Origin of the sequence: Polyangium sp. y55x31, from assembly GCF_029946505.1 — a bacterium.
Lineage (GTDB): Bacteria > Myxococcota_A > Polyangia > Polyangiales > Polyangiaceae > Polyangium.
In genome coordinates, this window is the sequence record NZ_JARZHG010000001.1 from 461180 (window position 1) to 518850 (window position 57671).

The window sequence follows — 57671 nt, forward strand, 5'->3', positions numbered from 1 at the left end:
CGAGCTCCGCCGGAATGGGCCCCGAGGAGAGCTTGATGCCTCCGTCCGGCTTCGATCCGCGATCGTGCTGGTCTCCCCCCATTGCAACCACCCACGCTCGCCGTCAGGGGACCTCGCGGAGGGCCACGGCCTCCACGGTCTCGACGCGCGAGCAAGGCGCACCCACGAGCCCCGCGATGGCGCGGACGAGCTCGGCAGGATCGATGGGTTTGGCGGCGTGGCGCTGGAAGCCCGCCGCGAGCGCGCGAGCCTGATCCTCCGCGCGCGCATGCGCCGTGAGGGCCAGCGCAGGGACCGCGCCTCCACGCTCGGGCGCGCGGCGACGGACGAAATCGATGAAGTCGTAGCCATCCTCGCCCGGCATGGCGATGTCGCTGACGAGCACGTGCGGGCGCGCGGCGTCGAGCTCGGCGATCGCCTCGCGCACCGTGGCCGCGATGCGGACGTCGGCGCGATGCGCGGCGAGGACCTGGCGCAGGATCTCGCGAGTGTCCTGATCATCGTCGACCACGAGGATCCTGAGGCCGCTGAGATCGGGCAGCGGGAGGCGCGATTTGCCGTAGGGCGGAGGCGTCGGGCCGTCGCCCTCGCGCGGCAGAAACGCCGACGGCAGACGCACGGTGAACGTCGAGCCCTGGCGCGGCCCGTCGCTGTGCGCGGAGACCGTTCCCCCGTGCGAGACCACGATGTGCCGCACGACCGCGAGGCCGATGCCGAGGCCGCCGTGCATGCGGCGACTGGAGCTGTCGCCCTGGCGGAATCGATCGAAGACGTAGGGGAGAAAATCCGGGCGGATGCCCTCGCCGTTGTCGGAGACGGCGAGCTCGAGCTCGTCGCCCACGCGGCGCAGGCGCACCTCGATGCGGCCGCCGCGCGGCGTGAACTTGATGGCGTTCGAGAGCAGGTTCGTCGCGACCTGCCGCAGCCGCTCCGGATCCCCCTCGACCGAGTCCTTGCCCGCCGAGGACACCACCACGAGCGTGATGTCCTTGGCCTGCGCGGCGGGGCGAAGCGCGTCGACGGAGGCCTCGACGAGCGGCGCGAGGCGCACCTGCCGCTGCTCCATGCTCATCTTGCCGGTGACGATGCGCGAGACGTCGAGCAGGTCCTCGATGAGCTTGTTCTGCGCGCCGGCGTTGCGATCGATCACCTCGAGCCCACGCGCGAGCTTGGCCGCGTCGGGCTGCGTCTCGCGCAGGATCCGCGTCCAGCCGATGATGGCCGTGAGCGGCGTCCGGAGCTCGTGCGAGAGCGTCGCGAGGAACTCGTCCTTGAGCCGGCTCACCTCGCGCTCCTCGGCGTGGAGGAGGTTCTGCAGCGCGACCGAGGCGAGCTGCGAGGAGAGCAAAAGCAGCGACTCGTCGTCCTCGCTGAACGCATCCGCCTCGCCGTTCGTGACCTCGATCCACCCGACGCACGCGCCGTCCGCGCCGACGAGCGGCACGGCCATGAGCGGGCCGGGCTCATCCGCGTTCGCCGGGTCCCTCTGCGCGCGCTCCGTCGCGGAGAGCGTGACCACGGTCCCCGCGGTGGCGACACGCGTGTAGATCCAGTCGCTCGCGGGATCGGGCGGGACCGTACGCGGCGCGGCGAGCCCGCCCGCCGAGGACGCGGCCGTCCCGTGCTTCGAACCGTTCACGAGCGCGACGAACGACGACCTCGCCCCGAGCGCGGCGCGTGTGCCCGAGGCGATGGCGTCGAGCATCGCCTCGATCGAGCGCGCCGCGTTGATCGAGAGCGACGCGCGCGCCAGCGCCGCGAGCTGACCTGCTTTCTTGGCGATCGCCTGCGCCGCGAGGTTCGCCTCCTCCGTCTTGCGGTAGAGCTCGACGAAGACGGAGACCTTCGCGCGCAGGATGTCGGGATCGACCGGCACGAGCATGTAGTCGACGGCGCCGAGCGCGTAGCCCTGCTCCGCCTGGATCGAGTCGCCGAACGCGGTGAGGAAGATGATCGGCGTCTGCCGCGAGCGCTTGCGCTGTCGGATGAGGCGCGCGGTCTCGAAGCCGTCCATGATCGGCATGTCGACGTCGAGCAGGATGACCGCGAAGTCCTCCTGCAGGAGGAACCGAAGCGCGTCCCGCCCGCTCTGCGCGAGGACGACACGCTCGCCGAGCTCGGAGAGCATGGTCTCGACCGCGAGGAGCCTGTCCCTGCGATCGTCCACGACGAGAATGCCGACCTTGTCGCGAGCGTGCTTCATGCCGCTCTCTCCTCTTGGTGGATGGCCCCCGCTCCCGCTCATCTGTGCAGCCAGAACCGCAGCCGCGCGAAGAGCTGCTCGGGGTCCACGGGCTTCGCGATGTAGTCGGTCGCCCCGGCCTCGAAGCACTTCTCGCGATCACCCTTCATGGCCTTCGCGGTCACGGCGACGATCGGAAGCGCGCGCCACTCCTCGCGTGCCCGTATCGTCCGGATCGTATCGTATCCGTCCATCTCGGGCATCATGATGTCCATCAGGACGACATCGACCTCGGAGCTCTCTTCGAGCACCTTGATCGCGTCCCGCCCCGTCTCCGCCGCCTGCGTGATCATCCCCTGCTCTTCGAGGATGGTGGTCATGGCGAAGATGTTACGGATGTCGTCGTCGACGATGAGCACGCGCTTGCCGGCGAGAACTTGCTGCGAGCTGTGAAGCCGCTCGAGCGCCTGCCGCTGCGCAGGCGTGAGCTTGTCGATGGGCATGTGCAGGAAGAGCGCGACCTCGTCGATGAGGCGCTCCTCCGAGCGGCTGTGCTTGAGCACCCCGACATGCCCGAGCCGCTCGATGCGCTCCTCGTCGGCCGGTGACATGCCGCCCGGCACGTGCACGATGAAGGGCACGTTCGCGAGCGCCGCGATGCTCGAGGCGCGGCGCACGAGATCGAGCCCGTGCCCATCGGGCAGGTCGACGGCCGTGATGACCGCGTCCGGGCGGTCCACGGTCATCGACTCGATGGCCTCGTCGAGTGAGCCCGCCACGCGGATCTCCACGCTGTCGTGCTGGAGCAGGTTGACCTTGGCCGCGCGCTCCGGGCCCTCCGGCTCGACGACGAGGAGCGTACGCCGCGGCGCGTCGAGGAACTCGATGAGCCGCTCGATCGCGTGCGAGAGCGCGTCCCGCGTGCGGACGGGCTTCGGGAGCACGTCCCGCGCGCCCATGCGCAGCGCGCGCTCGCGCTCGTCGACGTCCGTCGTGATCACCTGCACCGGCACGTGCCGCATGCCGAGGTCGTGCTTGAGCCGATCGAGGACCCGCAGGCCGTCGATGTCGGGCAGGTGCAGATCGAGCGAGACTGCCGCGGGCTTGAGCTCGCGCGCCATCGAGAGCGCGTCCGCCCCGCGATGCGCGACCACGGCCTTGAGCCCGCGCTCGCGCGCGACCTCCACGATGAGCCGCGCGAACGCGAGATCGTTCTCCACGACGAGCAGCGATCGTTCGCCCGGCCGGATGACCGTGCGATCGTCCTCGATCGACACGGGCAAAAGCGGCGGGGCGTCGATGATCAAGGGCTCGGGCACCTCGTAGGCCGAGACCGCGCTCGCGGACTCGAGCATCGCGGCCGGTCGCGCGCGGGACACGCGCTGCGGCGCCGCGTACACGTGCGGCACGTAGAGCGTGAAGGTGCTGCCGCGCCCCGGCTGGCTCGACAGACGCAGCTCGCCGCCGAGCAGGTTCGCGATGCCGCGGCTGATGGCGAGGCCGAGCCCCGTGCCGCCGTACTTGCGGCTCGTCGACCCGTCCGCCTGCTGGAAGGCCTCGAAGATGATCTGCTGCTTGTCGGGCGAGATGCCGATGCCGGTGTCGTGCACGCTGAACGCGATCGCCCAGCCCGCGCGGCCGATGTGCTCGTTCTCGGGGCTGTAGCCGTCGGAGACGGTGCGGACCTCGAGGCGCACCTTGCCGCGCTCGGTGAACTTGAAGGCGTTCGAGAGCAGGTTCTTGAGCACCTGCTGCAGGCGCTTGGCGTCGGTGTGGATCGAGCGCGGCAGCATGGGCGCGAAGTCGAGCTCGAACTCGAGCTTCTTCGCGTCCGCGACGTGCCGGAACGTGCGCTCCACGTAATCGCCGAGGTCGCGGAACCAGACCTCCCCGACGTCGACGACGACCGTGCCCGACTCGATCTTCGACAGGTCGAGGATGTCGTTGATGAGGCCGAGCAACTCGTTGCCGGACGAGTGGATCGTCTTGGCGAAATCGACCTGCTTCGGGAAGAGGTTTCCGTCCGTGTTCTTCGAGAGCTGCTCGGAGAGGATCAGGAGGCTGTTCAGCGGCGTCCGGAGCTCGTGCGACATGTTCGCGAGGAACTCGGACTTGTACTTCGAGGTCAGCGCGAGCTGCTTGGCCTTCTCTTCGAGGGCCTGGCGGGCTTGCTCGACCTCGCGGTTCTTGCGCTCGACCTCCACGTTCTGCTGGGCGAGCAGGCGCGCCTTCTCGCCGAGCTCCGCGTTCGTCTGGCGCAGCTCCTCCTGCTGGCTCTGGAGCTCGCGCGCGAGGGACTGCGACTGCTTCAGCAGATCCTCGGTGCGCATGTTCGCCTCGATCGTGTTGAGCACGATGCCGATCGACTCCGTGAGCTGATCGAGGAACGCGAGGTGCGTCGGGCTGTACCGCTCGAACGAGGCGAGCTCCAGGATGGCCTTCACCTGGCCCTCGAAGAGCACGGGCAGGACCACGATGTTCACGGGCGCGGCCTCGCCGAGGCCGCTCGTGATCGTGATGTAGTCGGGCGGCGCGTTGACGAGCAGGATGCGCTCCTTCTCGAGCGCGCACTGACCGACGAGCCCCTCGCCGAGGCGGAACTGGTTGTCCGAGTGCTTCCTCTGCTTGTACGCGTAGCTCGCGAGGAGCTTCAGGATCGGCTCCTCCTTCGAGACGTCCATCGTGTAGAAGACGCCCTGCTGAGCGGAGACGACGGGCGCGAGCTCCGAGAGGATCAGCCGGCCGACGGTGAGCAGATCCTTCTGGCCCTGGAGCATGCGCGAGAACTTGGCGAGGTTCGTCTTCAGCCAGTCCTGCTCGCTGTTCTTCAGCGTGGTGTCGCGCAGGTTGCGGATCATCTCGTTGATCGTGTCCTTCAGGGCGGCGAGCTCGCCCTGGGCCTCGACCTTGATGCTCCGCGTGAGGTCGCCCTTCGTGACGGCCGTCGCGACCTCGGCGATCGCGCGGACCTGCGTCGTCAGGTTCGCGGCGAGCTGGTTGACGTTGACCGTCAGATCACGCCACGTACCCGAGGCGCCCGGGACGCTCGCCTGACCGCCGAGCTTGCCCTCGACGCCGACTTCGCGCGCGACGGTCGTCACCTGATCGGCGAACGTCGCGAGCGTATCGATCATGCCGTTGATGGTGTCGGCGAGCTCCGCGATCTCGCCTTTCGCGTCGACGGAGAGCTTTCGCTTGAGGTCGCCGTTCGCGACCGCGGTCACGACCTTCGCGATGCCGCGGACCTGGTTCGTCAGGTTGCCGGCCATCGAGTTGACGTTGTCGGTGAGGTCCTTCCACGTGCCGGCGACGCCCTTCACCTCGGCCTGCCCGCCGAGCTTGCCTTCCGTGCCGACCTCGCGCGCCACGCGCGTCACTTCGGACGCAAACGAGTTGAGCTGATCGACCATCGTGTTGATGGTGTTCTTCAGCTCCAGGATCTCGCCCTTCACGTCGACGGTGATCTTCTTGGAGAGGTCGCCGTTCGCGACGGCCGTCGTCACGGCCGCGATGTTGCGGACCTGCGCCGTGAGGTTGCCGGCCATCGAATTCACGGAGTCCGTGAGGTCTTTCCACGTCCCCGCGACGCCCTTCACGTCCGCCTGACCGCCGAGCTTGCCTTCCGTGCCGACCTCGCGCGCCACGCGCGTCACTTCGGACGCAAACGATCGGAGCTGATCGACCATCGTGTTGATGGTGTTCTTCAGCTCCAGGATCTCGCCCCGGACGTCGACGGTGATCTTCTTCGAAAGGTCACCGTTCGCGACGGCCGTCGTCACGGCCGCGATGTTGCGAACCTGCGCCGTCAGGTTGCCGGCCATCGAATTCACGGAGTCCGTGAGGTCTTTCCACGTCCCCGCGACGCCCTTCACCTCGGCCTGCCCGCCGAGCTTGCCTTCCGTGCCGACCTCGCGCGCCACGCGCGTCACTTCGGAGGCGAATCCCGAGAGCTGATCGACCATCGTGTTGATGGTGTTCTTCAGCTCCAGGATCTCGCCCTTCACGTCGACGGTGATCTTCTTCGAAAGATCACCATTCGCGACGGCCGTCGTCACGGCCGCGATGTTGCGGACTTGCGCCGTGAGATTCCCGGCCATCGAATTCACGGAATCCGTGAGGTCCTTCCACGTGCCGGCGACGCCCTTCACGTCCGCCTGACCGCCGAGCTTGCCCTCCGTGCCGACTTCGCGCGCCACGCGCGTCACTTCGGACGCAAACGAGTTGAGCTGATCGACCATCGTGTTGATGGTGTTCTTCAGCTCCAAAATCTCGCCCTTCACGTCGACGGTGATCTTCTTGGAGAGGTCACCATTCGCGACGGCCGTCGTCACGGCCGCGATGTTGCGGACCTGCGCCGTCAGGTTGCCGGCCATCGAATTCACGGAATCCGTGAGATCCTTCCACGTGCCGGCGACGCCCTTCACGTCCGCCTGACCGCCGAGCTTGCCTTCCGTGCCGACCTCGCGCGCCACGCGCGTCACTTCGGCCGCGAAGGAGCTCAATTGATCCACCATCGTATTCGTGACGTTCTTGATCTGGAGGATCTCGCCACGCGCATCGACGGTGATCTTCTGCGTCAAATCGCCGTTCGCAATGGCCGTCGCCACCTTCGACACGTCGCGGAGCTGGACCGTGAGATTACCGGCCATCGAGTTGACGGAGTCCGTGAGATCCTTCCACGTCCCCGCGACGCCCTTCACGTCCGCCTGACCGCCGAGCTTGCCTTCCGTGCCGACCTCGCGCGCCACGCGCGTCACTTCGGCCGCGAAGGAGCTCAACTGATCGACCATCGTGTTGATGACGTTCTTGATCTGGAGGATCTCGCCACGCGCATCGACGGTGATCTTCTGCGTCAAATCGCCGTTCGCAATGGCCGTCGCCACCTTCGACACGTCGCGGAGCTGGACCGTGAGGTTACCGGCCATCGAATTGACGTTGTCGGTGAGGTCCTTCCACGTGCCGGCGACGCCCTTCACCTCGGCCTGACCGCCGAGCTTGCCCTCCGTGCCGACCTCGCGCGCCACGCGCGTCACTTCGGACGCAAACGAGTTGAGCTGATCGACCATCGTATTGATGGTGTTCTTCAGCTCCAGGATCTCGCCCTTCACGTCGACGGTGATCTTCTTCGAAAGATCACCATTCGCGACGGCCGTCGTCACGGCCGCGATGTTACGCACCTGGCTCGTCAGATTGCCGGCCATCGAATTGACGGAGTCCGTCAAATCCTTCCACGTGCCGGCGACGCCCTTCACCTCGGCCTGCCCGCCGAGCTTGCCCTCCGTGCCGACCTCGCGCGCCACGCGCGTCACTTCGGACGCAAACGAGTTGAGCTGATCGACCATCGTGTTGATGGTGTTCTTCAGCTCCAGGATCTCGCCGCGCACGTCGACGGTGATCTTCTTCGAAAGGTCACCATTGGCGACGGCCGTCGTCACGGCCGCGATGTTACGCACCTGGCTCGTCAGGTTGCCGGCCATCGAATTGACGGAGTCCGTCAAATCTTTCCACGTGCCGGCGACGCCCTTCACGTCCGCCTGACCGCCGAGCTTGCCTTCCGTACCGACTTCGCGCGCCACGCGCGTCACTTCGGACGCGAACGATCGGAGCTGATCGACCATCGTGTTGATGGTGTTCTTCAGCTCCAGGATCTCGCCGCGCACGTCGACGGTGATCTTCTTCGAAAGGTCGCCGTTGGCGACGGCCGTGGTCACGGCGGCGATATTGCGGACCTGGGCCGTCAGATTGCCGGCCATGAAGTTCACGGAATCGGTCAGGTCTTTCCAGGTACCGGCGACGCCTTGCACCTCCGCCTGGCCGCCGAGCTTGCCTTCGGTGCCGACTTCGCGCGCCACGCGCGTCACTTCGGACGCGAACGAGCCGAGCTGATCGACCATCGTGTTCACCGTCTTCGCGGTGCGGAGGAACTCGCCTTCGAGCGGGCGTCCGTCGACTTCGAGCGCCATGGCCTGCGAGAGATCGCCCTTGGCCACGGCGCCGATGACGCGCGCCATCTCGCTCGTCGGATGCACGAGATCGCTGATCAGCGCGTTGACGCTGCCGACCTTCTGCGCCCATGCGCCGAGCAGCCCCGCGACCGCGGCGCGATCACCGATGCGCCCTTCCTTGCCGACGACGCGGCTCACGCGCTCGAGCTCCGTCGCCACCCGGCTGTTCAGCTCGACGACGTCGTTGAAGGTATCGGCGATTTTCCCGTCGAGGCCCTCCCAATCGATGGGCAGCCGCACCGAAAAATTGCCCTTTTTGAGCGCTGTCAGCGCCTCGAGCATCAAGCGGCGGTCGAGGGAACCACCACGCGGCGACGTCTCACGGGTTTGTCGCTCGGCAACGTTTGCGCCCCGCGTCTTCTTCACATCGGCGGAACCGGCCTTCGACTTGGCCCCGACGGGTTTGGATCCGGCTACCCTTTTTTCACGAGCGCTCGACGCCCGCGCGCCGCGGGTCGCTCCATCCAGTGCACGTTTGGGCATGGTACCCCCTGGGACGACGACGCGCCGCCCGCAACAAAGCGCATCCTACCGAGCGAGAACCTTTGCGAAATCCGGCGCTCACCGGTTCCGGCGTAGGGCACATCCTTATGCCCCTGTGGAATTCGTGCTTGTGGATCGTACGCGCCCCAACGGCCACGGGAAAACCGTTCGAGGACCAATCGTCGGTCCGGACAACCAGGCTGTGATTTGCCGCTAGGACGCGAGTCGGCGAATGTCGTCGAAGGTGCGGACACGCACGCCGGCCGTAGCATCGGATACCAAGCCTGCCACCATTGCCACGCCGACGTCACGCGCCTCAATCGCACGATAGGCTCGCAAAGGGCCGATCATGGCTCCGCTCAGGGCGCGCATGATCGGGGTGGCGAGCGCTTCGCCCGTCCTGTGCTCGGCGCGATCCCCGAGGAGCATACTCGGACGCAGGATATCGACGCATTCGTAACCGAGATCGCTGATATCGCGCTCGGCCTCGCCTTTGACACGAAGATAAAAATTCATCGACGTAGCGTCCGCCCCGATGCTGGATACGAGCGAGATCCTGCGGGCGTCCGCACGTTTCCCGAGCTTCGCGACGGAGACCACATAATCATGATCGACCTTATAAAACGCCGGCCGTGATCCCGCCGTCTTGATGGTCGTGCCGAGGGCGACGAAGACGTCGTCGACGGCGGGCAAGGACGCGAGATCGCCGAGCGCGTCGAAATCGGCGCGGATCTCCTGCAGTTTGTCGTGGTTCATTCCCGTCGGCCTTCGCACGAGCACGACGACCCGCGCGTACTCCGGGTGTTCGAGCAGGCGCGTGAGGCAGCTCCGGCCGACGAGGCCCGTCGCGCCCGCGAGGAGCGCCGTTCGCCCTTCCAAACTCATTGCGGGTTTCCTTTCCCTTTGCGAAGAAAAAACACGCCGTAGCACACGAGGACCACGAGGGCGATCCCGAGGGCCACGCCCTTCGTGCCGAAGCCCGTGCTCGACGCCGGCGGCGGGCTCGTCGCAGCAGCAGGCGCCGAAGGCGGCGCGGAGGCGCGGGCATCGAGGAGGTTCTGCTCGGTCGTGGCCACGCGGCGGGTCTCGCGATCGGGATGCGATTTCGCCACGCGGGCGAGGATCTCCCGCGCGGCCGGCGAGCCGATGCGGCGCAAGCTCCCGAGCGCGGCGAAGCGAAGCTCGTCCGGCTCCCGATCCACAGCGCGCCCGAGCGGCTCGACCGCGGCCTCGTTCCGCTCGACGCCGAGGGCCCTCGCCGCCGCGACGGCCGCGTCGCGCTCGCCCTTCTCGAGGATCGAAACAAGCTCGGCCGTGACGCCAGGGACGAAGGCGCGCGCCCCCGCCGCGCGGATGACCTGCACGCGATCGTTCGCAGGCGCCGAGCGGAGGAGCGGAATCCAGCTCGGCCCGACGGGGACGAGCTTGCGGCGTTCGAGCTCCATGAGCAGGCCGACGCGCAAGGTGGCGGGCCGCGAGGCGTCGTCGAGGAGCGTGGTGAGCGCGGGGGCGTCGGCCTCGCCGATCAAAGGCGCGGCGCCGGCGAGCGTGAGATCCCGCAGCGCGAAGGTCGCGATCCGGGGCTCCTTCGACCCGAGCATCGTGACGGTGACGCGCCCGAGCGCGGCCGGATCGCCGCCGCGCGCGCCCTTGCCGAGCGCAGCATACGCGCGCGTGGCGTCGATCCACCTCGCGCGCGTCGCGGGCACGAGCACGATCCGATCGGCGATCGCCTCGACGGATTCGTATGGCACGGCCGCGGCATCCTTCGCATCGGGGCGCCTTCGTTCGAGGAAGAGAAGGATCTCCTCGCCGGCGACGTAGTTCTCGTCGGCGTGGCGGTGCGGCACGAAGCGAATCGGGCCCACCTTCGCGTCGCCTTCCCGGAAAAGCTCGAGGATCCGGGCCTCGACGGGCGGGAGCGGGCCGGCGCCGTGGGGCTCGGCGAAAACGGCCTCGATCCGCGCGGCCGCGATGACGTCGGCGGCGCTCGCCATCTGGTGCAACGTGAGCCCGCCGGGGATGGTGTGGGCCTCGGCGAGGCTCGGCGCGAGCGCGGTGAGCGCCAATGCCATGGCGGAGACGAAGAGCGACGCGCGGACGCGGTGCACGGCGCGGATGCTACTCGAAATCGGCTCCGTGTGGCGGCGGCGCGCCGTAGCAGGATCGGGGCCTCGGGCAAGCGACGAAGCCTTGCTCGAATCCCGGAAACACGTCAGGATCGGGCCCCAACATCGGGGGCGAATGGCCCGGGGCGGGGAATTCGGGAGAAAAACCATGAAGGATCCGCAGGACCCTCAAGAGATCGTCGATCAGCTCGAGGAGCGGCTCGATCTCCCGGTCCATCCCACCTACCCGCTCAGGGACCGGGAAATCGTGGGCATCTGGCGCAAGCGGAGCGTCGAGGCGCTCCGGGAGCTCGGGAGCCGCGGCTTCTTCGAGCGCAAAGATGCATTCGGAAAGCCGCTGCACGAGAGCCTCTGGGCCGTGGCCGACGCGCCGATGGTGGCCTCGTTCGAGGCGGCGCCGGGACGAACCATCCTGCTCGGCGAGCTCATCCGGAACATCGTTCATCCGGGCCGCATCACGCAGGGCCTCAAGGGCACGTGCGCCGCGACGTGCGTGGAGATCTACGTGGCCGAGCGCGATCCGGCGGAGTACGCGCGGATCGTCGCGGGTCTCGTGAGCCCCGCGGGGCGGGTCGTGCTCCGGAGCGGCGGGGAGCTCGTGCGCGACGAGGACGTGCTCGAGCCGGACGAACACGAGTTCCGCAGGAGCCCGGTGAGCCGGGTCTTCCAGGTCGCGTGCATGGAGTACGCCTACCCCGAGCTCGACTACCACAACGCGGAGGACGGGCAGTTCGAGGGCGTGAAGAACACCGGCACGGGCCTGAGCCTCGGCGCGTTCGATCGGCTGCTCGTGGGGATCACGGGGCACCGCTGGGAGACGCTCTCCGACGGGCACGCGGCCTTCGCCGCGCTCTTCAAGCGGTTCGGCCTGGACACGAGCCGCGTGGCCGACCTGCACCGCGACGCGCTTTCGATCATCGAGCGCGTGACGGCGGCGGGGGAGACGGTCTTCGCGACGCTGGAGCTGCCCAAGGTGCGGAGCCCCGTGCGGCGGGCCGCGGGCGGCGTCGATCACGCGGCGCACAAGATCCGGGTGCTGAAGCTCGATCGTCGGAATGGAACGGTCGTCTATGACGATCCGATGGACCCCCAACAAAGCTGGTTCGAGGGGATCCGGACGAACATCGTCGACCGGTACGGCCGCTGCACGATGCAGATCGCCGATTTCGAGAAGCTGCTCGTGGAGCTGAGTTATCCGCCGGAGCTCTGGCCCGGGCCGGAGCAGGCGCAGGCGCGGCCTGCCCCGACCGAGACGCAGCCGGAATCGCGTTAACGCGGGGGCGGGGGCGCCTCGGCGTTTCGCGCGGCGTCCACGCAAATCTTCGCGACGTGGTGCTCGAAGTGCTGCCTTCGTTGCCCGCTATGACAACGCAGGCTCGCGAAGCCGGCGGCATATCCGCCGATGGTCCCCAGGGTCAAAAGCACGATCGCAAGTCTCCGCTTCATGGTCTCACCTCTCGATTGACGTCGTCCATCTCGACGTCGGGGGCTCCGCGCGGACGAGCCGCGCTCTGCCCCCGACCCCCGCGCCTCAAATCTCCACGCCCCGCCCGCCGAAGCCGCCCCAGAACCCCGGGGCCTGCTCGATGAAATCGGAAAGCCGCGCCCGCTGCCGCTCGTCGAGCACCTCGTGCACCTTCGCCAGCGAGCCCACGAGCGCCTTGCGCATCGCCTCGAGCGCCGCGTCGTGCCGCGCGAAGAGCTCGCCCATCACGGTCTCGTCGAAGCTCGGGCTGCGCATCGCCTTCGCCAGGTCCTCGCGGCTCTTGCGCAGCTCGCCGCGGTGCTTCGCCGCCACGTCGCGCATCTCCTCGAACGCCGCCGCGATGGCCTTCTCCTGGCCCGGCGTCGTGTCGAGCGCCTCGAACAGCCGCCGCAGGACGAAGTGCGGCATGCCGTACCCGCCGCGCCGGAAGCCCGCCCGCCCGTGCGTCCGGAAGGGCCCGCCGTGCTCGCGGTCGTAGCCGCCGCCCTCCCAGCCGCCGTGGCCGTACCCACCCCCGCCGAAGCCGCCTCCGTACCCGCCGCAAGCGCCGCCGTAGCCGAAGCTGCGGTAGCCGTAGCCGCGGTGACAACCGCCGTGGCGCAAAACCTTGATGAGGCCGATGAGGCAAGCCGTGCCGATCAGAAATCCGAGCATGTTCCCTCTCTTCCGCGGCTCGTCGCGCGCCGCGTCGTTCACGCAGAGGAACATCACTCGCTCGTGTGAAGCGCGCGCCCGGCTCGATGTGAAGAAGCGCAAAGACGCGCGCGGCGACGCAAGAGAGTGGCCAGGTCCGACCCGCCGCGGGTATAGTCCTTTTGATGCAGCGGTGGTTCTTCGGGCTCGTTTTCCTGGTCTTCCCCGGCTGCGCGGCCACCGCGCCCGCGGAAGCAGGCCCGAAGACGAGCGCGCGCGCGCCGATCCTGGTGCAGCCGGTGCAAGTCACGGCACGCAAACCCGCGCCGAGCCCCGCGCCCGTCGCGACGAACGAGCCCGCCGCGGACCCCGACGCCGATGACGAGGAGGGGCCCGACGACGACGAGGCCGAGGCCGCGGAGGAAGCCGCCGAGGCCGCCGAAGCCGCGGGAGCGTCCCCGCCGCCGCCCGCGCCGAAGGCCCCCTCGCCGCTCCTGGCCCTCAGCGTGACCCAGCTCGAAGCGCGCTACCGCAGCGATCCGGCCTCCGTGGGGCCGCTCTCGCTCGGCGCGACGAACGCGGGCGCGCTCGTGAACGGCGTGCAGATGCCGAAGAGCGAGAAGTGGATCGTGCAGGATCCTTCGTGCGCCTGGGGCACGCAGGAGACCGTGGACGCCATCGCGCGCAGCATCGAGAAGGTCGCGGCCGAGCACCCGGGCGCCCCGCCCCTCGCCATCGGGCACATCAGCAGCCGGAAAGGCGGCCACCTCTCGCCCCACAGGAGCCACCAGTCGGGCCGCGACGTGGACCTCGGCTACTACCACAACCCGCCGAAGACCACGTTCGTCCGGGCGACCGAGGCAAACCTCGACCTCGAACGCACCTTCGCCCTGGTGAAGACGATCGTGAGCGAGACCGACGTGGAGCTCGTGCTCATCGACACAGCCGTGCAGCGCCTGCTCGTGGCGCACGCGCAGCGGAAGGGCGAGGACGAAGCCTGGCTGGATCAGGTCTTCCAGGTCCGCGGAAAACACCCCCGGCCCGTGGTGCGGCACGCGCGCGGGCACGGCAACCACCTGCACGTGCGCTTCGTGAGCCCGGTCGCGCAGGAGCTCGGGCGCCGCGCCGGCGCGTTCCTCAAGCGGGAGAAGGTCGCGCCGCCGCACGTGGCCGACGCGGTCGTGATGCACAAGGCCCGGAGCGGCGACACGCTGCAGATCCTGGCCCGCCGGTACGGGACGACGGTCGAGGCGATCCAGGGGGCGAACGGGCTCAAGACGATCGACATCAAGATGGGCCGGACGTACCGGATCCCGGTGCCGAAACCGCCGACGGCTGCGAAGGCGCCGGCCGCCCCCAAGCGGCACGCCCCGCCTCCGCGGAACACGGCAGGCGCGACACGGGGACGGTAGGGCCATGGAGTACCGGAACAACCTCGACGCCGCGCGGATGCGCATCGAGACGCTCGAGGCGAAGCTCACCGAGCGCGAGGCCTCGCTCAAGGCGCGAGAGGCGGAGCTCGCCGAGCAAAACGCCGAGATCACGCGGCTGCGACAAACCGGCGGCAAACCCGCGAAATTGAGCGGCGTTTGGATCGTGCTCCTCGTGTTCACCCACTTCGCCGTCGCGGGCATCGGCGGCCTGATCTTCCTCGGCGCCTTCGGACGGTCGTCGCCCTCGTACATCAACTGCCCCACGTGCCCTTCGCCGCTGGCCCTCGTCGACGACCCCGCCGCCCACCCCCCGGCCCCGATCGCCGAGGGCACGGCCACGGACAGCAACGCGGAAGAGAGCGCGGTCACGCAGTCGAACGACCGCATGCGCCCCGAGGTGCGGGCCTGCCAGGTCGAGCAGCTCAAGAAGCACCCCGACGCGCACGGGTTTCTCGCGATCGTCTTCGAGGTCGAGCCCGCGGGCAAGGTCGGCGGCGTCGTCCTCCAGGGCATGTCGTCCAGGGACCGCTGGTGGAGCGCGGACTTCGAGGCCTGCGTGGTCAAGGCGTACCGGGGCCTCGCGTTCCGGCCCTTCAACGGGGCGAAGACCACCGCGAAGCACACGTACTTCCTCTCGACGAACACGAACCTCGGCTTCTGAAACCCGTGCACGCGCGCGCGCGCTGGCAGTATCCTCGCGCCCATCGTGCGTCTCCCCCGCCCCACCTCTCCGGCAAACGCGAGCGCCGCGCTCGTTCTGGCCTCGTGCCTCGCGGCTTGCGCATCCGAGCCGCTGCGCCCCGAAAACCCCTGTCCGCCGCCCGCGAAGAGTGCGGCGCCCGTGGCCACGACGCCGCCGAAGGTCGACAACACACGCACGCTCGAAGTGCGCCTCGCGCCGACGCGCGACGGCGGGAGCGAGGTCGTCGCGATCGACGTGTCGATGCGCTTCTCCGTGCCGCCCGTGGACTTCGGCGAGGCGCGGCCGCTCGTGTTCCGGCTCGACGACGCGCGCGTGGAGGACATCGACGAGCTCACCGCGCGTGACGCGGAAGGGTCGCTCGCGCTCGTGCGGGACGAGGGCGAGGGCAAGGACGCGGCGGGCGCGCCCGTCGCATGGCGCGCCGAGCGTCGCGCGCGAGGGCCCGTGACCGTGAGTTACACGCGCAAGCTCGCGGCCGGCAGCGCGGCGCAGGCGGCGGCGTCGCTCTCGGCGTCGGCGGGGGGTTTCCTCGGGGTCGGGCGCGCGTTCCTGCTCGTGCCGGACACGACCGAGCCACACGAGATGCGCGTGCGCTGGGACCTTTCGGGGATCGGGGAAGGCGCGAGCGGCGCGTCGTCGCTCGGCGCGGGCGACGCGGAGGTCAGCGGCTCGCCGACGACGCTCGCGGCCGCGACGTGGGCCGCGGGGCCCTTGCATCGGGTGACGATCGAGCGGCCGGCGACGCGCGAGGGCGAGGGCGCCTCGTTCGCGGTGACGTCGGTCGGGCGCGGCGTGTTCGACGTGCTCGACGTGGGCGCCTGGGCGAGCCGGGCCTGGGTCTCGGTGCGGCCGCTCGAAGGCGCGCCGGGTGGCCATTTCGATATTTTCCTCCGATCGAGCGGCGCGACCGGCCGCCGCTTCGACGCCGCCGTCACGGGCCGGAGCGCGATCGCGGTCGGAGACGAGGGGCTCACGTTCGGTTGGCCGGAAAAACGGGCGCTCGGGCGGGCGATGGCGCGGGCGAGCCTCGGGTATTCAGTGGCCGCGTGGTTCGACGAGGGGTTCGTCTCGTATTTCGCGGTCGACGCCCTGCGGCGCGCGGAGCTCGTTCCGGCGCGGGACGTGCTCGCCGAGGTCGATGCGCGGGCGACGCGGTATTTTTCGGCGGCCGAGGCGCAAGCCGAGGATCGAGGCATGTTGTTCGCCGCCGAGCTCGACGCGCGCATCCGGGCGAAGAGCGGCGGCAAGCGCTCGCTCGCCGACGTGGCGCGCGAAGTCGCGCCGAAAGCGGGTGAAGGCGAGGCCCCGGCGAGCGGCCCGCGCCGCGTGCCCGAAAGCGCGCTGCGCGACGGCATCGTGAAGGAGCTCGGGGACGAGGGAAATCGAATCTTCGGCGCGATCCTCGGCAAGGGTGGCGCGCCGTCCCCGCCCGACGACGCATTCGGCCCGTGCTTCGTGAAGGTGAAGAAGAAGGTCCCGCGTTACGAGCTCGGCTTCGATCCGGCGTCCGTGAACGAAAAGAAGGTGCGTGGCGTGTCGCCGAAATCGGCGGCGGCGAAGGCGGGGCTCGCGGAGGGGGATCGCATCACGGCGGCGGATCTCGGCGACGGGACGATCGATCGCCCCGTGGAGATCGAGGTCGACCGCGGCGGCAAGCTCACGAAGGTGCGGTGGCTGCCGCGAGGCGAAAACGTGGATGGGTTCTCGTTTGCGTTTGGCCCGAAGGCCCCCGCGAGCTGCGACGCGCCGAAGGGCCGCTGAACCATCGATTCCTGAGTATCCTTCGGGCCCGAGAGGCGCGTCCTGGGCACGTCGCTTGCGATCTCGCGAAGCCGTGCGCAGGACGCGCCAATCATGAAGAAGATTCGACATCGGAAGCCCCCTCTCCCGCCGCACCACAGCGGGAGAGGGGTTTCCCTTGGTCGTGATCAAGCCGGCGGCTTGCAGAACACGCCGACGATCGTCCCGAGGTTGTTCCCGGGTTTGCATTCGGCGTACGCGCCGTCGTCGTTCGGAATGACGGTCACGTCCACTTTTTCGGCTTCAATCGTGGGCGGCATGCCCCAGTTGCAGGAGACGAGCCGGCACTCGCCGGGCGGCAGGACCTCGGTGGTCTTCGCCTCGCAGACCTTCGCCTGCCCGACGTAGAAGCCGACGGAGAGCCCCGCGCCGACGGGATCCGCGCCGCGGTTGCAGATCGGAGCGCCGATCTCCACGCCCTGACCGCTGCACGCGAATTGCGTGCTCGCGCCCGCCGTGGGATCGCCCGTGGCCGCGCCGTTCGCGTTGCCCGGCACGTTCTGGCGGAAGTTGTTGAGCTTGGGGTCGTCCCAGTTGTTCGTCCAGGCGCTCGTCTTGGGAATGGTCCCGTCCTCGTTGACGTGCGTCACGGCATAAGGATGCTGGTTCCAGATCGTCCGCGAGCGGACCCACTTGTCGTTCGCGTCCGAATACACACGAATGCCGGACACGCCGTGCGGGTGGCCGGCGCGGCACGTGTTGCCATTGCCAGGCGTGCCCACGGGCGGCGGCGCGCAGCGGAGCCCCTCCTCGATGCAGGCGGCGTCGTCCTGGGCCGCGCAGCATTGCTTCGTCTCGGAGCAGCGGCAGAACCCGGCATCACAGACCCCGGAGACGCAATCGGCCGCGTTCTGGCAGCGGACGCCCGGGAACTGCGGATCGACGCCGTTCGCGTCGAGGGTCTGGCACGGGATGCCCGTCCCGTCGGGCGAGCAAGCCTTGTTCGACGGCGTGACGAGATCCGCGCGGAAATTGCCGTCGACGTCGGCGATGATGGGGTTTTCGTACCAGGTGCACGACGAGCGATACTGGCTGAAGAGGACGTCGCCCGTGTCGCCGTCGTACACGCGGACGAAACACTCGTCGCCGTAGACGACCTCGCTCGACCCGTCGGCCTCGAAGTCGAAGACGCTGGAGCCCGTGACGTTCGAAGAGAGATCCTGCGTGGAGCGAGACCAGAGGACGAACTGGCCCGCCGGGCACGTGCCGCCCGCGTAATCGCAGGGGCCGAGGTTGCATTGCCCACCCGGCCTGGGGGACGGTCCACAATCGAGGTCGTAGATCGTGTAATACGCCTGCCCGGCGACCGCGACCTCGGGCAAACCATCCCCGTCGAAATCGCTGATCGTGGGCGGACCGCCGCCCCCGTTTCCAGGGACGGCCACGGGAATCTGCACCGGCGTGCCGTCGATCGCGTAGATCATCACCAGGTTGTTGCGCACGACGACGATCTCCGGGTTTTTCGCGGGCACACCCGCGCCCCCGTAGGCGCCGAAATCAGCGATGGCCACGTGCCCCGGCGCCGTGGACGAGACGCCCGGGAAGTAGGGCTCGTTCACCCACGCGCCGCCCGTCCATTCCCAGATGAAATGCCCGTTCGTGAACTCGACGTTCGGATCCTGATCGAGGTTCGCCACCACGGAAAAGAGGCCCGCGGAGTAACTCGAATAGAGCGGCGGAGCGCCCGACGCGAGCGAGCCGTCGGCGCGGAGGACGGCGCCCTCGCGGAGAACCTCGGGCTTGCCGTCGTCGTCGAGGTCGTGAATGGAAGGCCCGGCCCAGCCCACGGGGCAGCGGTGCTGGTTGAAATCGCAGGGGCCGCCCGGGATGCCGGCCTGGTAAGGCGATTTCCAGAGCAATCCCCAGGTGCCGGCCTTTTTCGTGAACGCGAGCGTGGAGCCGTCCGCCCCATACGCGACGATTTCGGCCACGCCGTCGCCGTCGAGATCCCCGGACGCGAGCGTGGACGAGGAGACGATCCAATCGGGCGTGCCGTCGCCGTCGACATCGGTGCCCCCGAGGTTCGCCTCGAGCGAGCAATCCTTGCCGCTGAGGACGCGGATGACGCCCTGATCCTCGGTGTAATTGGCGATGACGGTCGGCGTGAACGCCGCGACGATGCTCGGCGAGCCCGCGGCCGCAGGCTTGTTGAAGTTCGTCACGATCGGCGTGCCCTGCACGTCGACGTGGCCAGGGAACGGATCACCGTCCGGTGCCGCGCTGAACTCGCATTTGACGCGCGGCGAAAACTGGCCGGCGGCAATGACGTTGATGCACGTCGGATCGTTCGGCGGCGACGCGCTCTCCCACGGCACGCATTGCTTGAGCATGGGCTCGCAATACGTGTCGTTCTTGCAGTCCGCGTCGTTCGTGCAGCCCGTCACGGGCACGCAGACGCCGTGCGAGCAGACCTGCGTCGTGGGCTCGCACGTGGGATCACACGTGCCCGGAAAGCCGCCGCCTTGCGCCGCGCCAACGGTGAACGTGCCGCCGTCGCCGCCCTGCCCGCCCGGTCCCGAGCCGCCCCCGCCCGAGCCGCCCGAACCCGTGACCGTGCCGTCGCCGCACCCCTCGGCCAGCGCGGACAGGGCGAGCGCGAAAACGCCCGCCGCAGCGAGCCATCGATTTTGAACCAATCTCCGTCTCATTCTTACCCTCCTCGGGCGATTCGTAGGAGGGAGACATTACCGGAATTGGCTCAGTAATAATACACCTGCACCACGTGCAGCGCGACGAGCACGGGCAGCGGCCAGAACACCACGAGGTGCGCGCGCGACGAGAGGAGCCGCCGATCACGCGCCTTCACCGCGCCCCATCGATTCGAGATCGCCGTCACCACGCCCGCGATCGCGCCGAGCACGCACACCGCGAGGAAATCAATCGACAGCCAGAGATTGAGGTGATGGCCGAGCCGGAGGCCCGTGTGCACCACGAGCGCGAAGAGCGTCGAGGCGCCGATGATGCCGTGAATCGCCCGGAACATGGGCACGTCGAGCCACGTGAATCGCTTCCAGCGCTTGCGCAGCGAGAGCACGAGGCTCACGACGCAGAGGCCGAGCAGCACGTAGCCGGAGATCTGCTTCAGCGTGTCGTCCGTGAAGAGGCGCGCAGGGCCGAGCCGGCCCGCAATCGTCGCCGGCACCGGCATCGGTCGCGACGCGACCGCCACGGCCGACAAGAGGAACGCGCCAATCGACGCCACGAGCAGCGGCCTTATCCCCGACTCGGGCGGCACCGCCTCCTTGCGCGGCGCGACCGACGTGGTCGCCGCGCCCTTCTGCTGCTGGTCGGGCGGCAACATGCCGACGCGCTTGGGCGGCACCCAGCTCCGCCGCGATTGCACGTACCCGTAGTCGTAGACGCCCTCGTCGAGCGCCTTGAACGCGGCCTCCGCCTCCTCGGCGTATTCGTCCTCCGCGTCGTCCTCGACCTCGTCGTTGATCGCGGGATCCTCGAAGAACGACGGCAAAGGCGGCAGCGGCGTGATCTGCAGATCCTCGACCGCGCGCGCCGGCTCTTCGAGCAGCGCAGGCGAACGATCGGATGAGAGGCCGACCTCGGCCTCGTCCTCGGGCAACGCAGGCGGCGCGAGCGCGCGGATCGCCGCTTCGAGGCCCTCGGTGACCGAAGGCGTGGGCGGACGCGAGGACACCCGCGGCTTGAGGCCCGGCGGGCGAGAGGACGGCACGCGCCGGCTGCTCGGCGCGCCGCTGTCGAGGGTCTCGCGCAGCGCGGGCTCGGGCGCGAACGCGGCCGCAGCCTCGGCGCCGAAATCGGCGAGCCCGGGCGGGATCTCCATGAGCGGCAACGTCTTGCGACGCGCGCGTCCGCCCGTCGACGGCGGCCCGTTGCCCGGCATGACGATGTTCATGACGGTCGACGAGCGCGGCATCGCGCCCGGGTACGTCGGCCTGCGCTGCGAGACCGGCGCGGGCGTCATCGTGCGGCGCGACGTCGGCGGCCGATCCTTGCGCAGCGCCGGACGCTCGCCCATGCGCACGGAGGCCGCGGGCACGGCGACGGGGAGCGCGCCGTTCTCGTCCACGCCGAGCAGCTCCGCGATGAGCGGCTTGCACGAGCCGCAGACCGTGCCCGCGCCCGTCTTGCTGCAGAGCGCCTCGACGGTTCCGCAGCCCTCGACGATCGCCAGGCTGAGCGCGCCGCGCGTGACGCGCATGCAGCCGCAGACGACGGCTTCGTCGGCCCACTCGGTGACCTTCTTCGACTCCTCCTTCGCGAAGAGGTTGCCCGTCGAGCGGAAGCGCCGCATGTCGAAGAACGACATCGGCACGGGCGAGGTCAGCGCGTCGCGGATGCGATCGAGGTTCTCCCAGTCGCCCACGGTGACCGCGCCGATGAGCTTTCCCTGGCGCGTGACGAGCTTGCGGTAGACGCCGCCGGTCGTGTAGCGCAGCGCCGACGAGAGCGGCTTCGTGTCGCCGTCGTACTCGCCGAGCGCGGCGACCGTGACGCCGAGGAGCTTCAGCTTCGCGGACTGATCGGCGCCCTTGAACTCCGCGTTCTCGCCGAGCAAGTTCGCCACCAGCACGGTGACCATCTGGTAGCCGGGCGCGACGAGGCCGTACGTGATGCCGTTGTGGGCGGCGCACTCGCCGATCGCGAAGACCTGCTCGTCCGAGGTCTGCAGCCGATCGTCGACGAGGATGCCGCCGTTCGGCGCGCACGTGATGCCCGCGGCCTTCGCGAGCTCGCCACGCGGGCGGATGCCCGTGGACACGATGATCATGTCGACGGCGAGGATCTTCCCGTCGTCGAACACCATCACGAGCCGCTCGGTCTCGTCCTCGAGCGTCTCCTCGGGCTCCTCGTCCTCGACGACCGCTTCTTTCGGCTCCTCGAGCTCCGACGGATCGTCGTCGACGTCGCCGCGCGGCGGGGCGAAGCGGTACGGGCCCGCGGAGCCGGGGGCGAGCTCGCCGGGCGTGAGCGCCATGAGCGACTGCCGCGCCTGCTTCTTCGCCTGCTTCTCCGCCTCCTTCGCGAGCCGCTCGGCCTCCTGCTCGGCCTTCTTCTTCGCGGCGAGGTGCTCCTTCATGGAGAGCACGCTCTTGATCTTCTTGCCGACCTGGACCTTGACGCCGAGCTCCTCGATCTTCTCCTTCAGCACCCCGGCGCCCTGCGCGTCGAGCTGCCGCGGCATGAGGCCCGGCGCGACCTCGATGACCTGGACCTCGATCGGATGCAGCCTCCGGCCAAGGTCGTAGATCGCCTTCGCCGCCTCGAGGCCGAGCAAGCCGCCGCCGATCACGGCGACGCGCAGCGATCCCTCGACGTGCGCCTCGATGTTGTAGACGTCGTCGAAGGTCCGGTAGACGAAGACCCCCCTGCGCAGCCGCGTCGTGCCGTCCTCGTTCTTGACGTGCATGCCCTCGATGGGCGGCACGAACGGCTCGGAGCCCGTGGCGAAGACGAGGCGGTTGTAGGGGACGCGGCGGCCCGAGTAGGACTCGACGAAGCTGTGGTCGCGATCGACGCGGACGATCGGATCGTCGAGGTAGAGATCGATGCCGTGCGACTCGTACCAGTCCTCTTCCGCGAGGATCAGGCTCTCGCCGTCACGACCGCCGAAGATGTCCGTCAGGTGGACGCGGTCGTAGGCGGGGAAGCGCTCCTCGCCGAAGACCACGATGCGGATCGACTGGTTGACGCCGTTCTCGACGAGCTTCTGGCAGAGCCGGTAGCTCACCATCCCGTTGCCGACGATGACCAGCGTTTGCCGATCGTCGTCGACAAGAGGCTCGTCGGCGTCGGGGAACCCCCCTGCCTTGCCGTCGTATGTGCCCCCCAATCCGGACGTCACCGGCCTCGGTTCTACACCAGCAGCGGGGCGGCGGGCACCTTCTCGACGGCTCCGTCGGGACGGGCCGCAAAAATCGAACGGTCTGGGTCACGCACCCCACGTGTCCGACGAACCGTCACCGCCGCTTCGCGCCTCGCCCGCGCGCTCAGGAGCACCAGCGTGTCACGCGCTTGACGAGATCGGGCATCCCGAGCGACTCGCAGAACGCCCGGAGCTCCGGCCTCGCCCCCCGGTACGCGAGGTCCTCGAAGCTCTCGATCAGAGGGACGTCGGTCCGGAGCGTGGCGAGCTGCTTGAAGAGGCGCGCCTCGTCGGTCTGGGCGGCGAGGGTCTGGGCGAGCTTGTCCGCGCCCCGCACCTTGATGCCCCACGCCGAGGCCTCACGCGGGATGCGCTCGATCGTGCCGAACGCGGAGAGCACCGCGGCGGCCGACTTCTCGCCCCAGCCTGGCAATCCGGGATATCCATCCGCCGAATCGCCCACGAGGGCCAAGAAATCCGGGATGGAGGCGGGTTTGACCCCGAATTTCCGGGTGACCCCGTCCTCGTCGAGGACGGCGTTGTCGTTTTTCCGGTCCAGCATCACGACGCGGGTGCCGTCGACGCACTGCGCGAGATCCTTGTCGACCGAGGCAATCAGGACCTGCCCCGCCTCCTCCGAGAAACGGGCCGCGCCTGCGGCGATCGCGTCGTCGGCCTCGAATTCGACCATCGGCCAGACGACGAGCCCGAGCGCGCGCATGGCGTCCTCGGCCAGGAGGAACTGCGAGGTGAGCTCCTCGGCCAGGCCGTCGCCCGTCTTGTATCCGGCGTAAAGGTCGTTGCGGAACGACCGGACGACGTGATCCGTGGCGCAGGCGATATGCGTCGCCTCCCGCGTGAGGACCATGAGCGTCGAGAGCAGGCCGCGGACGGCGCCGACCTCGCGGCCGTCGGGCGCTTTGCGGGACGGCTGCGCGAAGTAGGCGCGGAAGAGCTCGTAGGTCGCGTCCACGAGGTGGAGGCGCGGGCGGGCGGGATCGGCTGTTCGCATGTCGGAAATGGGAATGCGGGGGGTGGAGGACGAACGGCGCGTATCCTACGGCGCCGAACGTGGCCTGGAAAGGTCGCGGCGTTGCGTCCGTCAGGCGCGCCCTGAATCTCGGATACGTGCATTCCGCAGCGCCACTTTGATCCCCCTCGCCTGCGCATCGGCCTTTCCCTGGCCCTCGGGCTCGTGCGTAGATGCTCCGGCGGGGGCGTGGACGAATGGGTTCGATCGAGGCACGGCAGCCGGTCCGGAGCCACGGACGAAGGCTCGCCGGGCTTGGCGTGGGCTTCGTGCTCGTGGCCCTCCTTCTCGTCCTCCGGCTCGGCTTCGAAGAGCACCTCGGAGGCCGCGTGCTGCTCGTCGAGCTCGTCGTGGTCGCCGTGTTCGTCCTGGCGATCCACGAGACGTTCCGGCGCGCCCTCGCCCGCGCGGAAGATCGGAACGCCGAGCTCGAACGCCGCGTCGAGGAGCGGTCGCGCGCGCTCGAGCTGATCGGCGGCGCGCGCACGGCCGAGATCGAGTCGCTCCTCGCCCACGTGCCCTTCGCCTTCGCGTTCTTCGACCGCGCGCACCGTTACCTCCTCGTCAACGCGGCGCTCGCGCGTATGAATGGTTTGTCCACGAACGAACATCACGGCCGCACGATCCACGAGGTCGTCCCGGAGTTCGTCCCGCTGGTGGAGCCTCTCCTCCGCAAGGTCTTCGAGACCGGCGAGGGCCTCGCGGGCTTCGAGGTCACGGCCGCGGGCAAGGATCGCCCCGAGGAGCCGCGCGATTGGCGCCTCCATCTGTTTCCCGTGTTCGGGCCGGACGGCGCCGTCGCCTCGGTCGGCGCCCTGATCGTGGACATCACCGAGCGCAAGCGCGCCGATCGGATGGAGCTCGCGGTCCGCGAGGCCCGCGCGCGCGCCGAACAGAGCCTGTCGAAGCTCGAAGCGATCCTCGGGAGCATGGCCGAGGCGGTCATCGTGAGCGACGCGGAGGGCAACTTCGTCTCCCTGAACCCTTCCGCGCGAAACACCTCCGGCAGCGGGGTCCGTGAGAATGGGGAGCCCCTGTCCACGATCGTCGGCATGCACCTGCGCGACTTCGCCGGCACGCTCGTGCTCTCGACGCTCGACGGGCGCGAGCTGCCCCTCGAAGAGTGGCCCATCTCGAGGGCGATCCGAGGCGAGGTGTTCAACGATCTCGACCTGCGCATGCGCCGCCCGACGGGCGAGGTGCTCGTCGCCCGTTACGCAGGCCGGGCCGTGCGCGACGCGGAAGGAAAGGTGGAGCTCGGCGTCGTGACGATGCGCGACGTGACGCGTGAGCTCTGCGCGATGGAAGAGCGTGAGGCGCTGCTCGCGAGCGAGCGCGCGGCCCGCGAAGAAGCCCAGCGCGCGAGCCGGCTCAAGGACGAGTTCTTGGCGACGGTCTCGCACGAGCTCCGCACGCCGCTCACGGCCATCGCGGGCTGGTCCCACATGCTGCAGAAGCCCGGCCTTGCGCCCGCGACGGTCCCGCGGGGCCTCGAAGTGATCGACCGCAACGCGCGCCTGCTCACGCAGCTCATCTCGGATCTGCTCGACGTGGGCCGCATCGTGAGCGGCAAGCTCAAGCTCGACGTGTCGTCCGTGGACGTCGAGGCCGTGATCGACGCCGCGCTCGAATCGGTGCGCCACGCGGCGGACGCGAAGGGCATCGAGCTGTCGCGTCGCGAAGGCGCGCGCGGAAAGGCGATCCTCGGCGATCCCGCGCGCATCCAGCAGATCGCGTGGAACCTCCTGTCGAACGCGATCAAGTTCACCTCGCGCGGCGGGGTCGTCGAGGTCTCGTGCACGAGCCACGACACACGCGTGGAGATCGCGGTGAAGGACACGGGGCAAGGGATCACCCCGGAGTTTTTGCCGCACGTCTTCGAGCGTTTCCGCCAGGCCGACGCCTCGGCGGCGCGCATGCACGGGGGCCTCGGCCTCGGGCTCGCCATCGTCCGGCACCTCGCGGAGCTACACGGCGGGCGCGTGCGCGCCGAGAGCGAAGGGCCGGGCAAAGGAGCGCGCTTCGTGGTGGAGCTGCCCGTCGCGCCCGTCCCGGACGAGGCTCTCTCGAACACGCCGCACGCGCAGCCCCGAAGCACCGAAGGCGCACGGATCTCCCTCGCGAACGGGCACGATCTCTCGGGCGCGCGTGTGCTCGTGGTCGACGACGAGCCCGACACGCGCGACGTCGTGCAACGCATCCTCGAAGAACACGGCGCCGAGGTCGTCGCGGCGGCGAGCGCGGAAGAAGCGCTCGGGCTCGTCGAGGCGCGATCCATCGACGTGCTCGTGAGCGACCTCGGCATGCCGGGCATGGACGGGTTCGCGTTGATCCGCGAGCTCCGGAGCGCCCGAAGGCTCGATCCTTCGCGCTTGCCCGCCGTCGCGCTCACCGCGTTCGTGCGCACCGAGGACCGACGCCGCGCGCTCGCCTCGGGCTACCAGGCGCACATCGAGAAGCCGATCGAGCCGATGGAGCTCGTCGCCGCCGTCGGCGCCCTCCGCCGCAGAGGCGCCTCCCGCGAAACGAGCGGCGCCTGACGAGGCCTACTTCTGAACGAGGCTCTGGAGCCGCGCGAGCGCCGCGGGCTCGGCGCGGAGCACGAGGTGCGCCCCGGCTTCATCGTACGTCTCGGACAGGACCTTCGCGTGCTCGTAGACCTCGCTCACGAGGGCCTGCTTCGTGTACGGCACGACGAGCTCACCCGGCACCATGAGCGCGTCGAAGAAATCGATGAGGATCTGCCGCAGGCGCGTGATGTCCTCCGGGGCCTTCGCCGACATCAGGATCGCCTCGGGGAACTCGCGCAGGAGGATCGTCCGATCCTCCTCTGCGACTCGATCGACCTTGTTCAGCACGAGCTTGTAGGGCACGCCTTCCGCGCCGATCTCCCCGAGCGTCGAGCGCGTCACCTCGAGCTGGCTGCGGAACGTGGGGTCCGAGGCGTCGGCCACGTAGAGCAGGAGCGAGGCTTCGAGCGCCTCGTCGAGCGTCGATCGGAACGAGGCCACGAGGTCGTGCGGCAGCTTCTTGATGAAGCCGACCGTGTCCGACACGAGGATCCGGGGTTTGACCTCGGGGTGCAGCGCGCGCACCGTCGTGTCGAGCGTCGCGAAGAGCTTGTCCATCACGTACACGTCGCTGCCCGTGAGCGCGCGCATGAGCGACGACTTGCCCGCGTTCGTGTAGCCCACGAGCGCGACGCGGCGGGCGTTCTGGCGCAGCGCGCGGCGCGTGGCCTGCTCGCGCTGGATGCCCTCGATCTCCTTGCGCAGCTCGGCGATGCGATCACGGATCTTGCGCCGATCGAGCTCGAGCTGGCTCTCGCCCGCGCCGCGGCCGCGTTGCCGATCGCCGCCGCCGCTCGACTCGCGCATCCGCGGCGCCACGTAGTTGAGCCGCGCGATCTCCACCTCGAGCCGCGCCTCGCGGCTCCGCGCGTGGCGGTGGAAGATCTCGATGATCACGCCGCTCCGATCGAGCACCTCGGCGCCCGTGCACTTCTCCAGGTTGCGGAGCTGGCTCGGCGTGAGGTCGTGATCGACGACGACGAGCGTCGGCTTCTTCGACGCGGGAGCGACGCCCGCGTCCCCCTCGTCCGCGTCGTCCTCGCCTTCGCCGCTCTCCGGCGCTTCCTCGTACTCGTCTTCCTCGTCGTCGCGCTTTTGCCCGGGCTTCTTGAAGCGCATGCCGGCGGGGCCCGGCCCGCCCGTGATCTCGGCGAGCACGCGGAGCTTCCCTTCCCCGAGCACCGCGCCCTTCGAGACGTTCGAGCGGCGCTGCGACACCGTGGCGACGACGTCGTAGCCGAGCGTGTTCACGAGCCGCCCGAGCTCGGCCATGTCGGCCTCGTGGTCGATGTCGGCGACGGTTGCGAGCTGAACCGCGACGAGGACGGCGGCGGGGCGATCGGTTGCGTTCTTGGACATAGAGGATGCGATTTCGATCGAGGGAGCGAGCTTTTGCGCCCTCCTAGCACGGCGAGGGCAGGCGCGCGTAGCTTTGCTGCAAACGTTTCAACGCAAAGAATGGCCGAGCTCGGCGGGATCTTGCTGGTAGAAGGCGCGCATCTGCTCGTAGAGCGCGGGATGCTTGGCGCGGAGGGCGCGCGGCCGCTCGAAAAAAACCTCCGTCACGACGGCGAAGAACTCGGCCGGGTTCTTCGCTCCGTACGTGTCGATGACCGTGCGGTCCCCCGACGCGACGTCCCGCAAGAGCCCCTCGTACGCCGCGCCGAGCACCCGCGCCCACGGCCCGTACGCCGCGCGCCGCGCGAGCACGGGCGCGCCGTCCGCCGCGCCGTCCTCGGTGTCGAGCTGATGCGCGAACTCGTGCAGCACCACGTTGTGACCGTCGCGGACGTCGGCTGCGCCGCGCAAGACCGCGTCCCATGCCAGCACGACCATACCCCTCCCCCACGACTCGCCGAGCCTCGTCTCTCCGTCCTCGACGACGATCCCGCCTTCGAGCGTGCGCGGACGCTTGTCGACGTACGTGCTCGGGTACACGAGGACGACCTCGAGATCCGGGTACACGTCGTTTTCGCGGTTGAGGAGCAGGGTGCAGGCCTGGGCTGCGATCGTGACGCGGATCTCGTCGTCGACATCGAGCCCGCTGCAGCCTTCGAAGCGCTTCTCGTCGAGGAAGATCTGCACGAGGCCGCGGAGCTCGTCCTGATCTTCGGGTGAGAGCTTGCCGAAGTAAGGCACGTTCTCCGCGAGGATGGCCTCCCACGCGGGCGGAAAGGGGCGGCCCCGGACGGCGCTACGCCTTCGTTCCTTGAAGAAGCCGAGCATCGAAGGCGAGCATGCCATGATTCCCGGATCGGGAAGAACCCGAAATAGAGCATCCGGCGATATCGATGCTATGCTGGAGGATCGAAACGTCCGGCGCTCGCCGGCCAGCGCGGAGAACATCCAATGGCTTATCGCCTCGTGCAGCGTGGAGAGGGAGAGCAGCGTCCGCTCCTCGTTCTTTATCTGGTGGGCGCGCACGTCGACGCCGATCTGCGCGCCGCGCTGGGGCCCGAGCCGAGCATCGCGGCCTACGACGATGCCACGGGCGAGCCATTGCCGCAGACGGTGGCGCGCGTCGCGGCCGCCACGGGCGTTCCCGTCGGGGACGTCATCCTCGCGGGTTTCTCCGCGGGCTGTCAGGCCGTGCGACGCGAGCTCATCGCGGGCCGTGATCCCTCGGGCGTGCTCGCGATCGACGGCACGCACGGGGATTTGCCCCCGGCCGACTGGCAACTCGCGCCCTGGCGCGCGCTCGCCGAGCGGGCGCGGCGCGGCGAGCGTCTCTTCGTGGCGACGTGCACGCAAAACACGTACGTCGAGACAGACCTTCCGAAGCCGAAACGATACAGCGCGACCGTCACCGTGCTGCGGCTCGCGACGAGCTTCGCCCTCGTGCCTTCGGCGGCGCCGGAGGGCGAGCACGACGGCGAGCTTCACGGCTACAGCTACGCGAGCGCGAGCACGGATGCCGAAGCGCACATCCGGCAGCAACGCTTGGTCCTGCCCGACGTCCTACGCCGCCACGTGAAGCCGTGGCTCGCCGCGCGGGCGACGATGCTGCGGCCCGAGGAGCGCGCCATGGCGCAGGCCGCGGTCGCGCTTTCGCTCGACCGCGTGGCGCGGGCCGACCTCTCGAGCCAGCACGAATCCGTTCCCCCGCCGAGCGCCTGAGACCCGAGCCCAGGGCCGATTCTGGTCCGGCATACCCCTCCCCGCGAGGATGGTGTATGCCGGACGTGGAGGTTTCCATGCGTTCGCTTCTTTCCTTCCTCGTTCCCCTCACCCTCGTCGCCTGCAGCGGAAGCGACAGCGGCGGCAGCGGCGGCAGCGGTGGCAGCGACGGCAGCAGCAATCCCCCGAGCACCAAGATCCTCGAAATCGAGCATTACCGGGATACGTGTGTCGGTGAAGGACGATTTCTGTGTTTGCTCACGCGGGAGGAGGGACAGGCCGATTTTCAGTTCCATTACGGCGACATCACGGGATTCGCTCCCGAATGGGGCCACAGGTACACGATCGAGATCGAGGAAAAGACGATTCCGAATCCCCCGGCGGACGGCTCCAGCATCGAGCTCGTGCTCGTCCGTATCGTGTCGGACGAGGTGGTGCCGGCGTCGACGACGTTCGTCGTGCACGTCGACGGGAGCGCCGATGAGCTCGGCTACGGGTCCGATTTGACGTTCGACGCGAGCGGCGGGGGCAAGCTACGGGACCAGGTGCCCTTCACCTGCGGCACCCAGGCCGCGTGCGACGCGGCGGCCCAGGTCGAAATCGACAAGAAGCAGGCCGACGTGACGTTCGGCTATTCCGATCCGGTGGGATTGCCGCTCGTGCTGCTCGAAGTCATGCCGAAATGACGCAGGCGCCCGTCACGGTTTTTTCGGGTCGACCATGATTCGATCCTTCGGATCGAACTTGGGCGAGAACGTGGAAACGACCACGGTCACGCCCGGCCCTTCGTGCACGTAGGAATGCACGGCGCCGCGGGGAATGACCTGCACGTCGCCCGCCTTCACCACACGCGTCTGCCCCTCGACGGTGAACGTCCCCGTGCCCTCCAGGATCACGACGAGCTCGTCGTGATCGGCGTGATAATGCACCGGTACGGTCCCCCGGGTCTGAATCACGTTGATCGTGTGATCGGCGTTCTCGAAGAGCGGAACGAGCTTGGTCTTCTCGTCCGGCCCGATCGGGTTTTTCTCGACGATCTCGCGGGCATTGCCCAGGAAAAACTCCCCTTTGCCCGCGTGCGCGGGCGCGGCGAGAGGCGCGGGCGCGGCGGCGGCCGTTCCCGGCGGCGCAGCGGTGGCCGCGTCCGCGCAGCGCTGCTGCGTGGGAGCGCAGGCGGACAGGACGAACAGGGACGTCGCGGCGAGCAGGGCTCTCGGGGTCGTGGGGGGAAGCGGTGCGCGCATGACGCGCCGAGCGTATCAAAAGGTCGCGGCCCGGGTCGAGCGAGCGGCAGACGTCAGCGCCGCAGCCGTTCGAGCTCCGCGCGCATCCGGGCGAGCTCGAGCTCCAGGTTCCGCCGGGCCACGCGCTCCGCCTCGAGCGTCTCCCGCGCCGCGATCTCCGCCGCACGTGCCTCCTGCGCCTCGTGCTCCGCTTCCTGCGCCTTGCGCGCGGCCCCCTGCGCAACCTCGGCCTCCGTCGGGAACAACACCTCGCCCTCGGCGTCCACGGCCACGCGAAGCCGCATGGCATCACCCCCGCCGACCGCGCGCAGCACGCAGCCGAGGACCTCGCTCCGAACCCGATCCGCGTTCGTCGCCTCGACCATCACGAGCTTGCCGCGCTCGTCGCGCCGGTGGACGCGGAAGCGCGTGCGGCCCGAGCGAACGTCGACGTAGGGGTCGAACACGACGAGCTCCCCGGTGCCGAGCTCGTCGTGCCGCTGCGGGGACTGCGAGACGTCCTTGGACTCGTCTTCCTCGGACATGATCTCGAGCGCGAAGCTCGGCGCGACGCCCGTCTGCCAGACCTTCCAGCACCGAGGGGCCACGTCGGACGGGAGACCCGGCATCACGTACACGTCGGGCGCCACCACGGCCTTCGGGTTGCCCTTGATCCAATAGATGAACTGGTCGGCGCCCACGAAGGCCTGGATGCCTCGTTCGGCGAGGAACCGCGCGAGCAAGGGGCGAAGAAGCTCGGTCATGAGGCGCTGGAGAGCGCTTTCACCCATGTCGTCGAACGCGGGATAAAACGTGGGGTCGTCCGGATCCTCCGCCCCGAGTCGCCAGGCCGCGCTGCCCATGATGAGGAGAGGTTAGCACGGTCGCAGACCCAGGGGAAGGGGCACGACACGCCCCTACCACGTGTGGGCCAATGGACCAAGAAAAACGTTTTTCCGCGGAGGGTTTGTCTTGCCGTCAGGGCAGCTTCGGCGGGGGGATCTTGGTGCCCCGATCCTTCACGTCGACCTCGACCACGGCAAAATGGTCGAGCAACCCGCTGGCGACCGCCTGGTTCGTGACGTAAAGCCCGCCCTTGCCGTCGAATGCGACGTGCGCCGGGCCGTCGAGGGGAATCTCGTCGTTCGTGGCCGCGGAGAATCGGCCGAGCTCGCCGCCCGTGGGCTTCACGACCGCGATCTCGTTCGTGATGGAGAGCGCCACGAAGAGCGCCCCGTCCTCGCCGAGGCCCATGCCCGAGGGCGCCTCGAAATTCGGAAAGACGTGCACGAGCGTGATGTCGTCCTCGGCCGGGACGGGGACCCGCCGGATCTTGTAAATGCGGCCCTCCCACGGCGCGTCGGCGGAGAATGCGACGGTCACGTAGAGGCTCTTGCCGTCGGCGCTGGCGACGATCCCCCGCGCGCCCTGGAGGTCGAAGAAGCCGGCGAGCTTCGCGCTCTGGAGCCAGATCTGGGGCGCGCCGCCGCCCGGCGGGATTCGATAAATCGTGGCCTGGGCAGCGTCGGTCACATAAGCGGAGCCGTCCTTCGAGAGCGCGATATCGCTCGGCATCGGCGGCAATTCGAGGGAGGTGGGGGAGCAAAGAGCCACGGGATTGACCGGATCACAAAGAGGGACGTCGGGGAAGGGCCCGGCATACACCGATTGGTGCCACGTCCCGTGCTTCTTCTCCGAGAACTTGAGGACGCCGAGCTGCGAGCTCACGGCAAAGAGGCGCCCATTACCGTCGACGGTGAGGCCCGTCAGCGCGTGGGGCGCGGCGAGGTCCTCCCCCTGGACGAGGATCGTGTCGAGCTGCGCGCCATTCTTCTCGTGGAACACCGCGATCTCGGAGGGAACACCGCCCGCGTCGACGCCCAGGGCCGGGCCCGCGACGTACACGCGGCTCTTGCGGAGCGCGATGCCATCCGGATGCCCCGGCGTCTCCGCGACGTGCGCGAGGAAATCACAATGCGAGGGCGCGGCCAAAGGCGCCTGCGTCTGGAGGACCAGAGCGACCGCCACGGCCGCGCCAATGGGAGACGCCAAACGATTTCCACCCAGCCGAACCCTGGATCGCGTCATCTGCGCCCTCCTCTGGAAGCTCGATCGGCGCCCCGCGCGCCGTCTTCAGACTCTCGAAATGAGTCCAGCATGGACCACGAATGCTGACGAATTCGGCGGACCGCCGCCATCAGGGAATTCCGGGAATACCCGACGTCGCTACGCCCGATGGTATACCCCCCATCACAGGAATGCATAAGCACGCCCCATACCGACGAACCGGCCCATCCAGGACGGAGCCTCGAAAAAGCCCGGGCAGAATAAGTTTTCCACCGAAGAATGCCGCGACGACGGACGCGCGGAGACGAGCAGTCGTCGAGGGGGTCGCCGCGAAGCCCCCGTACGCACGCGCACGGCAATGACAGGGACGGACCAGCGAGCCGGTGGGTCGACGCCTTGCATTCACCGGTGACCAGGGCGCTGGCCGCGAGACCGTCGTGGACGCTGCAGTCAGGGTTTGGTAGGAAGCACCATTATGGACGGATTGGGGTTCGAGGCGTTCAACACGCCGCTCGGTCGTGTGGTCGCAGCCTGGAGTCCGAGGGGCCTCTTCGCCCTGGCGCTGCCAAGCGAACGAGAAGAGGACACGATCGCATGGCTCACGGCGAGCGCGCCCGACGCCGTGCGCGGCGATCCGCCAGCATGGGTCCAGGACGTGATGCGCCTCGTCGCAGCGCACCTCGGCGGCGCGCCGCAGGATTTTTCGAAGGTGCCGCTCGATCTCGAACGGGTGTCGCCGTTTTACCGGGCCGTCTACGAGGCCGCGCGGGACATTCCGCCCGGCCAAACCGTGACGTACGGCGAGCTCGCGTCGCGCCTCGGCAAGTCACGGGCGGCCGCTCGCGCCGTCGGGCAAGCGCTCGCGAAGAACCCAATCCCGATCGTCGTGCCCTGCCACCGGATCCTGGGCGCAGCCGGGGCCGCCGTAGGTTTTTCCGCGCCAGGCGGCGTGCAGACGAAAGCGCGGCTCCTCGCGCTCGAAGGAGCACGCATCCCGCGCGTTCGCTAGGGATGCGCGGAGCGGGGCGTTGCCCCGGACCCCAGCAGGGGGCTGTCCGCCCCCTGCACCCCGGACCAGGCACGGCCTGGACCGAAGGCCGAGAAACCGCGCGATGCGCGGTTTCTCGGACGGGCCCGTGGCAAGACCACGAACCACGTTGCCAATCGAGACAGCAGCGCTGTCCTACGTGCTGGGAACGTTTTCCCTGTCGACAGCGCGCATCGCGCGCTGTCGCCCCGGGTCCAGCGCTTGCGCTGGTCCGGGTGCAGGGGCGGATAGCCCCTGCTCGGGTCCGGGGTGAAACCCCGGCGCTACGCTGCCTGTAGAACGTCTCGGCTCAGGCCGGGTGGGCCGCGCCGTTGAGCTCGGACGGCTCGGGGGTCTCTTCGCTGCTGATCGTCGAGGGCCCGAGCTCCATGACCGGAGGCGCGGCGGGCGTCGCGTCGGTCGGCTCGGCGGCCGGCTCGGCGCTTGCTGCTTTTGCCTTTGCGGGGCGGCCGCGACGCTTCGGCGGGTCGCCGCTCGCCTCGCGGGAAGGGCCGGGCGGCGAGGACGTTGCGCCTGCGATCCGTGCGACCGAGTCGACCTTCGACCGGATGTCGGGGTGATCCTCGGCGTAGACACGGGCGTAGGCGAGCGCCTTCGTGGTCTTGCTCGACAGCGTCTCCTCGCTGTCCCGCAGCGCCGCGCGCGCCGCTTCGAGGGCTGCTTCCGCCTTGGCCACGGCCTCGGTGTGGGTGCGGACCTCGGTCACCACCTGCTCGAGGATCGCCCGATCGACGCCGGGGAAGCTCACATGCGAGAGCTCGCTCGCGAACAGGTCCATCAGGGCCTGGACCGAGGGGGGAATGGGATCTGCCACGTCCATGGTCGTCTCCGTTTGCGTTGCAGGTCCGGGGCGCGCGCCCGGACCCTGCGCGATCCGCTCGGGCGGGTCGCTACCGCAGGTCGTGGCCGCTGTCTAGATGTACAGTGGCAGATCGATGGCGAGCCGCGTCATTCAAGCCGGGACGGGCCCGACGTACCGGGAGGCTGGCCGGATGAGCCGCCCTGCCCGCCGCTGCTCCTGCACGTGGGCGCACCAGCCGGCCGCGCGACCCACGGCGAACGTGGGCGTGAAGAGCTCACGCGGCAGGCCTGCGGCGTCGAGCAGGACGGCCGTGTAGAACTCGACGTTGGCCTTGAGCGGCCGATCCCGGTGGCGCTCGGCGAGCAGCGTCTCGGCCGCGCGCTCGGTTGCTCGCGCGAGCGCGAGGCGCGCGCCTGCTCCTGCGCTTCCGTCACGCTCGAGCTCGGCGATGGCTCGCTCGAGCACGGCCGCCCGCGGATCCCGCACACGGTAGATCCGGTGCCCCATGCCCATGATGCGCCTGCCTGCTCCGAGCTCGGCCGTGATCCATGCCGCGGCGCGTGAGGGCTCGCCGATCGCGTCCAGCATGTCGAGCACCGGCCCCGGCGCGCCGCCGTGGAGTGGGCCCTTGAGCGCGCCGATGGCCGCCACGATCGCCGAGACCAGATCCGATCCCGTCGAGGCCACGACCCGCGCCGTGAACGTCGATGCGTTCATGCCGTGATCGGCCACGGTCACGAGGTAGGCGTCGAGCGCCCGCGCTGCGGCCTCGGGCGCGGCCGCTCCGCGCACCATCCGCAGGAAGTCTGCCGCGTGCCGGAGCGACTTGTCCGGGGCGATCGGCGCGCCTCCCGCGCGGCGCCGCGCCCAGGCCGCCGCGAACGTCGCGACTGCGCCCGTGACCCGCGCGAGCTCCACCCATGCCGGCTTCCCCTCTGACCGCCATGCCGCGCGCGCGCCGAGGTGGGCCATGCACGCCATGAGCGCGGAGCTTCCGTCCTCTGCGACGAGCGCCTCCCCGAGCGACGGGATCTGCTCGAAGGCGAGCAGCCGGCCCTCGGCGAGCGCCTCTGCGATCGCGCTGCGGGTCGCGGCGTCCGGGAGCGCGCCCGTCCAGAGCAGCGCGCACAGATCCTCGAAGCCGACCCGGCCTGCGAGCGCCTCGATGTCGTGCCCGCCCACGATGAGCCGCCCTCGCTCGCCGTCGACCTCGCTCAATGCCGTATCCGCCACGACGACCCCATCGAGACCGCTCGACTTCGTCGCCACGTGCTGCGCCCCATTCTGCTTCGCAAGGTCCATCGTTTCCTCCTTCGTTGATGGTATCCTTGATGTCGTGAGCAACGTTGATCAACGTGGATTGATCAATCAATCCACTGGATTCGACAATCAACCATCGGACCTCGTGTCCGGAGCCGAAGCCGCGGCGCTGCTCGGGGTGAAGCGCGAGACGCTCTACGCGTACGCGAGCCGCGGGCTCGTCCGCAGCGTGCCCAGCGACGGCGGGCGGAGCCGCTTCTACGTGCGCGAGGACCTCGAACGGCTGAAGGCCCGGAGCGACGCGCGACGCGGGCACGGCCCGGTCGCCGCCGCCGCCTTGCGCTGGGGTGAGCCCGTCCTCACCTCCACGATCACCACGATCGGCCCCGAAGGCCCGCGCTACCGCGGACAGGCTGCGACAGCCCTCGCCGCCGCCGGCGTGCCCTTCGAATCCGTCGCCGAGCTGCTCTGGACCGGCGCGCTCCCCGAAGAGCGCCCCACCTGGACCTTGCCCCAGGAGCCCGCCCTCCCCGCCGCACGCCTCGCCGACCTCGTCCCCGAAGGCGCCCCGCCCCTCGCCACGCTCGCCCTCGCCGTTCCGGCCCTCGGCGCGCGGGATCCCCTGCGCTTCGCCGCCACCGAGGAGGCCGAGCTGCCCCGCGCCCGCGCCTTGATTCGCCGCCTCGCCGCGCTCTCGGCCCTGCCTTCCGGCGCGCGTCGCGCCAAGGCCGCGCTCGCCGAACCCACGATGACGCGCGCGCTGCTCGTCGCCCTCGGCGGCCGCAGATCCGAGCGCGCCGAGGCCGCCCTCGAACAGGCGCTCGTGCTGCTCGCGGATCACGAGCTCGCGACCTCGACGTTCGCCGTCCGCGTCACCGCCTCGACCGGGGCCGATCTCTACGCCTGCGTGAGCGCCGGGCTCGCCGCGGTCTCCGGCCCGAAGCACGGCGGCGCGTGCGACCGCATCGAGGCCGTGGTCGCCGAGGTCGGTCGCCCCGAGAAAGCACGCGCCGTCGTCGCCGCCCGCGCCCGGCGCGGCGACACGGTCCTCGAGCTCGGGCATCCGTTCTACCCCGACGGCGATCCTCGCACGCCCCCCTTGCTCGCGGCCGCGCGCGAAGAAGCCCCTCGAAAGGTCAACGTCGCCGCCCTCTTCGCGCTGCTCGACGCGACGAAGGAGGCCGGCCATCCGCCGCCGTCCGTGGACGTCGGCCTCGTCGCGCTTTGCCTCGCGCTCGGGCTGCCCCAGGGCGCGGCCACGACCCTCTTCGCGATCGGCCGCCTCGCCGGCTGGATCGCCCACGCCCTCGAGCAGCGCAAAGATCCTACGCTCCTGCGGCCGCGCTCGATCGCGTCATGAGGCGCGGGCCATCGGCCGACCCTGCGCCCCGATGTGCGCCTCGAACCAGTGCCCCGCGAGATCCGCGACCTGGTCGAGCGCCCCCGGCTCCTCGAAGAGGTGCGTCGCCCGCGGGACGATGACGATCTCCCGCTCGCACCGGAGATCCTCGAACGCCTGCTGGTTCAGATCGATCACCAGCGTATCCGCCCCGCCCACGATGAGCAGCGTCGGCGCCGTGACCCGCGGCAGCGCCCCGCCCGCGAGATCGGGCCGCCCGCCGCGCGAGACGACCGCCTGCACGGCGTCGGGCCGCTCCGCCGCCGCGACGAGCGCCGCCGCCGCCCCCGTGCTCGCCCCGAAGAGCCCGATCCCGAGGCCCGCCGTCGACGACGACCGACCGAGCCAATCGACGACGCCCACGACCCGCCGCGCGAGCAGGTCGATGTCGAACCGGATCTCGGCCGTCCGGAGGTCCACGGCCTCCTCCTCGACCGTCAAGAGATCCACGAGCAACGTCCCGAACCTGCGCGCCCGCAAGCTCGCCGCGACATGGCGATTGCGCTGGCTGAACCGGCTCGACCCGCTCCCGTGGGCGAAGAGCACGATGCCCCGCGCTCCCGCCGGCATCCCGAGATCGCCGCTCAGCATCACGCCGTCCGCCGGCACGCAGACCGGCGAGGTCTCCGCTCGCTCGTTCACCATGGTCCGATCCCTCCCTATCGAGGATCCGGCATCGGGCAGAGACTCCGTCGCCGCAACTACGACCGGATCACGGTCTCGACGCGGAGCGCATGCACGAGCGGCTCTCCCCGCTCGAACGCCGAGATGCTCTCGAACGTGGTCTCCGCGATGTTCGTGAGGGCCTCGTGCGTCAAGAACCCCTGGTGCGAGGTGACGAGCACGTTCGGGAGCGTGAGCAGCCGCGCGAGGACGTCGTCCTGGATCACGCGGTCCGAGAGATCCCGGAAGAAGATGCCCTCCTCCTCCTCGTACACGTCGAGCCCCGCGTGCCCCACCTGCCCCGTCTTCAGCGCTTCGAGAAGCGCGGGGGTGTCGACGAGCGCGCCGCGCCCGGTGTTGATCAGCATCACCCCGCGCTTCATCGAGGCAATGGCCGCGGCGTCCACGAGGTGATGGGTCTTCGGCGTGAGGGGGACATGCAGCGACAGGATGTCCGCCTTCGCGTAAAGCTCGGGGAGCGAGGCATACCGGACGATCCCAGCCTCGACGAGCGCCGTGTCCGGGCGGAGGTCGTAGGCGAGCACGTGACAGCCGAACCCGTGGAGGATCCGCGCGAGCGCGGCTCCGATGCGGCCCGTGCCGATGACGCCGGCGGTCTTGCCGACCATGTCGAAGCCGACGAGGCCCTCGAGCGAAAAATTCCCCTCGCGCACGCGGGCGTAGGCTTTGTGGATCTTGCGGTTCAGGGCGAGGATCAGCGTGGCCGCGTGCTCGGCGACGGCGTGGGGCGAATACTCGGGCACGCGCACGACGGGGAGCCCGAGCCGCGCCGCCGCCTGCAAATCGACGTGGTTGTAGCCGGCCGACCGAAGCGCGACGAGCCCTACGCCCACGGCGGCGAGCGTCTCCAGCGTGCGCGCGGTGACGCGGTCGTTCACGAAGGAGCAGGCCACGCGGCTGCCCTGCGCGAGCACGGCCGTCTCCTCGGTGAGCCGGGGTTCGAGGAAGACGAGCTCGTGCCCGCGCCGCGCGGCGGACGCGGCGAGGATGTCCCGCTCGTAGCGGTGGGTATCGAAGACGGCGACTTTCATCATAGATCGATCTGCATCCCGAGCTCCACGACGCGACCCGGGGGCAGGCCGAAATAGGCCGTGGCGGGGCGCGCGTTGCGGGAAATGAAGGCGAAGAGGTCCTTGCGCCATTTCCACATCTTCGAGCGGCCCGTCGGCAGGAGCGTCTCGCGGCCGAGGTAATAACTCGTGCGCTGGAGCTCGATCGACAGGCCGTACTCCTTGCAGGCGGCCAGCGCGTTCGGCACGTTCGGCGTCTGCATGAAGCCGTAACGGGCATTGACTCGGTAAAACCCGTGGCCCTTGTGCTCGACGGTCAGGCGCTCTTCGGGCGGGATCTCGGGGACGCGCTCGTTCGAGATGGAGAGCAGGACGACCTGCTCGTGCAGGACCTGGTTGTGCTTGAAATGGTGGAGCAGGACGGGCGGCGTGCCGTGCGGGTTCGAGGCCATGAAGACGGCCGTACCGCGCACGCGGTGGGGCTTCGTGCGCTCGACGTCCTCGAGGAACAGCTCGAGCGGCAGGATGCCGTCCTTGAAGGACTCGGCGAGGATCCGGCGGCCCGCTTTCCAGGTCGTCATGACCGTGAAGATCACGAACGCCATGGCCACGGGGAACCAGCCGCCCTGGAAAAACTTGGCGGCGTTTGCCGAGAAAAACGAGAGGTCGATGGCGAGGAACACCGCGACCGGCGGCAGGGCCTTCCAGAGCGGCCAGCCCCAGCGCTTCGTGACGACCACGAAATACACCGTCGTCGTGATGGTCATCGTGGCCGTGACCGCGATGCCGTAGGCCGCCGCGAGCGAGGTCGAGGTGCGGAACGTGAAGACGAGCAGGATGCAGGCGACGAGGAGCGCGCGGTTGATCTCGGGGATGTAGATCTGCCCCTCGGTCTCCTTCGAGGTGTGGACGATCGTGACGCGCGGGAAGTAGCCGAGCTGCACGGCCTGCTGCGTCAGCGAGAAGGCCCCGGAGATGAGCGCCTGCGAGGCGACGATCGTGGCGCCCGTCGCGATGGCGACCGTCGGGTAGAGGGCCCAGGACGGGACGAGGCCATAAAAAGGATTCGTCGCGCCGCCGGGGTGCTGGAGCAGGTACGCGCCCTGGCCGAAGTAATTGAGCAGGAGCGCGGGCCAGACGATGGCGAACCAGACCCGTCGGATCGGGCCGCGGCCGAAATGGCCCATGTCCGCATAAAGCGCCTCGCAGCCCGTGATGCAGAGGACCACGGCGCCGAGGAGCAAAAAGCCGTGGCTCTTGTGTTCCAGGAAAAACCGCACGCCGTGCCGGGGATCGACGGCGGTGAGCACGCTCGGATTGGTCAGGATCCACCGGGCCCCGAGAATGGCGATGGTGACGAACCAGACGAGCGTGACGGTGCCGAAGACATTGCCAATGCCGCCGGTGCCGCGCTTTTGCACGAGGAAGAGCGCGAGCAGGATGGCCACCGTGAGCGGCACGACGACGTGCTTCAGCGGCTCGTACGCGACCTCGAGGCCCTCCATGGCCGAGAGCACCGAAATCGCGGGCGTGATGACGCCCTCTCCATAAAGGAGCGACGCGCCGAGCAGGACGAGCAAGACGAGCGGCCCCGTGCCCGGGCCCTTGCGCGTGGGCACGAGCGCGAGCAGGGCCATGATGCCGCCGGAGCCTTGGTTGTCGGCCCGGAGGACGAACGTGAGGTATTTTACCGTCACGACCATCAAGAGCGACCAGAAGACGAGCGAGAGGATGCCGAGGATGTTCGCCGGTGTGGGCGCGACGTGATGCGGGCTCTCCGGGCTGAAGCACTCCTTGATTGCGTAGAGCGGGCTCGTGCCGATGTCGCCGAAGACGACGCCGAGGGCGCCGAGGAGCAAGGCCCAACGCGCGCCGTGTGTCGTCTCGCCGTGGGCGGCGGCGGCATGCGGCGCGCTTGCTTGTGGCACGTCTCCGGCGGCGCGCGCGTCTGGGACCACGCTGGTCCCATCCGCCGCGGATGCCTCGGTGGAGGCGAGCGTGCCCGCTTGGTCTTCCGTCATGGGGCGCGGATGGTAACCCATCCCGGCAGAGACGCGAGGCGCGGCCCGCCGCCCCGGGAGGCTTGACCACGAGGACGGCGTGGACTTCTGTAGGGGGATGCCGGCCCGGAGCGCACGCAGATGGGGATGAAGCTCTTGTGGGTCTGCATCGGCGGCGCGATCGGCTCGGGAGCACGGTTTCTCGTGACGACCTGGTCCCTCTCGCGGTACGGCTCTGCGTTTCCCTACGGGACCCTCGCCGTCAACGTCGTCGGCTCCTTTCTGCTCGCGCTCCTCTTTCAGCTCTCCCGGAGCGCCACGTGGCTCGGCCCGACGCTCCAGGTCGCGCTCGGCGCGGGTTTTCTCGGTGGGTTCACGACGTACTCGACGTTCAACCTGGAGCTCGTCCAGTACGTACACAACGGACAGCCCCGCCTCGCCGCGCTGTACGGCACGGCGACGCTCGTCGGTTGTCTCTGCGCCGGGTTCGTCGGGATGCACCTCGGGCGGCTCCCCGGTTCGCGCTGAAAAACCCGCGGCCGAGCTCGCCAGCCAGGCCGCGCGGGAGGCAGCGGCTCGACGCCGCACCACGCGGCCCGAGGGATCGACGCATGGCAGACGCGGACATCGCGAGCGATCTCGGCCGCGACCTCGCCGCCGGGCGGGCCGTCCTGTTCACGGGCGCGGGGTTCTCCGTCGACGCGCGCGCCGCGGACGGCAGCCCCATCCCGAGCGGGCCCGAGCTCTCCGAGGAGCTCTGGGACCTCTGCTTCCCCGGCGAATCCCGGGACGGGAGCGCCCTCCAGGACCTCTTCCAGCACGCCCTGTCCGAAGCCCCCGACAAACTCGAGGCGCTGCTCCGGCGGCGGCTCACGGTCGACCCGGCGCGGCTGCCAGCGTTTTACCGGGTCTGGTTCGCCCTCCCCTGGCGCCGCATCTACACGCTGAACGTGGACGACCTCGCGACGGCCGCCGCGGCCCGGTTCGACCTGCCCCGGCCCGTCGTGATCCGCGCGGCCCTCGCGGACGATCCGACGCCGGACGAGACCCCCGACGGCGCGCGGCTCGAGGTCGTCCACCTGAACGGGCACGTGGCCAACGGCCCGCGCGGCGTGACGTTCTCGACGACGCAGTACGGCGCGCGCCTCGCGTCGGACGAAGATCCCCACTACGCCGCGCTCGTCCGCGACTTCTGCGAGCTGCCGTTCGTCTTCGTGGGGACCCGGCTCGACGAGTCTCCCCTCTGGCAAGAGCTCGAGCGCGTCGAGCGCACGGGCGGCGAGGAGCCGCAGCGGCCCCGGCCGCGGTCGCTCCTGGTCACGCCCCAGATCGAGCGCGCACGTCAGAGCCTCCTCGAGCGCATCGGCGTGGCCTGGATGCCGCTCTCGACGCGAGAGTTCACCGACGAGGTGCTCCTGCCGATCGCCCGATCCCTCGGCGTCGCCTGACCGGTCGAGAAAAACTTCGAATCCACGGGGCCTGGGGACATTCCTCGTCGTGAGCACGACGACGAGACAACACGGGCAAGGCTGGCTCGGTGAGCCAGCCGTCGAACATGACCGCGTTTCCAGCGAACACCTGGGGCCCGACAAGGCCCGAGGGGCACGGTTCTTGGGGACGCACCGGCATCGACGCCGGTTCAACGTGGTGGGGCCCTGCCATGATGAACTGCACTACATGCTGGCCGCGAGCGCGCGGCTCGTGGAGGTGCCGGACCTCGTGGCGCGCGGCTCGTACGTGGTGGTGCACGCGCCGCGGATGCACGGGCGCACGACGTGGCTGCGGGGGCTCTCGGCCGGGCTCGCGGAGCGTGGAGCGTGGGCCGTGGTGCGCGCGTCGTGCCGGCCGAAGCGCGGCGCGGCGGAGGGAGTCTCCGGCGAGCGCGCGCTGCTCGAAGCCATCGCGCAGGCGGCCGGCGAACAGCTCCCGGCGCCGCTCCGGCCCCCGCCGTGGCCCCCTTCGTACGACGTGCGGTTCGCGGGCGTCGTGCTCTCGGCGTGGGCGCGGGCCTGCCCGCGGCCCCTCGTTCTCCTGCTCGACGACGTGGAGCTTTTGCCACGCGAGATCCGCGCGAGCCTGCTCTCGCAGCTCCGGGCGACCTACGAGGCCCGGCCCCGCGCGGCGCCGTGGTCGATCGTGCTCTCCGGCTCGGACGAGGTGCAGGCCTCGGCCGTGGAGCTCCTCGGGCCCGCGGCGACGTCGCTCCGCCTGCCGGACTTCACGGCCGCGCAGGTGGCGACGCTCTGCGCGGAGCACACGGAGGAGACGGGTCAGCCGTTCCGGGACGAGGCGGTGGCGCAGATCGCCGCGATCTCGGGCGGCCACCCGTGGGTCGTGAACGTCCTCGCGCGCGAGATCGTGGAGAGGCTACGTCCTCCGCTCCGGCAGCCGATCACGGCCGCCCACGTGATCGCAGCCGCCGAGCGGCTCCGCGGCGCGTGGGTTTGAGAGGGAGTCGGCTTCCCGTGGGAGTTCAGCTCGGGCACAATCCGGCGCCTCTTCATGTCGATCGGCGCGGACGATCCAGGCGACACGGCTCCGAGCGATTCGGAAACGACGGCGCTGGCCACGGAGCCCTCCCCGGAGGTCGACTCGGGCGCGCCCGCGGAGACCCCGCAGCCGACGTCGCGCATCGCGGCGCTCGCGCTCGCGCTCCCCCTCGATGACGCGGACCTCGCGCACCGCGCCGATCCGCTCATCGGCCTCGTCGTTGCCGGCCGCTACCGCATCCTCACGCCGATCGGCCGCGGCGGAATGGGCGTCGTCTACAAGGTCGAGCACGTCCACCTCGGCAAACTCCTCGCGATGAAGCTGCTCGCGGGCGAGCTCAGCATGAGCCCCGAGGTCGTGCGCCGCTTCAAGCGCGAGGCGCTCACCGTCTCGCGCCTGTCGAGCCCGAGCACCGTGCACGTCTTCGACTACGGCGTCGACGCGGGCCTCACGTACATCGTGATGGAGCTCGTGACGGGCCGCGATCTCGCCGCGGTGCTGGCCGACGGCGGCCCCATGCCGTTCGCGCGCCTCGGCAAGATCGTCCTGCAGATCCTGAGCTCGCTCGGCGAGGCGCACGGCAAGGGCATCGTGCACCGCGACGTCAAGCCGCAGAACGTCATGATCACGACGACCGAAGGCGGCACCGACATCGCCAAGGTGCTCGACTTCGGCATCGCGAAGCTACGCGAAGAGGCCGACGCGAGCGCGGGCGGCGAGGTGACGCGCCGCGATCAGCTCATCGGCACGCCGTACTTCCTCGCGCCCGAGCTCATCCGCGGCGACCCCGTCGATCACCGCGCCGATCTCTACGCCGTCGGCGTGCTCCTCTACCACGCGCTCACCGGGCATTACCCCTTCCACGCGAAGACCTCGGCGAGCATCCTGGTCAAGCACGTCACGGAGACGGCGATCGCGCCGTCGATCCGCGCGCCGTCGCGCGGCATCCCGCCTGGGGTCGACGCCGTCGTGCTGCGCGCGCTCGAAAAAGAGCCCGCGGCGCGGTGGCAGAGCGCGGGTGAGCTGCAAGCGGCGATCGCGGCGGAGCTGCGCAAGCTCGGGACGGAGGACATCGAGGCGCTGCTCGACGCGAGCGTGCTCCGGAACCTCACGCGCGCGGCGATGGCGGAGGGCGTCAAGAGCCCCGGCGAGATCGCGAGTCGCGACGAGGTCGAGGCGTACGAGCGCAAGCTGCGCAGCCGCCGGCACCTCGCCTGGTTTGCGTCGAGCCTCTTGCTCGTCCTCGGCACGGGCGCGGGGCTCTTCGTGATGTGGCGACGCTGGACGCCGAGCTTCGCAGGCGCGGAGATCGAGCCGAACGACACGGCGGCGAACGCCACGCCGCTCCCGCTCGGCGCGCCGGTGTCGGGGCTGCTCGGCAAGCGCATCGACGCGCAGCGCAGCGATCGTGATTTTTATTCGTTCGAGATACCGAAGGGCGCAGGCGACGGGCCGCAAATCGCGCGCTTCCTGGTGACGGCGCTCCCGAACATGGAGACGTGCACGCTGCTCTACCGGCAAGGCTTCCAGGCGCCGATCGCGCAGTACTGCGTGGGTCGCCCGGGCCGGGATCTCTCGATCCCGCGGCTCAGCATCGAGCCCGGCCGCTACTACGCCTCCGTACTGCAAGACCTCGATCCGCGCGGCGATCGAAAGATCCCCTTCGTGCACGAGAACGTGTCCGACACCTATTCCATCTCGATCGCGCTCGCCGAGGAGAGCTCCCCCCACGAGATCGAGCCGAACGAAGAGCTGCCCTCGGCCACGCCCATCGAGCCGGGCGAGACGCGGACGGGCGCGCTCGGCTGGATCGAGGATCAGGACACGTACTGCGTGGGCGCGGGCGCGAACGGCAAGGCGATCCGCTGGACCGCGCGCGACGTCGTGCGGGACCCGGGGACGGTGCTGGAGGTCACGACGATGCGAGGCCGGGAGCTCGACGCGAGGGTCCGCGTGCACACCACGGGCGAGGGTGCGTTCTCGCAGGAAGATTCACGCTCTCCCTGGACGGGCCCCGCCATCGCCTACGAGGAGGGCACGCCGCGCTGCGTGCGCGTGAAGCTCGTGCGAGACCCGTGGAACGCCGAGGCGCCGCGGCTGCAGCCTGGTGGGCCCGAAGCCTACGTCCTCGCGGTCGACGTCGTTCCCTGAGAATCGAGGGACAAAAACCTCACATCCTCGTGACGAGCGGGTACACTCTCGAAAGCGCGGGGGGCACGAGGAACCATCGATGTCGGAGAACCAGCGTTACCGGGTCATCAAGCGGCTCGCCTCGGGCGGTATGGCCGAGGTGTTCGTCGCGGAGAGCGCAGGAATCGAGGGCTTCCGCAAGCAGGTCGCGATCAAGCGCGTTCTCCCGCACCTCAGCAAGAACGAGCAGTTCATCGACATGTTCCTCGACGAGGCCCGCCTCTCCGGCCGCCTCGCGCATTCCAACGTCGTGAGCGTCTTCGACATCGGCGTCGGCGACAACACGTACTTCATCGTCATGGAGTACGTCGACGGCGCCGACTTGAAGCAGGTGATCGAGCACCAGAAGAAGGTCGGCAAACCGATGCCGGTCGAGAGCGCCTGCTTCATCGCCGCGAAGATCTGCCAGGGCCTCGCTTACGCCCATGATCTCCACACGCCCGACGGCGAACACCTCAACATCGTCCACCGCGACGTCACGCCGGCGAACGTGCTCATCACGCGCCACGGCGAGTGCAAGATCGTGGACTTCGGCCTCGCCAAGGCGTCGAGCCAGCTCGCGAACAGCGACGCCGGCATGATCAAGGGCAAATTCGGCTACCTCGCGCCCGAGACGGTCATGGAGCTCGGCGTGGACAAACGCGTCGACGTCTTCGCCGCCGGCATCATCCTCTGGGAGATGCTCGCCGGCCGCCGCCTCTTCCTCGGCGAGACCGATCTCGGCACCGTCAAGCTCGTGCGCGAGGCGAACATCCCCTCGCTCAAGCCCTTCAGCCCCGACGTCCCCGCGGAGCTCGAGGAGATCATCCGCACCGCGCTCGCCCGTGATCGCGACGTCCGTTACCAGACGGCGCGCGATTTCGGCCGTGATCTCACGCGGTTCCTCTATCGCTTCGGGCGGCCCGTCAGCGAGTACGAGGTCGCCGATCTCGTCCTCGGCGCCGCGGGCGCCCCGGCGAAGAAGGTCGACGGCCTCGCCATGATCGGCGAGATGCTCGACCTCATGCTGCTCGAGTTCAAATCGCTCACGCAGGCGGACAACGCGGGCGCGCCGAATAGCCTGCAGCCCGATCTTTTCAAGCTCACGGGCGCGAACCCCGTCGCCTCCCCCTCCTCGCTCGACGGCGGAGATCTCGACGACTCCTTCTCCGGCCTCAGCGACGAGCTCGAAGGCCCCGATCCGACGAATACCCCGCAAGACAAGGGTCGCGCGCCGACCGCCTGGTGGCGGGGCCTCATTTCCCGCTGAGACGGGACACATCCCCCACGAACATGAGGAAGCTGACGGGCGCCGGTATCGGCGTTCAGGTGCACGTTCGCGTCCGGGGTCCCGGCGACTGCGTCACGGACGAAGGAAAAAATTGATTTCCAGCCTGCCACGCTCGTAGCTTTCCTTTTCCGGGCTCCCGCCTTGGACCACGCGATGACCCAGACAGACAAGCCGAACCACGTGCCCCCCCACGACGGCCGCGGCGCTTCGCGGCGCGCGCGCCTCTGCCTCTTCCTTTCGGCCCTGGCCACGGCGAGCCTCGCGCCTCTCGCGATCGCCCACGCGGCCGACGCCGAGGCGCTGCTCAAGGAAGGCAAGCAGCTCGTCGCGGACAAGAAGTACGACGAGGCATGCCCCAAGATCGCCGAGGCGTACAAGCTCTCCCCGAGCCCCGCGACGCTGCTCGATCTCGCGCTCTGCCACGAGAAGCAAGGCAAGCTCGCGACCGCCTGGGGCGAGATGCTCGACGCCGAGACCGACGCCCGCAAGGCCGGTCGCGCCGACATCGAGACACGCGCGCGCGCAAACAGCAAGGCGATCGAGCCGAAGCTGCCGCGCGTGACCGTCTCCGTCGCGACGAACACACCCGGCATCGAGATCGCGATCGACGGACAGAAGATCGATCTCGGCGCGCTCGGCAAAGGTCGTCCCGTGGATCCCGGCGAGCACAAGATCGTGGCCAGCGCGCCCGGGCGAAAAGCCTGGGAGACCACGATCAGCCTCAAGCAGGCCGAGCGCAAGAGCGTCGTCGTGCCGGCCCTCGCCGAGGACCCGAACGCAGCGTCCGCGCCGGACAAACCCGCCGGCGGGGAGAGCAACGCGGGCGCGCAAGCAGGCGGGACGACCCCGACGAACCCGACCCCAGGCGGCGGCGCCGCAGGTGATACGAAGCCGAAGGAAAAACCCGAGGAGCCCGACGATGGCAAGGGGCCGATCCACCGAGCCAAACGCCTCGTCGTCGACGTCGGCGCATTCGGCGGCGGGCAGCTCTTCCTCGGCGGCGGCAGCGTCGACGCACTCTCGGCCCTCACCTACGAGTACCGCATCACCTACCCGCTCGGCGGCGAGGCGGCCGAGTACAAAGCCTGCGACGCAAGCGCTTGTTACGCCACGGTCGATCCGGCCATCGGCGTGCCCGTCGGCGGTCAGGTGTTCGTCGGCTACGCGCTCAGCGAGAAGCTACACGTCGGCGGCCGCTTCTTCGGCAGCTACCTCGTGACGGGCGGCTACTCGCTCCTCGTCGGTCCCGCTCTCTCCGTGCGCGTGAACGATCGCCTCTGGATCGGCGGCACACTCGCCGTCGGGTTCGGCGGACAAAACGCGACCATCAACGGCGCCCGCGGCGAGGTCCCGAGCGAGTGGGCCGAGCTCAACGGAGGAGACGAGGTCGATCTCCTGCTCAGCCGCACGATCCCCGAGGAGAACGAGACCGGCTTCGGCTTCTCGTTCGGCGCAGCCGTCGAGGTCTCGTACACGCTCGCCGAGTTCGGCAAAGGCAAGAGCATCACGACAGGCTCACTCGTCGCGAGCGCATGGCCCACGTTCCTCAAGACGTGGGACGGGTTTGCCATCGCGTTGCCGATCGGCGTCGGGTACCGATTTCACTGAGGTAGGGCGTATCGCCGGGGTTTCACCCCGGGCCCGACCAGGGGCTCTTCGCCCCTGGACCCGAACCAGGGCGCAGCCCTGGACCGAGGGTGTATCGACCGCGATGCGGTCGATACAAAGGGGTCGGTGCGGCGTCCTGGACGCGTGCGTGATTCCACGCGGCGGCAGCGTGCGCGTCGCGTGTGGATGTGCGAGGCTCGGCCCGTGCGCAGCCACCGTGCACAGGCTTTGGGCCTGGGCCGCCGCGCGCTCGCGGGCCCTCTCTGGGCGTCTCTCCTGCTGCTGCTTGCGTCCTGCACGGCAGCGCCCCCGCGCCACAGCGGCGAGGTGCTCGGCGAAGACCGCGACGCGCTGCTCGACGAGGCGAGGCGCGCCGCACACGGCGGGGACAAGCCCGCAGCGCGGCGACGCTACGAGGCGCTCCTCGCGCGAGATCCGCGGGACGACGAGGCGCGGACCGGCCTCGCCCGGCTCGACGCGTGGGACGGGCACCACGCGCGGGCAGCAGCCGCTTATCGCGACGTCCTCTCGCGCCACCCGGGCGACGACGACGTCCGCGCCGGCCTCTTCGACGTGCTCACCTGGCAAGGCCTCTGGGACGAGGCCGAGGCAGCCCTCGACGCGGCGCCGCGCAAGGACTCCCCTACCCTGCTCGCTTGCCGGGCGCGGCTCGAATACGCGCGCGGCGACCTCACGACGGCCCATGCTCTCGCAGACCGGGCGTACGTCGCATCCGGGGGCAACACCGAGCTCCGCGCGCTCGCGCGGCGGCTCTCCACGGGATATGCACGCGTCACCACGCGGGTCCTCGTTTTCCCCGCGCCCATGCCGACACTCGGGCAGGTCGAGGTCGAGGTCTCGCAGGCCTGGCGCAGGCTCATCCTCGGCGTCGAGACCGAACACGGCGGCCGCCCCTCGACGGCCTCGGGCGGGTGGGCCTACGGCGCGACCTGGGGCGGTCGGGCCACGTGGCTCTTCGGGCACGGGTTTTCCCTGGGCGGGGAAGCGGCGTTCGGCGCGCCCGCCGAGAGCGTCCCGACGCTCCGCCTCCGCGCGCTCGGCACGGCGCCAATCCGCCCCTGGCTCACGGCCGGCCTTTCGTACACGTACCGTCGGTACACAGGCGGCATTGCCACGCACGGGGCGAGCCCCACGCTCGGCCTCACGATCGGTGACCAGCTCCGGCTCGACGCCACCTACTGGCTCACGCACGTCCGCGTCGAGGATCCCCGAGGCGCGAGCGAGAGCCGGCTCGTGCATGCGTTTTCATTCTCGGCGGGCCGCACGCTTTTGCCGTGGCTCGCGCTCCGCGCCGGGTATGCGCATGGCGCCGAGGCCGAACGATTCCCGGCTGCGTTCCAGATCCTCGACCTGGTCACGGACGCCGTGTACGTCGGCGCGGATCTCTGGCCGTATGATTTTTTGCGCGTGATGCCGCTCTACAACCTCACGTTCCGCGGCCCTCCCGGCGCTGAGCGCGCCGCGCTGCACACCTTCGAGCTCGGCGCGCTCGTGCGCTGGTGAATGCGGGCCCAGCGGCGAAACCGCGCTTTACGCCGGTCGAACGCGGCGGCATCATCGCGCCATGAAGCTTCGATCTTTTCTTGTTTCGATCCTGGCCCTCTCCGCGCTCCCCCTCCTCGTCGCCTGCGGCAACACCGTCGAGCAGGAGGGCAACGGTGGTGCAGGCGGCGCCGGCGGCGCCGGAGGTTCGGGGGGCGCGGGCGGCTCCGGCGGCGAAACGGTCACGCTCGTGTGTTTCAACGACAGCGTGCAATATCCCGCGGCGAGCAAGGCCTGCGTCACCGATCAGGATTGCGGCAAGATCCTGCACGTGGTCGATTGCTGCGGCTCCCTCTCGGCCATCGGCGTCGCGGCGAAGGACCTTCCGGCCGTCTCGATGGCCGAGCAGGAATGTGGAACGCAGGCTCTCTGCGATTGCATCGCCCAACCCACGCTCGTCGAGGACGGGAAAACCACGGAGGACACGTCGACGATTCAGGTCACCTGTGTCTCGAGCGTCTGCCGGACGGTGCTGCCGCTTTGACGATCGCCCGCTACGCGCGGGCGATCGTGCCTCGAACGCTGCCTCAGGGCGTGCTCAGCGGATTCGCAGGATTGCTGCCCGCGGCGATCTCGTCGCCGTCGAGGTATCCGTCGAGATCCCGATCGATGCCGATGCGTACGCCCGAGCCCGTCGGCACGCAGGTATACGTGAGCGACTTGCCGGTCCCGAGGAAGACCGAACGCAGGACGGCGTCGGGGATCGGCGCGATCGCCTGCTGATCGACGACGAAGCGATTGATCTCCGGGATGTAGAGGTAACCGACCTCGACCTCCGAATACGAGCCCGAGACCCCCTTCGCCACGAGATCACATTCGAGGGCGTTCGCGCGCTGGATCAGAAGCTCGATACGCGCCGCCGCCGACGCCTGGTTCGCCACGGTGAGCGTCACCTGTTGCCCGACGATGGGCGCGAGGTTCGTGTCGAAGACGAGCTGATACGCTTCCATGTCGCGCTTCGCCTTGTCGCCCGCGGGCGTGAGCGGGATCCCGGGATTGACCCTGACCACGTCCGGAAGGACGCCGGGAAGGACCTGCGTGCCCGCGTCGAAGATGCCGCTGCGCTGGAACAACGTCGGGGTCGCCCCGTCGTGGGTGAAGCCGAAGCCACGGATCTGATCGCCCATGAAGGGATCGGGCGGCTGGGATCCGAACGCGGCGGCGGAGCCGAACATGCCGACCTTCTGATACTGGCTGCGCAGGTGCACGTTCTTGAAGATCTGCGGCGGCCCGCCGAAACCCGAGATTCCATCGGCCCCGAAGAACCCCGGGAAACGATCGCCCGGGTTCGCGGCGGCATTGAGCGTATGACACGTCGCGCAGGTGATCCCCCCGGGCAGGATCGCCGTGTGGAGGAAAAACTCGCGGCCCGCCTGCTGCGAGGGCGTCAGCGAATTGTCGAGGTTCCGGATCGGGTTCGGCGGATAAGCGACCTGGAGGATGAAGTCCGTGAACTTCTGCATGTTCTCGGCGCTGAGCTCCGACGTCCCGCCGAGCAAGCCCACGAACGCGGGGTTGAAGTTCCTGAATGCGGCCTCCTCGTCGAACGCCCCCTGATCCGGCTGCGCACTCGACTCGTCATTGCCGCCCGTGCGGTCGCCGCGCCAGTGCATCGGGCCGTGGTTTGCCATGCCGCGCAGGCTCTGGGTCACCATCGGGCCCTTCATCGGGTGGAAATCGGGGTCGATGAACAGGGGCCCCTTGAACGGCCCGGGGTTGTTCAGCATCGATCCGTCGGGATTGCCGAGATCCCAGCCGAGGCTGTCGAGGTCGCCGAAGACGTGACAGCTCCCGCAGGCCGCCTCGCCATTGCTGGAAGAGAGCCGCGCGTCGTAAAGGAAAGGCCGCCCCTCCACGACGCTCTGCGGCTCGGGGTTGTACATCTTGACATGGGCGATCTCCTTGAGCGTCGACAGGCTCACGACGGAGATCCCATTGTCGAAGCGCGTGAGGACGTACATGCGCGCGCGGCCCTCGTCGAGGACGATGCCCGTCGGTCCGCCGCCGCTCAGGGTGATCTGGCTCGTCGCGCTGGGGACGAAGCTGTTGTTCTCCAGCGCGGCCGTATTGAACACGCCGATCTTCGAGGACCCGAACGCGGCCACGTACAAGGTGGTGCCGGAGCTCGAAACGGCCATCCCGAGCGGCTGCGCGAGGCTCTTCTGGTTCACGGACGGCGGCGCAGGGCGGACGTCGTAATCGATGTGCTTGTTGAGGTGCCGCGGGGCGACGCCCCCGGCGCCGAGCACCGTGATCCGGCTCTCGTGCAGGTGGCCTTGCAGCGTCTCGCCGCCGAAGATCCCCGGCCCTTCGAAGCGCAGGTCGTTGCGGGCCTCGGTGTTGCTGACGTAAACCTTCCCGCTCACGGGATTGACGGCCATGTTGAAGAGGACCGTCCCCACGCCCGAGAAAAACCCCGCCGAGCCCGCGAGCTGCTTCGGCGGGCTCGCATTGGCGTCGATGACGAAGACGTCCTTGTCGGGCAACGAGAAATTCACCGCGTCGTCCCAGGGGCGGCCGAGCACGTCTCGCCAGGACGCGCCGTCGTGCTTCACGAGCACGCCGACCTCGGGCGCGGGGATCCCCTCGAAATTCGTATTCGGCCCGGGCACGCCGCCCACGTCCTCGCCGCCGTCGGGCACCAGAGATTCGTCGACGATGGTCGTGCGATTGCCAGAATGGAACACGGCCGCATAGACGCGTGAACCGTCGGGCGTGGCCGCGAGGGCGCGGGGCGTGTCGCCGAAGAGGTTCAGGATCTTGAGCGGCGTGCCGCCCATCGTCGTGCCGAGGTTCTGGGCGTCGAAAACCCAGACGTCCGCGCGGCCCACGCCGGGCGTCGTGAGTTGAGGATCGAAGGGCGCATTCTGGCCGCGGTGGGCCGTGGTGATGAACGCGCGGCTCTTGCTCGGCCCGGCGAAGACGATGTCGCGCGGCTCGTCGCCGACGTGCAGGGTGCGCACCACGGAGCCCCTGCCGGCGCCGTGCACGTTGACGATGCTCACGCTGTCGGACAGGTGATTGACGACCCATACCTCGCTGTTGCTGCGCGCCGCGACCGCGACGGGCTCGAGTCCGACGGGCACGGAGCCGGTATGCTCGAGGAGCCCGCTGTACGTGAGCCGGAAGATCTCGAGGCGATTGTCGGGTGTATTGACCACGAAAAGCAGATGCCCGCTCGGGGACATCGCGACCGGACGGACCTGACCGCTCTCGAACAATGTATAGGGAGACGACGCGGCGGACGCCTCCGGGATCTGCGCGCATGTCGCGCCGAGCGCAGCGCCGAGGAACACAAATCCCTTCAATCCCATGAACGGACGGGCCGCACGGAGTACGGATCGCATGAAACCTCCCAAGGCAGTAGCGACGGGTCAAACACGCGCCGCCAGCGACAGGAAGAAAAAGCGCAGCGGGAGGATTGCCCGCAGAATGCGTTCTGTAAAGGTAGGATGATCCCGATTAGGGAGGGGAGAGCCGCAGCCGGGATCTTTCGGATGACATGGACGACGACCGCGCAGGGTTCGTCCGTGGCCCTGCTGCGCCCGTCACTGCCGGACGACGCACGGTCAAGCAGCCGTCTCGCCGGCCTCCTTCAGGAACGATTTTCCGGTCGTTCGTCGGGACGCACCATTCCGCTCGGACGGCGCCGCCTCCGAGGATCGCCGTCCCTCCTTGTCCTCGTTCACGGCCCCGATCCCGAGCGCCTGGGACGCCTCGAAGACCACCTCCGGCGACGGATCCGACAGCGCCCGCACGAGCGCGGGCACCGCGAGCCACCGCTCCTCTGCCTGTACGAGGCTCCGCGCCGCGAGCGCGCGCGCCTCCGCGGAAGGATCACTCACCACGACCTCCGCGAGCGCCGCCGTCGCCTCGGGCCCTCGCCGGTCGGAGAGCTCCAGAATGGCCCGCACGCGATCCTCGAGCCGCGCCGCGCGCCGCGCCGCAATGGCGAACCGCGACACCGTCACCGTCCTCCGGCCACTCTCGGCCGGGCGCGCCGCGCCCACCTTCGCCTCGAAGGCCCGCGCAACCGCCTCTCCCTCCGCCTCGCAGACGGCCCGCGCCGCCGCCGCGGAGGCAGGATCCACAATGAACGCCCGCGCCTCGGCGACCCACATCTCCACGCCGGCGAGCGCGCGCGCCACGATCCACACTGCCTGCGCGACGCCCTCGGGTTTGTCTCTCCCGAGCATTGTGATCGCCTGCTCGCCGCCGATCCTCCCGAGCGCGAGCGCCGCGCTCTCGCGCGCCTCCACGGCCGCGTCGTCGAGCGCCCGCCCGAGCACCGCGGCATGCCGCGCCGAGCCGATTTCCCCGAGGATCCGGAACACCCCCGCGCGCACCGCGCCCGCCTCGTGCCGCGCCGCCGCCACGATCGCCTCCGACAAACCCGCGCGCCCCACCGCCACGAGCGCCGCGCGCGCCGCCGCGCGCCCCTCGGCCGTCCCCTCGCCGAGCGCCGCGGCCCAGGACGATACCATGCCGAGCCGATCCATCGCGAGCGCCGCGCTTCGACGCACGTCGTCGCACGGATCGAAGAGCGCCCGCTCGATGGCCGCTCGATCCTTGGGCGCCAAGGCCGCGAGCGCGTCCACCGCCCGCGATCGCACCTCCGGATCCGGATCACCGAGCGTGGCCACGAGCGTCCCCACGACCTCCTCGTCGCCCACGCGCGCGAGCGCCGCCGCGGCCCGCGCGCGCACGGCGCTCGACGGATCGCCCAATACGGAGCTCACGAGCGGCCGCGTCGCCCGCGGATCCCCGATGTGCCCGAGCGCCTCCGCCGCGGCCGTCCTCGCGGCCGCATTGCCGTCGCCGAGCTGCGCAACGAGGGGCAAAGTCGCCCCCGGATCGCCGATCTTCCCGAGCACCCGCGCGGCCCAGGTCCGCGCCTGCGCGCGCTCGTCGTCGAGCATGCCCACGAGCGGCCGCACCGCGTCCGATCCGAAAGAAAGGAGCGCCTCGGCCACGACCTTCGCGCCCCCCTCGCCTTGCGACGCGAGCGCCTCGCAGAGGTGCGGCAGGACCGCGATGTCCGGAATGGATCCAATGGCCTCGGCCGCCGCGAGCCGCACCGTCGTATCCTCGTGTGGATTCGCGAGCGCCGACGCGAGCGCGGGGCTCGCCGACGCGGCGCCGAGCTTGCCGAGCATTCGCGCCGCGTGAGCCCGCTCGTTCCACGATTTCGAGTCGCGCAGCGTGCGCTCCCAGGCCGCGCGCAGCCCGAGCTCCTCGCATACCACCGCGCAGCGCGCCTCGTCGTCGAGCGCTTGCTCCAGCGCGGCCTGGATCGTGCTTCGATCGAAGCCTTGCGCGAGGGATCTCGCCACGCGCGCGGCTGGCTCGGCGCGGAGCCTCGAGAGCACCTTCCGCGCGGCCGCGAGCCGCTCGACCGCGCGCCGCTCGCGCCGCCTCCGCAGCGCCTCGCGCCCGATCACCGAAATCCCTGGCACGAGCGCGAGGACCGCGATTCCGAGCCCCACGTACAGGACCAAGACAAGGACACTCACCGTCTCCTCCGATCCCCTTCGATATCCGGCGTCAGGCCCGCTGCGCAGCGGGGGCAGCGGGGGCAAACCCTTTGCGCCCGAACTTGTCCCAGCCCTTCTTCCCCTTCAAAAAATCGTAGAGCCCGCGGAGCTGCCAGAACACGAGATACTGGCGATAGCCGAGGTTCGACAAGAACCCCACGAGCACCAGCACCACCGCGTCCCAGGCCCGCGGATACGGCACGAGCGACGCCGCGCCGGAAAGCCCCCGCCCTGGCCGCGCCGAGAATGTGCACAGCACGACCGACAGCGTCGACAGGCAGAAATTCATGGCCATCGCGAGCCCCAGGAACGCGAGCAATGCCTTTCCGGAGAGCGCGCCGAAGATCGTCGTCAAGATGAGCAGCAGGTATCCAACGCACTCGGTCGGCGGCGCGAGGGCCTCGAACACGAGCTGATACGGCATCGCGAAGAGGCCGATCTGCCGGAACTGTGGCCGAAACAGCATCGCGCGGTGATAACTCATGACCTCCCAGAGCCCCCGGTACCACCTTGCTCTTTGCTTTCCCAGGTCCCGATAATTCTCGGGCGCCTCCGTCCACGTGACCGCGAAGGGCAAACAGACGATCTTCCCCGGCCTGCCCTTGTCGAGCAGATACCGATGGAGTCGCACCACGATTTCCATGTCCTCGCAGACCGTGTGCGCCCCTTCCGTGCAGTATTCGATGCAGATCCTGGAGCGGACGTGGCGCGTGAGAAAGCCACCGACCTCGAAAAGCACGTCGCGCCGGATCAATGCGAAGACTCCGGAAAGGATGAGAACCGCGTTGTCCTCGGACAAGGCCGTACGCCCCTTCGCGAAGGACCGCATGTATTCCACGATTTGCAGCTTTCCGATGAGGCTCGTCGGCAGCTTGAGCTCCTTCACCTCGCCATCACGGATGATCGATCCATTCGAGAGCCCGACCTGCACGCCGACGGCGACGGTATCGTCGGGCGACTCCATCACCTTGCGCACGGCGAGCAGGAGCGCGTCCGGGATGAGCAGGCTATCGGCGTCCATGCTGGTCACGAATTCGCCCGCGGCGACGCTCGTCGCTGCATTCAGGGCGTCCGCCTTGCCGCCGTTCTCCTTGTCGATGAGGACCATCCGCTTGACGTTCTCGGGCAGACCCGTCCGGCATTCCCACATCCCGCGCACCTCGGCCGTATCGAGCCCGCTCGCGCGCTCGAGCACGGCCGGGACGAACGGGAAAGCCGAGAGCAGAACCTCGACCGTCCGGTCCTTCGATCCGTCGTTGCAGATCACGATCTCGTAGGCCGGATATCGCAGCCGGAGCTGCGACTTGAGGCTCTCGACGATGGTGACCTCCTCGTTGTAAGCGGGCACGAGCAGCGAGACGACGGGCAGGAATGCGTCGCGCTCCGAGAGCGCCGCGGGCCGGACGAGCTCGGCCGTCAGCTCGTGTCGAATGCGTCGATAACTGACCAGGACGAACCGCAGGTTGAGCAGGAAAAACACGGTTACGTACCCGACGATCAGCAGATCGAGGATACGAAGGAGCCAGACGAGCGCGCCCAATGATACCCCTCCAAGTCCCTCCAGAGCCCCTCGATCAGGACGCACCGGCGCTTCCTGGTCCCCCAAGTCTCCGGGGTGGTCACGAAAGCGCCATTCTACCGTGTTTCTCGTAACCCGGTATACACGGACGCGCATTCGAATGGGAACGGACATGGCGTTTCGGGAAGACACGGACGGACGAACGTGCTATGGGCAACACGCGCGCGATCCACCGAGGACAAACCACTGCCCATGCGCAAGACCAGGACGAAGAACGAGATTTCCGCCGCCCGCGAGCCCGATTTCATCGTCGTGAAGGGCGCCCGCGAGCACAACCTCCGCATCGAGCACCTCGAGGTCCCGAAGCGCAAGCTCGTGGTGTTCACCGGGCCGAGCGGCTCGGGCAAGTCGAGCCTGGCGTTCGACACGCTGTATGCCGAAGGCCAGCGCCGCTACGTCGAGACGCTCTCGGCCTATGCCCGGCAATTCCTCGGCCAGCTCGACCGCCCGGCGGTCGAGCACGTTTCCGGCCTCTCGCCCACGATCGCGATCGAGCAAAAGAGCGCCTCCTCGAATCCGCGCTCGACCGTC

Annotated in this window: 41 protein-coding genes (2 of these 41 running past the window's edge); 18 read left to right on the top strand and 23 right to left on the bottom strand. The window is 69.4% G+C overall.

The features are described from left to right. From QHF84_RS01470 to QHF84_RS01490, 5 genes are all read right to left on the bottom strand, one after another. Positions 1-82, bottom strand: partial view of a hypothetical protein gene (locus QHF84_RS01470; RefSeq protein ID WP_281311320.1) — the 5' portion only. 359 nt of this gene lie to the left of the window's left edge; only the first 82 of its 441 coding nucleotides appear in the window; it begins with the start codon at positions 80-82; its stop codon lies beyond the left edge, outside the window. 21 nt (positions 83-103) lie between these two features. Then, positions 104-2203 carry a response regulator gene (locus QHF84_RS01475; protein ID WP_281311321.1) on the bottom strand — a complete coding sequence of 700 codons (2100 nt, stop codon included), beginning with the start codon at positions 2201-2203 and terminating at the stop codon, positions 104-106. Positions 2204-2241: 38 nt separating this feature from the next. Next, positions 2242-8469, bottom strand: coding sequence for a HAMP domain-containing protein (locus tag QHF84_RS01480; protein WP_348652831.1), 6228 nt, complete (start codon positions 8467-8469; stop codon positions 2242-2244). A gap of 414 nt (positions 8470-8883) precedes the next feature. After that, entirely contained in the window at positions 8884-9555 is a 672-nt protein-coding gene (locus tag QHF84_RS01485; RefSeq protein ID WP_281311323.1) for an NAD(P)H-binding protein, read from the bottom strand. Next, positions 9552-10781 carry a HEAT repeat domain-containing protein gene (locus QHF84_RS01490; RefSeq protein ID WP_281311324.1) on the bottom strand — a complete coding sequence of 410 codons (1230 nt, stop codon included), beginning with the start codon at positions 10779-10781 and terminating at the stop codon, positions 9552-9554. The genes QHF84_RS01485 and QHF84_RS01490 overlap by 4 nt, the downstream gene beginning before the upstream one ends. A gap of 166 nt (positions 10782-10947) precedes the next feature. Here QHF84_RS01490 and QHF84_RS01495 point away from each other — a divergent pair, with 166 nt between their 5' ends. Then, positions 10948-12072, top strand: a complete 1125-nt coding sequence (locus tag QHF84_RS01495) for a hypothetical protein (RefSeq protein ID WP_281311325.1) — start codon at positions 10948-10950, stop codon at positions 12070-12072. Here the strand turns inward: QHF84_RS01495 and QHF84_RS01500 are convergent. Then, positions 12069-12245: a hypothetical protein gene (locus tag QHF84_RS01500; protein WP_281311326.1), complete on the bottom strand. Its 177-nt coding sequence runs from the start codon at positions 12243-12245 to the stop codon at positions 12069-12071. The genes QHF84_RS01495 and QHF84_RS01500 overlap by 4 nt on opposite strands. A gap of 85 nt (positions 12246-12330) precedes the next feature. Next, complete coding sequence (locus QHF84_RS01505) at positions 12331-12939, bottom strand: Spy/CpxP family protein refolding chaperone (RefSeq protein WP_281311327.1); 609 nt, start codon at positions 12937-12939, stop codon at positions 12331-12333. 164 nt (positions 12940-13103) lie between these two features. Here QHF84_RS01505 and QHF84_RS01510 point away from each other — a divergent pair, with 164 nt between their 5' ends. The 3 genes from QHF84_RS01510 to QHF84_RS01520 are packed head-to-tail and all read left to right on the top strand — an operon-like array spanning position 13104 to position 16815. Continuing rightward, the gene (locus tag QHF84_RS01510; RefSeq protein ID WP_281311328.1) at positions 13104-14330 is read left to right on the top strand and encodes a penicillin-insensitive murein endopeptidase; all 1227 of its coding nucleotides are present in this window, start codon (positions 13104-13106) and stop codon (positions 14328-14330) included. A gap of 4 nt (positions 14331-14334) precedes the next feature. Further along, complete coding sequence (locus QHF84_RS01515) at positions 14335-15012, top strand: hypothetical protein (RefSeq protein ID WP_281311329.1); 678 nt, start codon at positions 14335-14337, stop codon at positions 15010-15012. A 45-nt stretch (positions 15013-15057) separates the two neighbouring features. After that, a complete protein-coding gene (locus QHF84_RS01520; protein ID WP_281311330.1) occupies positions 15058-16815 on the top strand; it encodes a hypothetical protein in 1758 nt (585 codons plus the stop codon). A gap of 167 nt (positions 16816-16982) precedes the next feature. On the opposite strand, the gene QHF84_RS01525 is transcribed toward QHF84_RS01520, so the two are convergent. The 3 genes from QHF84_RS01525 to QHF84_RS01535 all read right to left on the bottom strand — a co-directional run bounded on the left by QHF84_RS01525 (position 16983) and on the right by QHF84_RS01535 (position 23708). Continuing rightward, positions 16983-19502: a VCBS repeat-containing protein gene (locus tag QHF84_RS01525; RefSeq protein ID WP_281311331.1), complete on the bottom strand. Its 2520-nt coding sequence runs from the start codon at positions 19500-19502 to the stop codon at positions 16983-16985. A gap of 50 nt (positions 19503-19552) precedes the next feature. Further along, positions 19553-22675 (bottom strand): FAD-dependent oxidoreductase, encoded by a 3123-nt coding sequence (locus QHF84_RS01530; protein ID WP_281311332.1) that lies wholly within the window; start codon positions 22673-22675, stop codon positions 19553-19555. A gap of 145 nt (positions 22676-22820) precedes the next feature. Next, complete coding sequence (locus tag QHF84_RS01535) at positions 22821-23708, bottom strand: 5'-3' exonuclease H3TH domain-containing protein (RefSeq protein ID WP_281311333.1); 888 nt, start codon at positions 23706-23708, stop codon at positions 22821-22823. Between the two features lie 215 nt (positions 23709-23923). On the opposite strand from QHF84_RS01535, the gene QHF84_RS01540 reads away from it, so the two are divergent. Further along, positions 23924-26266: an ATP-binding protein gene (locus QHF84_RS01540; RefSeq protein ID WP_281311334.1), complete on the top strand. Its 2343-nt coding sequence runs from the start codon at positions 23924-23926 to the stop codon at positions 26264-26266. Between the two features lie 6 nt (positions 26267-26272). Here the strand turns inward: QHF84_RS01540 and hflX are convergent, their stop codons facing one another. After that, the gene (gene hflX, locus QHF84_RS01545; RefSeq protein ID WP_281311335.1) at positions 26273-27655 is read right to left on the bottom strand and encodes a GTPase HflX; all 1383 of its coding nucleotides are present in this window, start codon (positions 27653-27655) and stop codon (positions 26273-26275) included. A gap of 87 nt (positions 27656-27742) precedes the next feature. Then, positions 27743-28540 carry a M90 family metallopeptidase gene (locus QHF84_RS01550; protein WP_281311336.1) on the bottom strand — a complete coding sequence of 266 codons (798 nt, stop codon included), beginning with the start codon at positions 28538-28540 and terminating at the stop codon, positions 27743-27745. 105 nt (positions 28541-28645) lie between these two features. On the opposite strand from QHF84_RS01550, the gene QHF84_RS01555 reads away from it, so the two are divergent. Together QHF84_RS01555 and QHF84_RS01560 are read left to right on the top strand one after the other, a co-directional pair. Then, complete coding sequence (locus QHF84_RS01555) at positions 28646-29413, top strand: hypothetical protein (RefSeq protein ID WP_281311337.1); 768 nt, start codon at positions 28646-28648, stop codon at positions 29411-29413. Positions 29414-29490: 77 nt separating this feature from the next. Further along, positions 29491-30099 (top strand): DUF4377 domain-containing protein, encoded by a 609-nt coding sequence (locus QHF84_RS01560; protein WP_281311338.1) that lies wholly within the window; start codon positions 29491-29493, stop codon positions 30097-30099. Positions 30100-30111: 12 nt separating this feature from the next. Here the strand turns inward: QHF84_RS01560 and QHF84_RS01565 are convergent, their stop codons facing one another. The 3 genes from QHF84_RS01565 to QHF84_RS01575 form a co-directional block, all read right to left on the bottom strand. After that, positions 30112-30657 carry a cupin domain-containing protein gene (locus QHF84_RS01565; RefSeq protein ID WP_281311339.1) on the bottom strand — a complete coding sequence of 182 codons (546 nt, stop codon included), beginning with the start codon at positions 30655-30657 and terminating at the stop codon, positions 30112-30114. Positions 30658-30710: 53 nt separating this feature from the next. Further along, positions 30711-31499 carry a Uma2 family endonuclease gene (locus tag QHF84_RS01570; RefSeq protein ID WP_281311340.1) on the bottom strand — a complete coding sequence of 263 codons (789 nt, stop codon included), beginning with the start codon at positions 31497-31499 and terminating at the stop codon, positions 30711-30713. Positions 31500-31614: 115 nt separating this feature from the next. Continuing rightward, the gene (locus QHF84_RS01575) at positions 31615-32664 is read right to left on the bottom strand and encodes a hypothetical protein (protein WP_281311341.1); all 1050 of its coding nucleotides are present in this window, start codon (positions 32662-32664) and stop codon (positions 31615-31617) included. A 514-nt stretch (positions 32665-33178) separates the two neighbouring features. On the opposite strand from QHF84_RS01575, the gene QHF84_RS01580 reads away from it, so the two are divergent. Then, the gene (locus QHF84_RS01580; protein WP_281311342.1) at positions 33179-33712 is read left to right on the top strand and encodes a methylated-DNA--[protein]-cysteine S-methyltransferase; all 534 of its coding nucleotides are present in this window, start codon (positions 33179-33181) and stop codon (positions 33710-33712) included. A 328-nt stretch (positions 33713-34040) separates the two neighbouring features. Here QHF84_RS01580 and QHF84_RS01585 read toward each other — a convergent pair whose 3' ends face one another. After that, positions 34041-34571, bottom strand: coding sequence for a hypothetical protein (locus tag QHF84_RS01585; RefSeq protein ID WP_281311343.1), 531 nt, complete (start codon positions 34569-34571; stop codon positions 34041-34043). 132 nt (positions 34572-34703) lie between these two features. Continuing rightward, a complete protein-coding gene (locus QHF84_RS01590) occupies positions 34704-35855 on the bottom strand; it encodes a citrate synthase (RefSeq protein ID WP_281311344.1) in 1152 nt (383 codons plus the stop codon). 34 nt (positions 35856-35889) lie between these two features. On the opposite strand from QHF84_RS01590, the gene QHF84_RS01595 reads away from it, so the two are divergent. Then, positions 35890-37173 carry a citrate/2-methylcitrate synthase gene (locus QHF84_RS01595; protein ID WP_281311345.1) on the top strand — a complete coding sequence of 428 codons (1284 nt, stop codon included), beginning with the start codon at positions 35890-35892 and terminating at the stop codon, positions 37171-37173. On the opposite strand, the gene QHF84_RS01600 is transcribed toward QHF84_RS01595, so the two are convergent. From QHF84_RS01600 to QHF84_RS01610, 3 genes are read right to left on the bottom strand one after another with little or no spacing between them, the layout of a single operon-like run. Next, positions 37168-37857, bottom strand: a complete 690-nt coding sequence (locus tag QHF84_RS01600; RefSeq protein WP_281311346.1) for a dienelactone hydrolase family protein — start codon at positions 37855-37857, stop codon at positions 37168-37170. The genes QHF84_RS01595 and QHF84_RS01600 overlap by 6 nt on opposite strands. A 56-nt stretch (positions 37858-37913) precedes the next feature. After that, positions 37914-38927, bottom strand: coding sequence for a 2-hydroxyacid dehydrogenase (locus tag QHF84_RS01605; protein ID WP_348652832.1), 1014 nt, complete (start codon positions 38925-38927; stop codon positions 37914-37916). Beyond that, a complete protein-coding gene (locus QHF84_RS01610) occupies positions 38927-40927 on the bottom strand; it encodes a potassium transporter Kup (RefSeq protein WP_281311348.1) in 2001 nt (666 codons plus the stop codon). The genes QHF84_RS01605 and QHF84_RS01610 overlap by 1 nt, the downstream gene beginning before the upstream one ends. Before the next feature lie 126 nt (positions 40928-41053). Here QHF84_RS01610 and crcB point away from each other — a divergent pair, with 126 nt between their 5' ends. The 8 genes from crcB to QHF84_RS01650 all read left to right on the top strand — a co-directional run bounded on the left by crcB (position 41054) and on the right by QHF84_RS01650 (position 50511). Beyond that, a complete protein-coding gene (crcB, locus tag QHF84_RS01615) occupies positions 41054-41434 on the top strand; it encodes a fluoride efflux transporter CrcB (RefSeq protein WP_281311349.1) in 381 nt (126 codons plus the stop codon). 83 nt (positions 41435-41517) lie between these two features. After that, entirely contained in the window at positions 41518-42354 is an 837-nt protein-coding gene (locus tag QHF84_RS01620; RefSeq protein WP_281311350.1) for an SIR2 family protein, read from the top strand. Between the two features lie 229 nt (positions 42355-42583). Then, positions 42584-43354, top strand: a complete 771-nt coding sequence (locus tag QHF84_RS01625; RefSeq protein WP_281311351.1) for an AAA-like domain-containing protein — start codon at positions 42584-42586, stop codon at positions 43352-43354. Between the two features lie 54 nt (positions 43355-43408). Further along, the gene (locus QHF84_RS01630) at positions 43409-45547 is read left to right on the top strand and encodes a serine/threonine-protein kinase (RefSeq protein WP_281311352.1); all 2139 of its coding nucleotides are present in this window, start codon (positions 43409-43411) and stop codon (positions 45545-45547) included. A 79-nt stretch (positions 45548-45626) separates the two neighbouring features. Beyond that, positions 45627-46835 (top strand): serine/threonine-protein kinase, encoded by a 1209-nt coding sequence (locus QHF84_RS01635; RefSeq protein WP_281311353.1) that lies wholly within the window; start codon positions 45627-45629, stop codon positions 46833-46835. A 174-nt stretch (positions 46836-47009) separates the two neighbouring features. Then, positions 47010-48464, top strand: coding sequence for a hypothetical protein (locus QHF84_RS01640; RefSeq protein ID WP_281311354.1), 1455 nt, complete (start codon positions 47010-47012; stop codon positions 48462-48464). Between the two features lie 204 nt (positions 48465-48668). After that, positions 48669-49988 carry a tetratricopeptide repeat protein gene (locus tag QHF84_RS01645; protein ID WP_281311355.1) on the top strand — a complete coding sequence of 440 codons (1320 nt, stop codon included), beginning with the start codon at positions 48669-48671 and terminating at the stop codon, positions 49986-49988. A 61-nt stretch (positions 49989-50049) separates the two neighbouring features. Continuing rightward, the gene (locus tag QHF84_RS01650; RefSeq protein WP_281311356.1) at positions 50050-50511 is read left to right on the top strand and encodes a hypothetical protein; all 462 of its coding nucleotides are present in this window, start codon (positions 50050-50052) and stop codon (positions 50509-50511) included. A 43-nt stretch (positions 50512-50554) separates the two neighbouring features. On the opposite strand, the gene QHF84_RS01655 is transcribed toward QHF84_RS01650, so the two are convergent. The 3 genes from QHF84_RS01655 to QHF84_RS01665 form a co-directional block, all read right to left on the bottom strand. Next, positions 50555-53374 carry a hypothetical protein gene (locus QHF84_RS01655; RefSeq protein WP_281311357.1) on the bottom strand — a complete coding sequence of 940 codons (2820 nt, stop codon included), beginning with the start codon at positions 53372-53374 and terminating at the stop codon, positions 50555-50557. Positions 53375-53596: 222 nt separating this feature from the next. Beyond that, the gene (locus QHF84_RS01660; RefSeq protein WP_281311358.1) at positions 53597-55540 is read right to left on the bottom strand and encodes a HEAT repeat domain-containing protein; all 1944 of its coding nucleotides are present in this window, start codon (positions 55538-55540) and stop codon (positions 53597-53599) included. A gap of 31 nt (positions 55541-55571) precedes the next feature. Continuing rightward, positions 55572-57101: a glycosyltransferase gene (locus tag QHF84_RS01665; RefSeq protein ID WP_281311359.1), complete on the bottom strand. Its 1530-nt coding sequence runs from the start codon at positions 57099-57101 to the stop codon at positions 55572-55574. A 231-nt stretch (positions 57102-57332) separates the two neighbouring features. On the opposite strand from QHF84_RS01665, the gene uvrA reads away from it, so the two are divergent. Further along, positions 57333-57671, top strand: partial view of an excinuclease ABC subunit UvrA gene (gene uvrA, locus QHF84_RS01670; RefSeq protein ID WP_281311360.1) — the beginning only. It continues 2577 nt past the right edge of the window; the window shows 339 of its 2916 coding nt (coding positions 1-339); it begins with the start codon at positions 57333-57335; the stop codon falls past the right edge of the window.

Excerpts from the sequence above, each read along its gene's own strand:
- QHF84_RS01540 (WP_281311334.1), top strand. The coding sequence starts at position 23,924 with ATGGGTTCGATCGAGGCACGGCAGCCGGTCCGGAGCCACGGACGAAGG.
- QHF84_RS01590 (WP_281311344.1), bottom strand. The coding sequence starts at position 35,855 with ATGGACCTTGCGAAGCAGAATGGGGCGCAGCACGTGGCGACGAAGTCG.
- QHF84_RS01650 (WP_281311356.1), top strand. The coding sequence starts at position 50,050 with ATGAAGCTTCGATCTTTTCTTGTTTCGATCCTGGCCCTCTCCGCGCTC.
- QHF84_RS01585 (WP_281311343.1), bottom strand. The coding sequence starts at position 34,571 with ATGGACGTGGCAGATCCCATTCCCCCCTCGGTCCAGGCCCTGATGGAC.
- QHF84_RS01635 (WP_281311353.1), top strand. The coding sequence starts at position 45,627 with ATGTCGGAGAACCAGCGTTACCGGGTCATCAAGCGGCTCGCCTCGGGC.
- QHF84_RS01505 (WP_281311327.1), bottom strand. The coding sequence starts at position 12,939 with ATGCTCGGATTTCTGATCGGCACGGCTTGCCTCATCGGCCTCATCAAG.
- QHF84_RS01500 (WP_281311326.1), bottom strand. The coding sequence starts at position 12,245 with ATGAAGCGGAGACTTGCGATCGTGCTTTTGACCCTGGGGACCATCGGC.
- QHF84_RS01485 (WP_281311323.1), bottom strand. The coding sequence starts at position 9,555 with ATGAGTTTGGAAGGGCGAACGGCGCTCCTCGCGGGCGCGACGGGCCTC.
- QHF84_RS01600 (WP_281311346.1), bottom strand. The coding sequence starts at position 37,857 with ATGGTGAACGAGCGAGCGGAGACCTCGCCGGTCTGCGTGCCGGCGGAC.
- QHF84_RS01510 (WP_281311328.1), top strand. The coding sequence starts at position 13,104 with ATGCAGCGGTGGTTCTTCGGGCTCGTTTTCCTGGTCTTCCCCGGCTGC.
- QHF84_RS01640 (WP_281311354.1), top strand. The coding sequence starts at position 47,010 with ATGACCCAGACAGACAAGCCGAACCACGTGCCCCCCCACGACGGCCGC.
- QHF84_RS01565 (WP_281311339.1), bottom strand. The coding sequence starts at position 30,657 with ATGCGCGCACCGCTTCCCCCCACGACCCCGAGAGCCCTGCTCGCCGCG.
- QHF84_RS01605 (WP_348652832.1), bottom strand. The coding sequence starts at position 38,927 with ATGAAAGTCGCCGTCTTCGATACCCACCGCTACGAGCGGGACATCCTC.
- QHF84_RS01525 (WP_281311331.1), bottom strand. The coding sequence starts at position 19,502 with ATGAGACGGAGATTGGTTCAAAATCGATGGCTCGCTGCGGCGGGCGTT.
- QHF84_RS01570 (WP_281311340.1), bottom strand. The coding sequence starts at position 31,499 with ATGGGCAGCGCGGCCTGGCGACTCGGGGCGGAGGATCCGGACGACCCC.
- QHF84_RS01535 (WP_281311333.1), bottom strand. The coding sequence starts at position 23,708 with ATGCGAACAGCCGATCCCGCCCGCCCGCGCCTCCACCTCGTGGACGCG.
- QHF84_RS01560 (WP_281311338.1), top strand. The coding sequence starts at position 29,491 with ATGCGTTCGCTTCTTTCCTTCCTCGTTCCCCTCACCCTCGTCGCCTGC.
- QHF84_RS01475 (WP_281311321.1), bottom strand. The coding sequence starts at position 2,203 with ATGAAGCACGCTCGCGACAAGGTCGGCATTCTCGTCGTGGACGATCGC.
- QHF84_RS01550 (WP_281311336.1), bottom strand. The coding sequence starts at position 28,540 with ATGGCATGCTCGCCTTCGATGCTCGGCTTCTTCAAGGAACGAAGGCGT.
- QHF84_RS01655 (WP_281311357.1), bottom strand. The coding sequence starts at position 53,374 with ATGCGATCCGTACTCCGTGCGGCCCGTCCGTTCATGGGATTGAAGGGA.
- QHF84_RS01625 (WP_281311351.1), top strand. The coding sequence starts at position 42,584 with ATGCTGGCCGCGAGCGCGCGGCTCGTGGAGGTGCCGGACCTCGTGGCG.
- QHF84_RS01515 (WP_281311329.1), top strand. The coding sequence starts at position 14,335 with ATGGAGTACCGGAACAACCTCGACGCCGCGCGGATGCGCATCGAGACG.
- QHF84_RS01630 (WP_281311352.1), top strand. The coding sequence starts at position 43,409 with ATGTCGATCGGCGCGGACGATCCAGGCGACACGGCTCCGAGCGATTCG.
- QHF84_RS01580 (WP_281311342.1), top strand. The coding sequence starts at position 33,179 with ATGGACGGATTGGGGTTCGAGGCGTTCAACACGCCGCTCGGTCGTGTG.
- crcB (WP_281311349.1), top strand. The coding sequence starts at position 41,054 with ATGAAGCTCTTGTGGGTCTGCATCGGCGGCGCGATCGGCTCGGGAGCA.
- QHF84_RS01620 (WP_281311350.1), top strand. The coding sequence starts at position 41,518 with ATGGCAGACGCGGACATCGCGAGCGATCTCGGCCGCGACCTCGCCGCC.
- hflX (WP_281311335.1), bottom strand. The coding sequence starts at position 27,655 with ATGTCCAAGAACGCAACCGATCGCCCCGCCGCCGTCCTCGTCGCGGTT.
- QHF84_RS01495 (WP_281311325.1), top strand. The coding sequence starts at position 10,948 with ATGAAGGATCCGCAGGACCCTCAAGAGATCGTCGATCAGCTCGAGGAG.
- QHF84_RS01480 (WP_348652831.1), bottom strand. The coding sequence starts at position 8,469 with ATGCTCGAGGCGCTGACAGCGCTCAAAAAGGGCAATTTTTCGGTGCGG.
- QHF84_RS01610 (WP_281311348.1), bottom strand. The coding sequence starts at position 40,927 with ATGACGGAAGACCAAGCGGGCACGCTCGCCTCCACCGAGGCATCCGCG.
- QHF84_RS01555 (WP_281311337.1), top strand. The coding sequence starts at position 28,646 with ATGGCTTATCGCCTCGTGCAGCGTGGAGAGGGAGAGCAGCGTCCGCTC.